The organism is Nonomuraea sp. AD125B, from assembly GCF_041402765.1.
Classification (GTDB): domain Bacteria; phylum Actinomycetota; class Actinomycetes; order Streptosporangiales; family Streptosporangiaceae; genus Nonomuraea; species Nonomuraea bangladeshensis.
Genome location: NZ_JBGLOU010000007.1, coordinates 340224 through 395670, shown reverse-complemented (window position 1 = coordinate 395670; position 55447 = coordinate 340224). Strand labels below are relative to the sequence as shown.

The window sequence follows — 55447 nt, the reverse complement described above, 5'->3', positions numbered from 1 at the left end:
GCATGCAGCCGCCGCTCGCGCGGGACCGGTGCAGGCCGCGGCGCAGGGCGTACCTGAAGACGAGGGAGAACAGGGTGACCAGGGGCAGCGCGAGCACCACGTAACCGCGGGCGACGTCGGTCTTGGTCGCGTAGGAGCCGATGGCGGTGCCGGCGGTGAGGGTGAGGCCGGACTGCAGGACGCGGCGGAACTCCTCGGAGCCGACGCCGACCATGCGCGGCTCGTACGCCCGGTGCAGCGCAACCGCGAGCGTCCAGACGACCGGCAGCGCGAGGCTCACCAGCACGTACGGCAACACATAGGGCGTGAACCCGCCGAACCGCACCCCGAACGCCACCCCGGCCCCGATGCCCGCGCCGCACAGATCGGCGACCACGGCCTTGATCCGATAGGCGTGCACCCAGGTCGGCTCGCGCGGGCCGCCCCGCCGCGAGACGACGTGAGCGGAGCCGACGGTCATGAGGCTCTCATCATGGCCGCGCAACGCACTGTCCTCCGGGTGACCATTCTGCAACGGACAGTCACAGATGGTAGCGGTGCGGAGGACGCCGGACCGGCGAACGACCCTATGCGGGGATCAGCGAGGAGGGCCGGAAATGTGCAGATCAGCCCGATGGAACTCGTTCTGGGTGGCCTCCAGGCCGTGGGTCATGAGCGACTCCACGACGTCGGCCGCCCGGTCCACCAGGAAGGGCAGGTCCTTGCGCTCGGCGGTGGCGAAGTCCTTCAGCACGAAGGCGGCGGGGTCCATGCGGCCGGGCGGGCGCCCGATGCCGAAGCGCACCCGCAGGTAGTCGCGGGTGCCGAGCACCTTCGTGATCGACTTCAGGCCGTTGTGGCCGTTGTCGCCACCGCCCAGCTTGGCGCGCAGCGCGCCGTAGGGGACGTCCAGCTCGTCGTGGACGACGATCAGCCGCTCGGGGCCGATCTTGTAGAAGTCGGACAGCGCCTTGACCGGCCCGCCGGACAGGTTCATGTACGTCAGCGGCTTGGCCAGGATGGCGGCGCGGGTCTCGCACACCTCGGACCGGCTCTTGTGCGCCTTGAACCGCGCGCCCGCCCGGGCGGCCAGCTCGTCGAGCACCATGAAGCCGGCGTTGTGCCGGTTGCCCGCGTATTCGGGCCCCGGGTTGCCCAGGCCGGCGATCAGCCAGCGGTCCATTTGCACCCCTTCGCGCGCGGAAACGGGGCGGCTCGAAGGAAGCCGCCCCGTTCACGACGGAAACCGTTACTCGGCGGCGGTGGCCTCGGCGCTCTCGCCCTCGGCGGCGGCCTCGGCCGTCTCGCCCTCGGCAGCCTCGCCCTCGGCCTCCTCGGCGGCCTCGGTCGGCTTGGCGATGACCTGGACGACGACCGTCTCGGCGTCGGTGGCGAGGGAGGAGCCCTCCGGCAGCTTGAGCTCGCCGGCGGTGACGGAGGCGCCGACCTCCAGGCCCTCGACGTCGACCTCGACGCCGGTCGGGATGTTGGTGGCCTCGGCCTCGACCGGGACGGCGGTGAGCTGCAGGTCGAGCAGGCCCTCGCTGTTGACGTCGCCGACGGTGGTGACCGGGATCTCGACGGTCACCTTCTCGCCGCGCTTGACCAGCAGCAGGTCGACGTGCTCGACGAAGCCCTTGATCGGGTCACGCTGGACGCCCTTGGGCAGCGCGAGCTCGTCGACGCCGTCGCCCTTGAGCCGGATGAGCACGTTGGGCGTGCGGAGCGCGAGCAGGACCTCGTGGCCCGGCAGGGTGAGGTGCTTGGGCTCGATGCCGTGCCCGTAGAGAACGGCGGGCACCTTGTCGGAGCGGCGGATCTTGCGGGCAGCGCCCTTGCCGAACGTGGTGCGGGGCTCTGCGGCGATACGTACTTCGGACACGACATCTCCTAGGGATGCGGTGGGGAATCGGTCGTCGGCGCTCTCCCTCACCCGCCCTAGCGGAAGGCGTTACGAGCGCAACCGGTTCAGTTTATAGGGCTCAGGTGTCACCCTCGAACAGGCTCGTGACCGAGCCGTCCTTGAAGACCTCCGTGATGGCCCTCGCGATCAGCGGGGCGATGGACAGCACCGTCAGCTTGTCGAACCTGGCGGCCTGCGACAACGGCAGCGTGTTGGTGACGATGACCTCGCTGATGCGGGAGTTCTTCAGCCGGTCGACGGCGGGGTCGGAGAAGACCGCGTGGGTGGCCGCGACGATCACGTTGGTGGCGCCCTGCTCGTAGAGCGCGTCGGCGGCCTTGCAGATGGTGCCCGCGGTGTCGATCATGTCGTCGATGAGCACGCAGGTGCGCCCGCGTACGCGGCCGACGACCTCGCTGACCTTGACCTGGTTGGCCACGTCGAGGTCGCGGCGCTTGTGGATGAACGCGAGCGGCGTGCCGAGCGTGTCGGCCCAGCGCTCCGACAGCCGCACCCGGCCGGTGTCGGGCGAGACGATGGTGGTGTTGTCGAGGTCGAGCTTGTTCTTGAGGTAGTTCTCCAGGACCGGCATGGCGAACAGGTGGTCCACCGGGCCGTCGAAGAAGCCCTGGATCTGCGAGGTGTGCAGGTCGATCGACATGAGCCGGTCGGCGCCCGCGGTCTTGAACATGTCGGCGATGAGACGGGCGGTGATCGGCTCGCGACCGCGGCCCTTCTTGTCCTGGCGGGCGTAGCCGTAGAAGGGCATGACCACGGTGATGCGCTTGGCGGAGGCGCGCTTGAGCGCGTCCACCATGATCAGCTGCTCCATGATCCACTGGTTGATCGGGACGGTGTGGCTCTGGATCACGAAGGCGTCGCAGCCGCGCACCGACTCCAGGTAGCGGGCGTAGATCTCGCCGTTGGCGAAGTCGATGAGTTTGGTGGGGGTGAGGGAGACGCCCACGTGCCGGGCGATCTCCTCGGCCAGCTCCGGGTGTGCCCGGCCGGAGAAGAGCATGAGGTTCTTCTCGCCGGGCGATTTGATGCTGGTCACTGCTGATTCTCCTGCTGCTCTCGCTCCGCCAGCGCACGCTCGGCGGCCGCGGCCGACTTGGTGCCCGCGCGCCTGCGCAAGACCCATTTCTCGATGTTGCGCTGACGCGCTCGCGCCACCCCGATGGCACCGGGGGGAACGTCGTCGATGATCACCGAGCCCGCCGCGGTGTAGGCGCCGTCGCCGACGGTCACCGGGGCGACGAGCATGGTGTCGCAGCCGACGAAGGCGCCGTCGCGCACGGTGGTGTGGCTCTTGTTGACCCCGTCGTAGTTGACGAAGACGGTGGACGCGCCGATGTTGGCGTCGTCGCCGATCGTGGCGTCGCCGGCATAGGTGAGGTGCGGCACCTTGGAACGTTCGCCGACGGTGGCGTTCTTCATCTCGACGAAGGTGCCGGCCTTGGCCTTGTGCTTGAGCACGGTGCCGGGCCGCAGATAGGCGTAGGGGCCGACGCTGGCCTCGGGGCCGATGTCGGCGTGGTCGCAGACGGCGTTGCGGACGACCGCCCGCTCGCCGACGCGGGTGCCGGTGAGCGTGGTGGCGGGGCCGACCTCGGCGCCGGCCTCGATGACGGTCTCGCCGTGGAGCTGGGTGCCGGGGTGGATGACGGCGTCGGGCGCGATCCGCACGCCGACGTCGATCCAGGTGCTGTCGGGGTCGATGATGGTGACCCCGGCGCGCATGTGGTCCTCGAGCAGGCGCCGGTTGAGCACCTTGCGGGCGGCGGAGAGCTGCACCCGGTCGTTGACGCCCTCGACCTCGACGTGGTCGCCGGCGGCGCAGGCGCCGACCCGGTGGCCGTCGCCGCGCAGGATGGCGAGGACGTCGGTGAGGTATTCCTCGCCCTGGGCGTTGTCGGTGGACACGCGCTTGACGGCGTCGGCGAGCAGCTCGCCGTCGAAGGCGTAGATGCCGGAGTTCATTTCCCTGATCGCCCGCTGCTCGGGCGTGGCGTCCTTCTCCTCGACGATCTCCAGGACCGCCCCGGACCCGTCGCGGATGATCCGGCCGTAGCCGGTCGGGTCGGGCACCTCGGCGGTGAGCACGGTGACCGCGTTGCCGTCGGCGGCGTGCCGTTCGAGCAGCGCGGCGAGGGTCTGGGTGCGCAGGAGGGGCACGTCGCCGTAGGTGACGAGGACCGTGCCGGGGATGGTGCCCAGCTCCTCCAGCACGGTGCGTACGGCGTGGCCGGTGCCCCGCTGCTCACGCTGGACGACGGCGCGGGCGTCGGGGCTGTGGGCCGCCAGATGGCCGCCGACCTGCTCCAGCGCGTGGCCGATGACGACGACGAGCCGCTCGGGATCGAGCTCGCGGGCGGCGGAGAGCATGTGGTCGACCAACGCGCGGCCGCACAGCTCGTGCAGGACTTTCGGGGTCTGGCTCTTCATCCGGGTGCCCTCGCCGGCGGCGAGGACGATCACGGCTGCCGGGCGCGGCACACTCACGGACTGAGGCTCCCTGTGACTGGACGATCAGGGCCATTGGTACGGCTCCTCTATGACTACCGCACCGCTACCCTCCCGACACCGTGAGGATACCTGCCCGACCCCCGGACAATCGCGCCGGGTCTGGCCTCAAAGCTCCCGGAAGAGGACTCGAACCCCTACAAAGTGGACCAAAACCACTTGTCCTGCCGATTAGACGATCCGGGACAGATCGGACACGTGGCGTCCGACACATCCATACGATACCGAGCCCTGGCCCGGTCCCGCGCCGGGATTGACCATCCGCGCAGGTGCCAGGGTCGCTTCTTATAACAGAACGCGCCAACCGCCACAAGCGATGATTCCCACCCACCTTACGGGGAAGAGCGTCACATCTCCGCAATCCGCGGCACAGGACTTCCTAACCTACGATGGCGTAGGTTACGGTTGCGTAGCCCGGACAATCATCCTCATACGTGCTGTTGGAGGTCGCCCATGACCGTTCTCGCCGAACGTTCCCCCGCACCCAAGCCGGACTTCGAACCCGAGCCGAAATCCCGCGCCGAACTCGTCACCTTCGGCCTGGTCGTCGGGCTCCCCCTCGTCGCGGTCGCCGCGGCCGTTCCGTTCGCCTGGGGATGGGGTCTCGGCTGGACGGACATCGCCATCGCCTTCGTCTTCTACGTCGTCTCCGGCCTCGGCGTCACCGTGGGCCTGCACCGCTACTTCACGCACGGCTCGTTCAAGGCCAAGCGGCCGCTGAAGATCGCCCTCGGCATCGCCGGCAGCCTGTCGCTGGAGATGTCCGTGCTCGACTGGGTGGCCACCCACCGCAAGCACCACAAGTTCTCCGACAAGGAGGGCGACCCGCACTCGCCGTGGCGCTTCGGCCCCGGCTTCAAGAACATGGCCAAGGGACTGCTCTACGCCCACATGGGCTGGCTGTTCGAGAGCGAGCGCACCAACCGCGAGAAGTACGCCCCGGACCTGTGCAAGGACCCGGACGTGATGAAGCTGCACAAGTGGTTCGGCCCGATCGCCCTCACCTCGATCCTGCTGCCCGCGGTGCTGGGCGGCCTCTTCACCTGGTCCTGGCAGGGCGCGGTGACCGCGTTCTTCTGGGGCTCCCTGATCCGCATCGGCCTGCTGCACCACGTGACCTGGTCCATCAACTCCATCTGCCACGTCTTCGGCGAGGAGGACTTCCAGACGCGCGACAAGTCCCGCAACGTGTGGTGGCTGGCCATCCCGTCCTTCGGCGAGTCCTGGCACAACCTGCACCACTCCGACCCGACCTGCGCCCGCCACGGCGCGCTCAAGGGCCAGATCGACCTGAGCGCCGGCCTGATCCGGATCTTCGAGCGGTTCGGCTGGGTCCACGACGTGCGCTGGCCGACCCCCGAGCGCCTGGCGGCGAAGCGGGTTGCCTGACGAGAAAGATCCGATGAGCGGCCACGGGAGCGTGGCCGTCATTATGGAACCTGTGACCGAACCCCGATCTCGCAGGCGCATGTCCGGTAGCGAGCGACGAGAGCAGCTGATCCGCATCAGCCGCACGCTCTTCGCCGAGAAGGGGTTCGACGGGACCTCTATCGAGGAGATCGCGGCCACCGCGCAGGTGTCCAAGCCCGTCGTGTACGAGCACTTCGGCGGCAAGGAAGGCGTCTACGCGGTGGTCGTCGACCGTGAGATGCAGAAGCTGCTCACGATGATCACCGAGGCGCTGGCCGCCTCCCACTCCCTGATCAAGGTGGAACGGGCCGCGCTCGCGCTGCTCCAGTACATCGAGGAGAGCAGCGAGGGCTTCCGCATCCTGGTCCGCGACTCGCACGCCGCCTCGGGCACCGGCACCTTCGCGAGCCTGATCAGCGAGATCGCGAGCCAGGTCGAGGACGTGCTCGCCGACGAGTTCGCGGCGAGGGGCTACGACCCCAAGTCCGCGCCCATGTACGCCCAGATGCTGGTCGGCATGGTCGCGCTGACCGGGCAGTGGTGGCTGGACGTGCGCAAGCCGGGCCGCGAGGAGGTCGCGGCCCACCTGGTCAACCTGGCATGGAACGGTCTGAGGGGCCTCAACCCCCACCCGGCCATCAGCGCCGTCACCCAGGCCCGCGCCGCCGCCGCCCCGCCCAAGCCCCGCCCGAGCAGCGAGAAAGAGCTGCGCGAGCTGGAGAAGGCCCGCGAGCGGGAGCTGAAGGAGGCCGAGAAGGTCCGCCAGCGCGAGCTGAAAGAGGCCGAGAAGGCCCGGGTCCGCGAGTTGAAGGAGCGCGAGCGGCTGCTCAAGGAGGCGGAGAAGGCGCGCGAGCGCGAGGAGAAGATCCGCCAGCGGGAGGCCAAGCTCGCCGAGCGGGCCGCGCGCCTCGAACAGGTGGATCAGTCCGAGTGACGGGTTGAACATGACGGCGGCCCTGCGTGACCATAGAAGGAAGAGGGGCGCTGATCAGCGAGAACGAGCGTTGCGGTGCCGTTAACGTGATGTTCAACCAAACGGGGCAATATACGCCATATGTCCGCAGAACCGGTGTCTCCTGCCAACGATCTGCCGCTGCCGCAGGAGCGCTTCCTCAACCGGGAGGAGAGCTGGCTCCAGTTCAATGAGCGCGTGCTCGAACTGGCCGAGGACTCCACTCTCCCCCTGCTGGAGCGGGTGCGCTTCCTCGCCATCTTCGCCAGCAACCTGGACGAGTTCTTCCGGGTCCGGATCGCCGGGCTCAAACGGCGCATGGCCACCGGACTGCTGCTGCGGACCAAGAGCGGGCTCAAACCACGCGACGAGCTGGTCCGCCTCGCCGGCGTCGCCGACGCGCTGGCCCGGCGGCACGCGGCCGTCTTCCACGACAAGATCTGCCCGCAGCTCGCCGGCGAGGGCATCGAGATCGTCCGCTGGGACGACCTCGACCGCGAGGAGCGCACCGAGCTGCGCAAGCTGTTCAGGGAACGCATCCGGCCGGTGCTGACGCCGCTGGCGGTGGACCCGGCGCACCCGTTCCCGTACATCTCGGGCCTCAGCCTCAACCTGGCCGTCCTGGTCCGCAACCCGGCCACCGACCACACGGTCTTCGCCCGGGTCAAGGTGCCCTCGCAGCTCCCCCGGTTCATCCTGGCGTCGAAGGACCGTTTCGTCCCGCTGGAAGACGTCATCGCGGCCCACCTGGGCCAGCTCTTCAAGGGCATGGAGATCCTCCAGCACCACGTCTTCCGCGTCACCAGGAACGAGGACCTCGACGTCGACGAGGACGTCACCGAGAACCTCATGCAGGCCCTGGAGAAGGAGCTGCTCAAGCGGCGCTTCGGCCCGCCGGTGCGGCTGGAGGTCGAGGAGACGATCACGCCGGAGGTGCTCGCGCCGCTCGTGGAGGAGCTGGAGCTGGCTCCGCACGAGATCTACCGGCTGCCGGGGCCGCTCGACCTGTCGGGCCTGCACGCCATCGCCGACCTGGAGCGCGGCGAGCTCAGCTACCGCCCGTTCGTGCCGGCCGAGGCCATCAGCGCCGAGGACGACATCTTCACCACGCTGCGCGAGCGCGACGTGCTGCTGCACCACCCGTACGACTCCTTCGCCACGAGCGTCCAGCGCTTCATCGAGGTGGCCGCCGCCGACCCGCGCGTCCTGGCGATCAAGCAGACCCTCTACCGCACCAGCGGCGAGTCCCCCATCGTCGACGCGCTCATCGACGCGGCCGAGGCGGGCAAGCAGGTCGTCGTGGTCGTGGAGATCAAGGCCAGGTTCGACGAGCACGCCAACATCTCCTGGGCGCGCAAGCTGGAGCGGGCCGGCTGCCACGTCGTCTACGGCGTGGTCGGCCTGAAGACCCACTGCAAGCTGGCCCTCGTCGTCCGCCAGGAGCCCTCGGGCGAGCTGCGCCGCTACTGCCACATCGGCACCGGCAACTACAACCCCAAGACCGCCCGCCAGTACGAGGACTTCGGCCTGCTCACCGCGGACCCGCTGGTCGGCGAGGACGTCACCGACCTGTTCATCCACCTGACCGGCTACTCCAACCACTCCGCCTACCGCCGCCTGCTCGTCGCCCCCCACTCGATGCGCAGCGGCCTGGTGGCCAGGATCGAGCGGGAGATCGCCCACCAGCAGGCCGGGCGGCCCGCCCGCGTCCGGATCAAGACCAACTCGCTGGTCGACGAGCCGATCATCGACGCCCTCTACCGGGCCTCGCGGGCCGGCGTGCCGGTCGACCTGTGGGTACGCGGCATCTGCGCACTCCGCCCGGGAATCCCCGGCCTGTCGGAGAACATCCGCGTCCGGTCGGTCCTGGGGCGGTTCCTGGAGCACTCCCGCGTCTACGAGTTCGGCCTCGGGCGGCGGCCGGAGATCTGGATCGGCAGCGCCGACCTCATGCGCCGCAACCTCGACCGCCGCGTCGAGGCCCTGGTCAAGGTGACCTCGCAGCAGCACAAGGCGTACCTCGTCGAGCTGATGGACCTCGCCATGGCCGAGACGACGAGCACGTGGTGGCTGGGCTCCGACGGCTCCTGGACCCGCCATCCCGGCGAGGACCTCCAGACCCATCTCATCAGCACCCGGCGATGGAGGACCGTTGACGACGACTGACCTGCTCCGGGCCGCCGGAGCCGTGGTCTGGCGGGGGCCGGCGAGCCGTCCCGAGGTGGCCGTCATCCACCGCCCCGCCTACGACGACTGGACCCTCCCCAAGGGCAAGCTCGAACCCGGCGAGCACGTCGTCGCCGCCGCGCTGCGCGAGGTGCGCGAGGAGACCGGCCTCACGGTCGCGCTCGGCCGCACCCTGCCGCCCGTCCACTACCTCGTACGCGGCCGGCTCAAGCGGGTCGACTACTGGGTCGCGCGGGTGGTCGCCGACGACGGCTTCACGCCCGGCGAGGAGGTCGACGAGCTGCGCTGGCTGCCGCCGGAGCGGGCCGCGGCGCTGCTGACGTTCGGGTGGGACGCCGGGCTGGTGCGCCGTCTGGCCGGCGCGCCGCTGGAGACCGTGCCGCTCGTGCTCGTCCGGCACGCCACGGCCGGCTCCCGCGCCGAGTGGGACGGCGACGACGAGCGCCGCCCGCTCGACGCCGGCGGGCGGGCCCAGGCCGCCGTCCTGGCCACCGCGCTGCCCGCCTACCGGCCCGAGCTGCTGATGAGCTCGCCGAGCGCGCGCTGCGTGCAGACGCTTGAGCCGTACGGCGGCGAGATCCTGCTGGACCCGCTGCTCAGCGAGGAGGGCCAGGACCCGCGCAAGACGCCCGTCCTGGTCCGCGAGATCACCGTCCCCGCGGTCGTGTGCAGCCACGGCAAGGTGCTGCCCGGGCTGCTCCACGCCCTCACCGGCAAGGAGATCAACCTGCGCAAGGGCGCGTTCGCCGTGCTGCACCGGGCGGGCGACCAGGTCGTCGGCGTCGAGCGCCACCGGGTCACAGCAGCTTCGCCACCGCCTTGACCGTCTCCGCCCACACCCCGGGGAAGTCGGCGTGCGCCCGCGCGGCGAGGTCGCGCTCGATCCCGACGAGCAGCCCGTAGGTGAAGGTGTCCTCGCCCGCCCGCCTGGCGCGCTCCGCCTCCTCGGTCAGCGTCTCCTGCGCGACCACGCCGTCCTGGTGCGCCCCCAGCACCTCCTGGATGTCCTCGGCCCGCTCGGCGAGCTTGGCCATGCCCTTGCCGAGGGTGGGCCGGAGCGCTTCGGCGGTGTAACGGGCGCGTTTGGCCGCCTTGCGCACGTCGTGCATGGCGATCTCGCGGCGCTCCGGGTCCTCGACGGCCTGGGCCCTGTCGTACGCCTTGGTCACCCGGCTCCAGTTGTCCGCCGCGATGACGGCGAGCCGCTCCTTCGCGGGCTTGGGCGCGGCCTTGCCGAGACTCGGGCCGGCGAGCAGCGCGTCGAGGGCGTTCAGCAGCGCGTAGTAGCGCTCGCCGCTGAGGGCGTCCTTGATCCGCTCGTACGCGTCCCGCTCGCGGGCGAGCAGGTCGGCGCCGAGGCGCTCCCGGACGGGGCCGACGATCAGCCCGGACGGCAGGCCGGCCAGCCGCTCGCCGAACCTGGCCCTCATGACCTCCAGGTCGCGGGCCTCGCCGAGCACGGTGCCCAGCCATCGCAGCTCGTCCTGGACCTGCTCGGTGCCGGTCACCACGGTCTTGAACGCCTTCAGCGCGCTGCGCAGCCGCCGGGAGGCCACGCGCATCTGGTGGACGGCGTCATCCTCGGCGCGGCGTACGCGGGGGTCCTGGGAGAGGAGGGCGTTCACCTGACCGGCGAGGTAGGCGAGCACGACCTCGCCCGCCGAGCCGGGCTCGCAGCCGGCCAGGGGCGGCGGGGCCGGCTGGAGCACTTTCGCGAGCTTGCTGGCGGCCCCGGACGGCTCGGCGCCGGCCTTCCTCAGCCGCTTGCCGACCTTGGCCAGCAGCGCCCGCCGGCTCTCGTCGATCAGCTCGGCCTCGACCTCGCGCCAGCGTACGACCCGGCCGCCCTCGCGGCGGTCGGTGGCCTTGACGCGGTCGTCGGCGACCTCCAGCAGCCTGGTCCCACCGTCGTGCAGGACGGTGACGCTCCTGCGGGTGTCCAGCTCGGCGACCACCTCCAGTTCGGCGCCGCGGGTGTAGGCGCGGACCAGCTCGGCCAGCTCCGGGGGGACCGTCCTGGTGCTCCGGGTGAGCGGCACGGCGATCTCCTGCCGGACGCCCTTGGCCTTGGGCAGCTTGAGATGCCAACCGGCGTCGTCGCCGCCCCTTCGCCGCCGGAGCGTCACGCCTCTGGCGGCCAGTCGCAGGTCGGGTGTGTCGTAGTAGAGCGCGACGAGCTGGTAGCTCTTCGGCCCGGTGACGCCGGTGGCGAGGTCGCCCAGGTCGGGAAGCGCGTAGTCGTACGGAACGTCGAACTTGTCCTCGATCTCGATGCCCACTACACCTCACAAAGTCCGATTTCGGACGATTCTGCCACCCCAAGGTGAACTCACCGGGGTTGCAGCAGCTCGATCCTGTTCCCGACCGGATCGGTGACGTAGACCCGGCGGTGGCCGGGCAGGAGGTCGTCGGGCACGGCCCCGGGGATCGCGGCGGCCAGGGCATCCACGTCGTCCACCAGGAAGGCGGGATGCGCCTTGCGTGCCGGCCGGAAGTCCCGCTCGACGCCCAGGTGCACCTCCACGCCCTCGTCCCTGAACCAGACACCGCCACGGGCGGCCAGCTCCGGCGGCTTGGGCACCTCGCGCAGGCCGAGCACCCCCGCGTAGAACTCCCTGAGCAGCGGCTCGCTGCCGGCCGGCGCGGCCAGCTGGACGTGGTGCAGCCCGATGATCATTTCTGCGCCACCACGAAGACGCGGCGGAACGGGAACGGCGTGCCGTACCTCCTCGCCGGATAGGCCTGCGCCAGCAGCTCGCCGAGGTCGGCCTTGAAGCGCCGCTGGTCGCCGTGGTCCAGCCGGTCGAGGATCGGGCGCAGGGCCGTGCCCGACACCCAGTCCAGCACGGGGTTCTCGCCCTTCAGCACGTGCACGTACGTCGTCTCCCAGGCGTCCACCTGCGTGCCGCCCTGGTTGAGCAGGTCGCAGTAGCCGAGGGCGTCGTCCACCTCGGCGAGCCGCTGGTAGCCGCCGAGCTTGTCCGACCAGGTGCGGGAGGCGCACAGCTCCCGGATGGCGACGTGGCTCGGTGCGTCGTGGTTGCCCGGCACCTGGAACGCCAGCCAGCCGCCCGCTGCCAGCGACTCCATCCAGTGTTCGAGCACCGAGCGGTGGTCGGGCACCCACTGGAGGAGGGCGTTCGAGACGATCACGTCCACGGGCCGGTCGGGCCGCCAGGTCTCGGCGTCGGCGACGGCGAAGTGCACGGACGTGCCGAGGCCGCGCGCCTTGGTGATCATGGCGGGCGAGGAGTCGAACCCTTCGACGGTCGCCCTCGGCCAGCGGGTGGCCAGGTCTGCGGTGAGTTCGCCGCTGCCGCAGCCGGCGTCCACGACATAATCGGGGTCGACCGCCCCCACCCTGGAGATGAGCTCGATGAACGGCCGGGAACGCTCGTCGGCGTACACCGCGTAGGTCACCGGGTCCCAGATATCTCTCGACATGAAGATAATTGATATCGAGAGAGATATCTCGATGTCAAGACAGTACACTTGTGTGTCATGACGGAGGAAGCTAGAGACGAGGTCGATCGCCTCGTCGCCGCTTGGCGGACGGAGCGCCCCGACCTCGACGTCGAGCCGCTCCAGGTGCTCTCCAGAGTGTCACGTCTCGCCAAGCATCTCGATCGGGCGCGGCGGGCGGCCTTCGCCGAGCACGACCTCGAACCGTGGGAGTTCGACGTGCTCACCGCACTGCGCAGGGCCGGCAAGCCGTACGAGCTGAGCCCCGGCACCCTGCTCCGGGCCACCCTGGTCACCTCTGGGACCATGACCAACCGCATCGACCGGCTCGCCCAGGCGGGTCTCGTACGACGCCGGCCCGACCCCGAGGACCGGCGCGGCGTCCTCGTGTCGCTGACGGACACGGGGCTCTCCCGGGTGGACGCGGCCTTCGCCGACCTGCTGCGGCGGGAGCACGAGCTGCTGTCGGGGCTGGGGGCGGCCGATCAGCGGACGCTCGCCTCGCTGCTGCGCACCCTGCTGGCCCCGTTCGACTCCCCCAGCTGACCCCGCCCACCCGGCACCTCGCTCGACCCGTGCTCACGTCGGGCGCGGCGGCACCGCTCGCGCCGGGCGGCCCCTCCCCGGGGGCCCGCTCACGCCGAGCGCCCTTCCCCGGGGGCCCGCTCACGCCGGGCGCCCCTCCCGAGAGCCCGCTGACGCCGGGCGCCCCTCACCGGGGAGCCCGCTCACCCCACGTCCCAGCCGCTCTTTACCCGGACCGCGCGCCCGACATCCCTCACAGAAACGTCCGTTGACCTGGGCAGACCCTTGGCACGACCGCGCCTTGGGGCGGGCGGACCAGGGTCGGTCGCGTCAGTCGCCGAGGCGGTCGGCGAGTTCGAGCCACTCCGACTCGATCGCGTCCTTCTGCGCCGTGATCTCCCGCAGCTCGCCGTCCAGAGCGCCGAGCCGGGCGTAGTCGCTGGCCGCCTCCGCCATGGCCGCGTGCAGCCGCTCCTCCTGCCCGGCCAGCTTGTCGAGCTGGCGTTCCAGGCGGTTGAGCTCCTTGCGCAGCTCGCGCTCCTCCTTGGCCGACAGCTCGCCGGTCGCCGTGGCGCTCTCCTGGGACGCCGAGGCGGTGACCGCCGCGCCGGCGCCGCCCGCCACCCTGGCGGTCAGCGCGGTGCCCGCGGCCCGCCGTTCGAGGTATTCGTCCACGCCGCCGGGCAGCAGCGACAGCCGCCCGTCGCCCAGCAGCGCCACGCACCGGTCGGTGACCCGCTCCAGGAAGTAGCGGTCGTGGCTCACCAGGACGAGCGTGCCGGGCCAGCCGTCGAGCAGGTCTTCCAGCTCGTTGAGCGTCTCGATGTCGAGGTCGTTGGTGGGCTCGTCGAGCAGCAGGACGTTGGGGTCGTCCATGAGCAGCCTGAGGAGCTGCAGCCGCCGCCGCTCGCCGCCGGACAGGTCGCCGATCACCTTCCACTGCGCGTCGCCCTTGAAGCCGAGGCGTTCGAGCAGCTGGGAGGCCGACCACTCCTTCTTTCCGAGCTGGAGGTACTTGCGCACCTCCTCGACCGACTCCAGCACCCGTCGCGTCGGGTCCAGCTCCGTGAGCTCCTGCGAAAGGTGCGCGAGGCGTACGGTGCGGCCCCGGACCACGCGGCCCGAGTCGGGCTTGACCGTGTCGGCGAGCAGGCGCAGCACCGACGACTTGCCGGAGCCGTTGACCCCGATCAGCCCGATGCGGTCGCCGGGCCCGAACTGCCAGGTGCACCGGTCGAGCACCAGCGGCCCGTTCTCCGGGCCGCCGGCGTGCAGGGTGACGTCCTCCAGGTCGTACACCGTCTTGCCGAGCCGGGCCGCGGCGAAGCGCATCAGCTCGACGGTCTCGCGCGCCGGGGGCTCGTTCGCGATGAGGGCCTGGGCGGCCTCGATGCGGAACTTCGGCTTGGACGTACGGGCGGGCGGGCCGCGCCGCAGCCAGGCGATCTCCTTGCGCATGAGGTTCTGGCGGCGTTCCTCGGCGGCCTGGGCGATGCGCGCCCGCTCGGCCTTGGCGAGGACGTAGGCGGCGTATCCGCCCTCGTAGCGCTCGACGCGCCCGTCCACGACCTCCCACGTGCGGGTGGAGACCGCGTCGAGGAACCACCGGTCGTGCGTCACCACGAGCAGGGCGCTCTTGCGGCCCGACAGGTGTGCGGCGAGCCAGGCGATGGCCTCGATGTCGAGGTGGTTGGTGGGCTCGTCCAGCATGATCAGGTCGTGGTCGTCGATGAGCAGCTTGGCCAGCGCGGTGCGCCGGCGCTCGCCGCCCGACAGGTCCGCGGCCCTGGAGCCGAGGTCGAGGTCGCCGATCAGGTTGGCGAGGATCTCGCGGATCGCCTGGTCGCCCGCCCACTCGTGCTCGGCCAGCCCGCCCAGCACGATCTCGCCGATGGTGGCGGCCGGGTCGAGCGCGTCGTGCTGCGACAGGAACCCGATCCGGAGGTTGCGGGTGTGCGTGACCCGTCCGCTGTCGGGCCGCACCTCCCCCGCGATCACCGACATCAGGGTCGTCTTGCCGCCTCCGTTGCGTCCGACGACGCCGATGCGCTCCCCGGCCTCGATGCCCAGGGAGACGTCACTGAGGAGCGGCTTGGGCCCGTAGGCGTGGGAGACCGACTCAAGATTGACCAGATTCATGACCTACTCAGGGTATCGGCTCCCCGCCCAGCACCTCGCCGTCTCCTCCCTCTCCCTTCATTACTCAAAGTTGCCTTACGACTGCTGACCGTTACCATGATGAGTGGCCGGTGTGACCCTCCCCGGCCGTTCCCCCCGACCACGGAGTGCCGCAATGGAGCGAACGGTTCTGGCCGCCGTCACCGAACGTCCCGACGCCGATTCGGCGCTCGCCGAGCAGATCCGCCGCGTCTGCGCCGCGATGGACGAGCTCGGGCTCCACGTGCGCTGGACCCACCGGGCCCACGACGCCCTGGCGGTGGTCGGCTCGGACGCGTCGCTCACGGCGGTGCTGGCGTCGTGGGACGCGCCGGGAGCCGAGGAGCTGCTGGGCGCGGTCGCCAAACGGTTCCGCGGGCTGCCCGTCTTCCTGATGACGCAGGAGCAGGAGCTCCCGCTGTGGGTCTACGAGGTCATCCAGGGCTACGTCTACCCGCTGGAGGACACCCCGCAGTTCATCGCCGGGCGCATCGCCCACGCCGCCGACCAGTACGCCGAGAAGATCCTCCCGCCCTTCTTCGGCGCCCTGCGCCGTCTGCAGGACCACCATCACTACTCCTGGCACACCCCGGCGCACGCGGGCGGCGTGGCGTTCCTCAAGTCGCCGGTGGGCCGGGCGTTCTTCGACTTCTACGGCGAGCGGCTGCTGCGCACCGACCTGTCCATCTCGGTCACGGAGCTGGGGTCGCCGCTCGACCACACCGGCCCCATCGGCGAGGCCGAGCGCAACGCCGCCCGCGTCTTCGGCGCCGACCGTACGTTCTTCGTGGTCAACGGCAACTCCACCGCCAACCGCATCGTCGGACACCACGCCATCGCCCGCGACGACACCGTCCTCGTCGACCGCAACTGCCACAAGTCGGTCCAGCACGCGCTGGCCATCAGCGGCGCCCGCCCGGTCTACCTGGTGCCCGAGCGCAACGGGCTCGGGCTGGCCGGGCCGATCCAGCCCGCCGCGCTGGAGGCCGCAGCGATCCAGGCCCGGGTGGCCGCCCATCCTCTCGCCGCCGGCGACCCGACCTACGCCGTGATCACCAACTCCACCTATGACGGGGTGTGCTACGACGCGGTGCGGGTCGGCGAGCTGCTGGGCGCCAGCGTGCCGCGCCTGCACTTCGACGAGGCGTGGTTCGCCTACGCCCGGTTCAACCCGCTCTACGCCGGCCGCTACGGCATGGCCGTCGACCAGCGCACACTGCCGGGGCCTGGCCGCCCCACCGTGTTCGCCACCCAGTCGACGCACAAACTGCTGGCGGCGCTGTCGCAGGCCGCGATGCTGCACGTCCGCCCCTCGGAGCGGGCGCCGGTCGACTACGACGCCTTCAACGAGACCTACCTCATGCACGCCTCCACGTCGCCGCTCTACCCGATGATCGCCTCCCTGGACGTCGCGGCGGCGATGATGGACGGCCCGTCGGGGCCGTTCCTCACCGGGGAGGCGATCGTCGAGGCCGTCCGGTTCCGGCAGGCGATGACGCGTCTGGCCGCCCGCATCCGCGAGGACGGCACCCGGCCCGGCTGGTTCTTCGGCGTGTGGCAGCCGCCCTCCGTCACCGATCCGCGCACCGGCAGGACCGTCCCGTTCGCCGACGCCGACCCGGCGCTGCTGTGCTCCGACCCCCGCTGCTGGACCCTGGAGGCGGGCGCCGGCTGGCACGGGTTCGACGGCATGTCCGAGGGCTACTGCCTGCTCGACCCGGTCAAGGTGACGATCACCTGTCCGGGCGCCGACGCCGCCACGGGCACGCTCGACTGGGGCATCCCGGCCCGCGTCGTGGCCGCCTACCTGCAGCGACGCGGCATCGTGGTGGAGAAGACCGGCGACCACACGTTGCTGGTGTTGTTCTCGATGGGCATCACCAAGGGCAAGTGGGGCACCCTGATCGACGCCCTCACCGACTTCAAGAACGCCTACGACGCCGACCTGCCCCTGGCGGAGGTGCTGCCCGGCTTCGGCCCGCCCGCGATCTCGCTGCAGAAGCTCTGCACCCTGGTCCACGAGAAGCTGCGCGACTCCGGGGTCGGCAACCTCCTCGACCAGGTCTTCACCTACCTGCCGGAGCCCGTGGTCACGCCCGCCGACTGCTATCAGGCCATGATCCGATCCCGCACCGAACGCGTCCCGCTGAGCCACCTGCCGGGCCGGGTCGCCGCGGCGACGGTGGTCGTCACGCCGCCCGGCATCCCCATGCTGATGCCCGGCGAGGCGACCGGCCCCGCCGACGGTCCGCTGATGACCTACCTACGCGTCCTGGAGGACTTCGACCGCGCCTTCCCCGACCTCGCCACCGACATCCACGGCGCCCACCGCGACACCGACGGCCGCTACTGGGTCGAGGTCCTCAAGAACTGACCACGCACTCCCGTCACAACCTCGTCCGTCTCGTCCGCGAGCCCCCGACCGTCCCTGTCGGGGGGCTGCGACGCCCGAACCCTCACCATCCTTACGCGCGGCGAAGCACGGCAGGAACGGCGAATGCCTGCGAGCCAGCAGCACGGCAAGCTCGCCGTCCGCGTTTGACTGCATGGGCAGTCGAAACCACGCCGCCAGGACGCCCGTGTCCATCGTCGCCTCAAGGCCGCGCCTCTATCTGTACGGGCTGCGTCTCCTCAGCTCCTCTACGAACTGCGCCTTCTCAGCTCAAGGAAGCCTGGGATCTCGCGCGGGAGGAGGCGGACAGCCGATAGCAGGGTCACGGTCGACCTGCGCACCGGCTCCCGACCCTGAGTGCGGGAGGAAGCGGACAGCCGATAGCAAGATCATGGGGCTACCCGCGCACCGGCCTGATCGCCGCTCCCGACCCCGACTACTGCAAGCCAGGACGACTTCCGGCACGGCGCTCAAGGCCGCTTCGCCTGACGCCGACCTGGCGCATCACGTACAACGCGACTTCCGGCGGAGTGGGTGGAGACAGCCGGGCCTGCTCGGCGGGAGAGGTAGAGGCAACCGTCGCCCCCCGCCCGAGGCGGCACGTGCGGAGGGCGACCAAGCCGATCAGCCGTGATAGCCAGACCGGACACACCGAGCTAGTAGCTGGCTGGCTGGCTATCTCCGGCAGGTGGGCACCGCCTACCCCAGGTGTGCACCGTCCCTGGGCGTGCACCGCCATCTCCGGGCGTGCACCCCATTCCTGGTTTGCACTGCCTTCCCTGGAACACGGACACCGGAGCCTCGCAGACACGGACACGGCGATGTGCCCCAGCTTGCATGAGACCCATCTTGCAGTGGACGCCGAGCGACCCTGCGTTCACCCCACCGAACCGCGGCGGCACATTGACCGTTCCAACGCCGGGAGGCGGGGCGGCGGGATCGCGGGATCAGACCAGGGTCGCGCCGTGGACGGGGCCGTGGGCCGGGACGGCGGTGTGCGCGGCGCCCGTGGCCGTGAGGCTGCCGGCCAGGTCTCGGGCGTGGAGGGCGTCGATGGCGAGGAACGCGCAGGTGGGGCCGGAGCCGGAGACGATGGCGCCCAGCGCGCCGTGCTGGCGACCGGCCTCCAGCGTAGGAGCGAGCTCCGGACGCAGGTTGAGCGCGGCGGCCTGAAGGTCGTTGCTGAGGTGGGAGCCGAGGGCATAGGCGTCGCCGGTGCCCAGGGCCTCCAGGAGGGAGTCGTTGAGCTGCGGCCAGGGCACCTCCGCCGCCTCGGCTGCCCGGAGCCGGTCGCATTCGGCGTACACGCTGGCGGTGGAGAGCCCGCCGTCGGCGAGCGCGAACACCCAGTGGAACGTGCCGCCTGTCGGCAGCTCGCTCAACTGCTCGCCCCGGCCGGTGCCGACGGCGGTGCCGCCGAGCAGGGAGAACGGGACGTCGCTGCCGAGGTCCCCGGCGATCTCCATCAGATCGTCGAACGGCAGGCCGAGCCCCCAGAGCTCGTTACAGGCCACCAGGGCGCCGGCGGCGTCGGCGCTGCCGCCCGCCATGCCACCCGCCACCGGAATGTCCTTGTTGATGATCAGGTCAGCGCCGTAGGTGCGTCCCGCATGCTTGGCGAGGGCGCGGGCAGCGCGGATCGCGAGGTTGCTGTCGTCCACGGGCACCTGGTCGGCCCACTTGCCGTTGACCGACACGGTGATGGACTCGGACTCCTTGGCCACCACCTCGTCGAAGATCGACACGGCATGGAAGACGTTGACCAGGTCGTGGTAGCCATCATCCCTGAGCGGGCCGACAGAAAGCTGCACGTTGACCTTCGCGGGCACACGTACGGTCACCGAACTCATCGATCTTCTGCCACTCTCATCGCTTGCCGGGGTCAAGGACACTCGATGTTATCGGTGCCCGGAGCCCTGACATGCGGTTCTCGAAAGATGAGCCCCGGAACGGCCGGATCCTCGGCATGTCGGGTCGAGTTGGTGACCATTTGCCCCCATGCTGTGCAGTTACGACGGGTGATGGCAGACCCGGGGTATCGCGAGGCTAAAGGCGGTTTGTAGCGATGTTGCGAAAAGTTGCAGTTGTCGAAGTGCCGCAGTGGCGGGGGTCTGGGTCGCGTACGGCGAAGCGGCTGCGCGAAGGGGCGCGGATCGTCGCCGACCTGGTCGACGCGGCAACGGTGCGTGTGGCGGGCGAGGCCGCGCACAGGGTGCGGGTGGCGGTCGAGGACGAGATCTCGGGCGTCTCGGCGGCTCCGCAGCAGCCGACAACCGAGGACAACGGTCCCGCCACTACAGCGACACGGGCACAGGCAACGGTAGAAGACGACGGTCCTGCCGCGGCGGCGCTGGCGCAGGCAGATGTCGAGGACAGCGGTCCTGCTGCGACAGCGGTACAGGTGCGGGCAGCGGTCGAGGACGGCGATCCTGCTGCGACAGCGGTACAGGTGCGGGCAGCGGTCGAGGACGGCGATCCTGCCGCGACTGCGGGATGGGTGCGGGAAGCGGTTGAGGACGGGAGTTTGGGGGTTGCGGCGGCTCGGGTGCGGGCTGCGGTTGAGGGGGTCGGTGATGGGGTGTTGGTCGTCGCCGTTGGTGGGGACTGCGGGGTGGAGTTGGAGCCTGTGTCGGCGGCGCGCAGGCGGTACGGCGATCGGCTGGTGGTGGTGTGGTTCGACGCCCACGGCGATCTGAACACGCCGGAGTCTTCGCTGTCGGGCGCCTATCACGGGATGGTGCTGCGGGCGCTCACGGGCGAGGGGCCCCAAGGGCTGGTGGCCGAGGAGCCGCTGGACCCGCGGCGGATCGTGCTGGCCGGGGTGCGGGATCTCGATCCGCCGGAGGCGGCCTTCGTGACGCGTGCCGGAATCCGGTGGGTGACGATGGCGGAGACGGGGACGCCAGAGGCTCTTCTCGCGACGATCGAGGCGGCGGGCGGCCCAGATGCCGCCGTGTACGTGCACATCGACCTCGACGTGCTCGAGCCGGAGGTCTTCCGGAGCGTGGGGTGTCCTACGCCTGGTGGCATGCATCCTGAGCGGCTGCTTTCGTTGGTGACGGCGATCGGTGGTCGGTTCGAGGTGGCCGGGCTCGGGCTCATGGAGTATGAGGCCGGCGACTCCGAGGGCGAGGCGGACGGGGATCGGGAAGTGCTGGCGGAGCTGGTCGGCGGGCTGGTGGCTGCCGTCGCCGGTCATCCCGGGCGTACGGCGCCTCGGTAGACGGCGCGGTAGTAGGAGGACTTGGCGAAGCTCGTCGTGCGGACCACGTCACCGGTCTTGGGGGCGTGGACCATCAGGTCGCCGCCCAGGTAGAGGGCCACGTGCGTGGGGTCGGCTCGGCCGCCGCCGAAGAAGAGGAGGTCGCCGGCGCGGCGGGCGGTGCGGCTGATCCTGCGGCCCTGGCGGAACTGGGCCCCGGTGTAATGGCCCAACCGCACGCCGGCTCTGGACCAGGCGTAGAGGGTGAGGCCGCTGCAGTCGAAGCCGCGGGTCGCCGCGCCTCTGCCGATGCCGAGAGTGGGACCCTTCGGGGAGCCCCCGCCCCAGGAGAAGGAGACGCCGAGTTGGGCCAGGGCCGCGGAGGCGGCGATCTGGCCTCTCGTGAGTTTCCTCTTGATGGATTTCTTTCTGGTGAGGCGTTTCTTGGTGGGGCGGGTGGCTTCGGCCACCGCTGTCGCCGCGGCCATGGTCGTGGTCGCGGTGGCTTCGGTGGTGGTGGCCAGGGCGGCGGTGGCGGCGAGGAGGGCGCAGGCCAGGGCGGCGGTGCAGGCCAGAGGGCGGGGAGCGGCCGTGCGGGCATCAGGGGCGGTGGGCGAGGTGGCGGCGGGCGAGCTGGCGGTGGGAGACGCTGCGGTGCTGGTGCGGGGCATTCGAGCCTCCTTGGTCGTGAACGCGAACGAGGACGAGGACGAGCTTGGGCCAGGGTCCTGCGGAACGGCGGGTGGCCGAGGGGCCGAACGGGATTCTGTGGATAAGAGCGCGGGTCGGGTGAATGCCTGTGGATAGGGAGTGGCAGGCGGCGGAGGCCTGGCGGTCTCGGCAGGTGGGGCCTAGCGACCACCACCGGCGGGGGCCTAGCGACCTCACCTGACGGAGGCATGGCGACCTCACCGGGCGGGGGCCCAGCGACCTCACCGGACGGAGGCATGGCGACCTCACCGATTGGAGGCCTGGTGACCTCGCTGGTTGGTCGATGCGCAGGTCGGCGCTCGGCGGCTTCGGGTCAGCAAGTAGGCGCTTGTCATGTCTGAGCGAGCAGGCCGACGCCATCGGTCGGCCGATGTAAGGGCGGATGCCCCGACGGCTTGGTGCGACCAGGCTGGCCCCGGCCCCATGCGCAGGGATCCTGGCCGCACGTGCAGGATCCCCCCGGCACGGGACCAACAGCGCGAGGCCAACGCCACGAGGTCCAATGGCCCGGGGGTTCGAACCGCGCAGGAGCCCATGACGCGGGGCCCAACCGCCCGGGGGCCCAACCGCCCGGGGGCCCAACCGCCCGGGGGCCCAACCGCCCGGGGGCCCAACCGCCCGGGGGCCCAATGGCGCGGGGCCCAATCGCGGGGGTCGATGACCCGGGATGCCGATGGCGTGAGGTCTAACCGCGCGGGGGCCAGGCGCTCGAGGCCAAGCGCTCGCAGACCACCGGCCTGGGAGCCGATGGCGTGAGGTTCAACCGCGCGGAAGCCAACCACGCATAGGCCAAGCGCTCGCGAGCCAACGACCCAGGAGCCGATGGCGTGAGGTCCAACCGCGCGGGATTCAACCGCGCGGGGGCGTCGGAGCAGAGTCTGACGGCACCGGTGGCGTCGGAGCGAGGTCCAACCGCGCGAGGTCCAGCCGTGCGGCAGCCAGCGCTTCGCGTGGCGTACGGGGTGGTGGTTTGGACGAGGTGGGGGGTGTTGGGGGTTGGGGTTAGGGCTTGAGTTCGGCTATGCGGGCGAAAGCGGTGATGTCGAGTTGTTCGCCGCGGGCGGACGGGTCCACGCCGGCACCGCGCAGGATGTTTTCCGCCTCGGGGGCGCTGCCGGCCCAGGAGGCCAGGGCGGCGCGCAGGGTTTTGCGGCGCTGGGCGAAGGCGGCGTCCACGACGGCGAAGACCTGTTCGCGGGTGGCCTTCGTGGCCGGCGGGTCGCGGCGGACCAGGGAGACCAGGCCGCTGTCGACGTTGGGGACCGGCCAGAAGACGGTGCGGCCGACCGGGCCGGCTCGCCGTACGTCCGCGTACCAGGCGGCCTTGACCGACGGCACCCCGTACACCTTGGAGCCGGGACCGGCCGCGAGGCGGTCGGCGACCTCGGACTGCACCATGACCAGCCCCTTGCGCAGGGACGGGAGGGCCTCCAGGAGGTGGAGGACGACGGGGACGGCCACGTTGTACGGCAGGTTCGCCACCAGAGCCGTAGGTACGTGTCCGCCGAGGTCGGCGGGCGTGATCTTCATGGCGTCGGCGTTGACGACCGTGAGGCGGTCGGCCAGGCCGCGTTCGGCGACCGTGACGGGGAGCTGGGTCGCGAGCACCGGGTCGATCTCGACGGCCACCACGTGCGCGGCCGACGGCAGCAGGGCCAGGGTGAGCGAGCCGAGCCCGGGGCCGACCTCTATGACCACGTCGTCGGCCGAGAGCTCGGCCACCCGGACGATCCGGCGGACGGTTCCCGCGTCGATCACGAAGTTCTGGCCGAGCTTTTTTGTCGGACGAAGATTTAGCTTGTCCGCCAAAATACGTATTTCTGCAGGGCCCAACAGGCTCATCATCCAACCAGTCTCCCGCATCGAAGAACTGGAGATGGCGGATGGGGAGACCAAAGGAGAGGATGGCGTGGAACAGGAAGGGACGTCCCTCATGGAGCCAACGGGCGCCGCGCCGCTCCGTCCGACAGACCTGCGGGAGATCGGCCCGTACCGCCTGCTGGGGCGACTCGGCGAAGGCGGCATGGGGACCGTCTTCCTCGCCCGTGCGCCCACCGGCCGCTTCGTCGCGCTCAAGGTCGTGAAGGCGGAGTTCGCCAACCAGGAGGGGTTCGCGGCCCGGTTCCACGCGGAGGTGGAGAACGCGCGGCGCGTGGCGTCGTTCTGCACCGCTCAGGTGCTGGACAACGGCAACACCGGCGACGGCCGTCCCTTCATGGTGACCGAGTACATCGCGGGCACCCCGCTCTCCGACCAGATCGCCAGGTTCGGGGCGCTGGACCCCGGGCCGTTGCACGGCGTCGGCCTCGGCGTGGCGGCGGCGCTGGCCGCGATCCACGTGGCCGGGCTGGTGCACCGCGACCTCAAGCCGGCCAACGTCATCCTCTCCCTGTCCGGGCCTCGCGTGATCGACTTCGGGATCGCGCGGGCGCTCGATCGGGAGACCGGGTTCACGATGTCGGGCGAGCTGCTGGGCAGCCCCGGGTGGTGGGCGCCCGAGCAGGTGCGCGGGGAGGCGATCAGCCCGGCCGTGGACATCTTCGCCTGGGGCTGTCTCATCGCGTACGCGGGCAACGGACGGCACCCGTTCGGGCGTGGCGACCCCATCACGATGGCCCACCGCGTGCTCAACACGCCGCCCGACCTGGGCGCGCTGCCCGCTCCGCTCAACGAGCTGGTACGCCTGGCCACCTCGATGGAGCCGGCCGCACGACCCACCGCGCAGGACCTGCTGATCGCCCTGGTGGGCGGGAACACGCCGGCGCCGTCGATCAACCCGCCGACGCTGGTCGCCACCGAGATGCTCAATGACTGGCAGCCGCCGAGGAACGTGGTGGACGAGCCGGACATCACGGCCACCTTCACGGCGGCCCCGCCGCCGTCGGGGGACGCGGCACAACGGGGGCCGGCCGGTACGGGGACAGGCGGATTATCCGACGCCGGGCGGTCGCCGTCCGGCGCGTCCCCTGGGTCCTTAGCCGGGTCCTCGGGGCAGGGGCAGGGGCAGGCGGCGTTCGAGGAGTTGGCGCGGAGGGAGGAGCTGGCGGCCAAGGAAGAGCTGGCCCGCTGGCCCACCCCCCAGGGCGACGGGCAGCAGGACGGTGGCGCCGGTCCCGGACGCGTACGCGGCCTGTTCAAGCGCAAGAGCGGCGAGCAGGGGCCCGAAGGGGACAGTGGCGAGGGCGAGGGGCCGGGGATTCCGCCCACCGGCACGGCGGCCACGATCTCGGCCCCCGAGGCCACCAGAGCCACCAAGGCCCCCGAGCCCACCAGAGCCACCGAGGCCACGAAGTCCCCCGGCCCCACTCCCACTCCCACCCGCCACGAACCCTTGGGCCGGACGCGACAGGACACGCCCGGGCGGGCAGGCGAGGCGTGGGGCCTCGGCGGGGTGCCCGCGCGGGAGCAGTTGCACCGGATGGCGCATTCCGAGCAGCGCGCCGCCGACACCCAGCCGGGCGACCGGCGCACCGCCGTCTCCCCCGAGCCGCTGCCGAACGAGCCCGACACCCTCGGCGGCGACCGCACCGCGGGCACCCGCTGGCTGATCGCCGCCGCGGCGGCCGTGCTGGCCATCGTGGTCACGGCGGGGGTCCTGATCGTGACGTCCGGCCGCGGCCCCGGCACCTCGGCCGCGGGCGGCGGCCCGTCGCGGGCCGCGACCGCCGGCGCCCAACCGAACGACGTGGGCCGCAGGTTCCCGCTGGGCGGCGAGCTCGACGACCCCATCGCGATCATCTCGTCCGCGCCGCGCTGCGGGCTGAAGGAGTACGAGGGCAAGGTCGCCACCCAGGGCCAGCTCTGCGTGATCCGGTGGACGATGCTCAACCCGGGCGGCGAGCGCAGGCCGCTGGTCCAGCCGGTGGTCACGCTGGTGGACGACCGCGGCGGCGAGCACGATCCGGCCGCCGTCACGCTGCCCCCGGCGATCCTGCCGGGCGCGCGGGTGGACAGCGCGTTCGTGTTCGACCTGGCGACGTACCGCAGGCCGGTCAAGCTGACGGCGACGATGCTGGAGAACGGCAAGCAGATCGAGGTGTCGTTGTGAGACTCGGGGGCATGCCCGCGGCGCTGCTGCTGGTCGTGGTTACGACGGTGATGCCGGCGGCGGCGCGGGCGGCGGCCTGCGCCACGCCCGCCGACTTCGACGGCGACGGCGTGGACGACGTGGCGGTGGGCGATCCGTTCGGCGACGACGACAAGGGCGCGGTGCAGGTGGTGTCCGGCGGCAAGGTGGTGCCGGTGCGCGTTCCCGGCCTGGCGACGGGCGACGGTTTCGGCTGGTCGGTACGGCTGGCGAACGTGGACGGCGACTCCTGCGCCGATCTGGTCGTCGGGGCCCCGTACGCGGACGTGGGCGGCGAGCAGGACGCGGGCGCGGTGTACGTGGTCTACGGCGGCGGCACCCGCGCGCCGGTCCGCCTGACGGCGGCGCAGCCGCAGCGGTCGGCGCACTTCGGCTGGTCGCTGGCGGCGCGGGGCGACCTGCTGGCGGTCGGCGCGCCGTACGAGGACGACAAGCAGTTCACCGACGCCGGCGCCGTCTATGTCCGCAAGGGCGAGGGCGAGCTGCGCAGGATCAGCCAGGAGACCGTGGACGTACGCGGCAACAGCGAGCTCGGCGACCAGTTCGGCTGGTCGATGGCGTGGGGGCCGAAGAACGCGCTGCTCGTCGGCGTGCCGTACGAGAACGACGACGGCGCGGGCCGCCAGGTCGAGGCCGGGAAGATCAACTCGGGTTCGGCGGTGTTCCTCGACGACGTGTTCGCGGCGAAGCTCACTAGTCTCAAGCTCGACTCCCCCACCGCCCGCAGCGGCGACCGCTACGGCTACGCGGTCGCCTACTCCGAGGGCTCCGGGTACGCGGTCAGCTCGCCGGGCGCCGGCAGCGTGCAGCTGCTCGACCCGGCCAAGAAGGTCATCAGAACGGTCAAGCAGGGCGGCAAGGAGGGGTTCGGCTTCGCGCTGGCGGCCTCGGCCGACGGCAGGCTGGCCGTCGGCGCGCCGTACGGGGGCGGCGTACGCGTCCTCTCGTGGCGGGACGCCGCCGAGGACCGCAGGCTGGCGGAGGCCGAGGGGCTGTTCGGCTGGTCGGTGACGTTCAGCGGCAACAAGCTGTTCGTGGGGCAGCCCGACGCGCGGCCGGCCGGGCAGGTGGCGGTGGCCGGGCGCAACGCCGAGAGCCTGGAGACGGTGAGACCGCCCAAGGGTGCCCAGTTCGGGGTGTCCGTAGCCGGGTGAGAGTCAGGGGCGGACGAAGAGGCGGGCGCCGCAGCTCGGCCACTGGCCCTGCCAGCGCCCCGCCACCTGCTGGTAGAGCAGTTGCGCCCGGTACGTCTGCTCCTCCTCCGGCCAGTCCGACGGCAGCCCCGGCCCGCCGACGGCCCGCCACATCGGCACGCTGAACTGGTACATCCCGTAGTAGGGCCCCTCCGCGTTGTACGCCCGCGGATCGCCCTTCGACACGCACTCCGCCAGCGCCCCCCAGTTGAGCGCGGCGACCCCGGGATCGACCGGATCGGTACGCGGCGGCCTGACCGTGATGACCGTCCCGTCCTTGGGGAAGCTGGAGAGCGGCGGCTCCACCAGGTAGCCGCGGCCGAGGCCGACGCGCTCCTGCCGCAGCACCTCGCGCACGGTCCTGGCGGTGGTGCGGGTGGCCAGGCGGGTGGCCCCGGCGACCACGTACACCTTGCGCCGGGTGTAAACGGTCAGCGCCATCCCGGACAGCGGCACGGCCTCGTCGGGCGGCGCGGAGACCCGGCCGGCGGCGGCGGGGATGGCCAGCTCGGCGAGGGCGCCGGCCACGTCGGTGCTGGTGACCAGATGCTCGCTGGTGCGGCCGTCGAGCGTCAGCGTGATGGGGCGGGCGCGGCGCACCTCGATCGTGGCCCCGTCGGCGAGCGGCTGCTGGGCGGGCGGGCGCACCACGTCGCCGTAGCCGAGCGCCACGCCGGCCTCGCCGAGCGCGTCGCGTACGGACGCGGCGAAGCTCCGCACCGCCGTCCGCTTGCCGTCCACGACCACGACCACGTCCTTGGCCATGGCCGAGGTGACGGCCATCGCCGCCACCACCGCGCCGCCCGCCAGGCACACCACGAGCGTCCAGGGGGAGCGCCACGGGATCGGCGGGCGCGGCTTACGCCTTCTGCCACGCACGTACCACCTCCGGTCACACGCCACCTCCGATGACGGAGAGTGACCGCCCGAACGCTAACCGCGGCACCGCGCCGGCCTCCACCGCTTCACCGAAAAATGGTCACCAGTCGCCGAAGACCTTGACTCCGTTGGCGTTGATGGCCGCGCAGAGGTCGGCGGGCTGGACTCCCTTGACCTCGGCCAGGCAGCGGAGGGTGAGCGGGATGAGGTAGGGGGCGTTGGGCTTGCCCCGGTGCGGGACCGGCGGCAGGTAGGGCGCGTCGGTCTCGACCAGCACCAGCTCCAGCGGCGCGGCCGCGGCGGCCGCGCGCAGGTGGTCGGCGTTCTTGTACGTCACCGGCCCGGAAAAAGACATGAAATATCCGGCGTCGGCGCACTTCTTCGCCAGCTCGGCGTCACCGGAGAAGCTGTGGAAGACCACCCTGTCCGGCGCGCCCTCCTCCGCCAGCACCCTGAGCACGTCGTCGTGCGCGTCGCGATCGTGGATCACCAGGGCCTTGCCGGTGCGCTTGGCGATCTCGATGTGCGCCCGGAAGCTCGCGTGCTGGTCGTCCTTGCTCGCCCAGTCGCGGAAGTAGTCGAGCCCGGTCTCCCCCACGGCCCGCACCTCGGGACGCCCGGCCAGCGCCTCGATCTCGGCCAGGACCTCGGGCGTCGCGGCGTGCGCCTCGTTGGGGTGGATGGCGACGCCCGCGAGCACGTCCTCGTGCTCGGCGGCCGCCTGGGCGCACCAGCGGGAGGAGTCGAGGTCGTAGCCGATCGTGACGAGCCGGGTGACGCCGACCGACCGGGCGTCCTCCAGGATGCTCCGCACGCTCGCCGAGGCCGCCTGCGCGGCCTGGGCGACGGGATCTCCGGAGGACGCCTGCCGGTTGCCCACCATGACGTCGAGATGGCAGTGGCTGTCGAAGACCGGCTCCGGCAGCGGCTCGGGCGGGGCGGGAAGCTTGCTCACGCCCCCCAAACTAGCGGGCCCCGCGAGGTCAGCTCTCCAGCCGGGCCAGCTCCTCGTCCACGACCTTGGGGTCGAGCTTCTTGAACAGCGGAACCGGCGCGGTGAGCGGCGTGCCCGGCTTGATCGGGCGGTGCTCCCAGCGGGCCGCGCCGTCGTAGTCGCCGGTGATGACCGGGTAGGGCTTGCCGCCGTCCTCGTCGACCTCGCGGATCTCCGGCATGCCGGACCAGACGCCCTCGCCGCCCAGCATGGCGTGGACCTTGTTGGAGGAGGAGGGCAGGAACGGTGTGAGCATGGTCTTGGCGTCGTCGACGACCTGGAGCGCGACGTGCAGGATCGACTTCTGCCGCTCCGGGTCGTCCTTGAGCTTCCACGGCTCCTGCTCGGCGAGGTAGCGGTTGGCCTCGCGGACGACGTCGAACGCCTCGGTGATGGCGTTCTTGAAGCGGGACCTGCCGAGCTCCTGGCCCACCGGCCCGAACGCGCCCCGCGAGCGCTCCAGCAGCGCCCGGTCGGCGTCGGTCAGCTCGCCCGGCTCGGGGACGGCGCCGAAGTTTTTGGCCGCCATCGAGATGGACCGGTTGACCAGGTTGCCCCAGGCCGCGACCAGCTCGCCGTTGTTGCGGTTGACGAACTCCTGCCAGGTGAAGTCGGTGTCCTGGTTCTCCGGGCCGGCCACCGCGATGTAGTAGCGCAGCGCGTCGGCGTCGTAGCGGGCGAGGAAGTCGCGCACGTAGATGACGACCTGCCGGGAGGAGGAGAACTTGCGGCCCTCCATCGTCAGGAACTCGCTGGAGACCACCTCGGACGGCACGTCGAGCGCGCCCAGCGAGCCCGCCTTGCCGCCCCGGGCGCCCTGGCCGTTGTAGCCGAACAGCATCGCCGGCCAGATCTCGGCGTGGAAGACGATGTTGTCCTTGCCCATGAAGTAGTAGCCGCGGGCGTCGGGGTTCTGCCACCACTGGCGCCAGGCGTCGGGGTCGCCGGAGCGGCGGGCCCACTCGACGGAGGCCGACAGGTAGCCGATCACCGCGTCGAACCACACGTAGAGGCGCTTGTTGGGCTGGTCGCGCCAGCCGTCGAGCGGGATCGGCACGCCCCAGTCGAGGTCGCGGCTGATCGCCCGCGGCTGCAGGTCGCCGAGCAGGTTGAGGGCGAACTTCAGCACGTTGGGCCGCCACTCGCCCTGCTTGGACTGCAGGTAGCCGCCGAGCACCTCGGCGAAGGCGGGCAGGTCGAGCATGAAGTGCTCGGTCTCGACGAACGCGGGCGTCTCGCCGTTGATGCGGCTCTTGGGGTTGATGAGCTGGATCGGGTCGAGCTGGTTGCCGCAGTTGTCGCACTGGTCGCCGCGGGCCCCGTCATAGCCGCAGATGGGGCAGGTGCCCTCGATGTAGCGGTCGGGCAGGGTGCGTCCGGTCGAGGGCGAGATGGCGCCCATCGTGGTCTTCGGGAAGATGTAGCCGTTGGCGTGCAGGCCCTTGAAGATCTCCTGCGTGATCGCGTAGTGGTTCTTCGTGGTGGTCCTGGTGAACAGGTCGTAGGAGAGGCCGAGGCCGGTCAGGTCTTCGGCGATGACGCGGTTGTAGCGGTCGGCCAGCTCCCTGGCGGTGACGCCTTCCTTGTCGGCCTGCACCTGGATGGGCGTGCCGTGCTCGTCGGTGCCTGACACCATCAGCACCTTGTTGCCCGCCATCCGCTGGTAGCGGCTGAAGACGTCGGACGGCACGCCGAACCCGGAGACGTGCCCGATGTGGCGGGGGCCGTTCGCGTAGGGCCACGCGACGGCGGTCAAGATGTGCTGGGACATGTTCCTAAGCCTACGGCGATCCCCGTCCGGCTCGGACCCGTTCCCCCGTAACAGCGCGACGCGCCGGGGCGGCCCGCCCCGGCGCGTCGTACGGCAAAGAAAAACTAGGCCGGGCTTTCCTCGCGGGTGACGGCTTGGGCAGCCTCCTCTGCGACGGCGGCGACGTGGTCGACCGGCGTCTCGCGGGTGCGGCGGATGCCGAGGATGCTGACGAACAGCGCGGCGAAGATCGTCTGGAAGCTCATGATCAACGCGGTGGCGGACGGCACCACCAGGCGCAGCGACTCGCGCGGGTCGAGCTCGCCGAAGCTGCGCACCTGCCAGTGGACCAGCGACATGACCAGGCCGACCACGCCGGCGAGCGCCAGCAGGCCGCCGACCACGAGGCCCTTCTCCAGGGTCACGATGTCGATGATCCTGCGGATGCGCGGCGACTCGGGCAGGAAGCCCTCCTCGGCCGCGTAGACCTTCGTGAACAGCGCGAACAGCGCCGCCTGGAAGCCGATGACCACCAGCGCCGACGACCCGACCAGGGTGTCGACGTCGAAGGCCAGCTCGCCGATCTCGACGGGACCGAAGGTCAGCAGCGTGCCCGCCACCAAACCGATGATCATCATCGCGACGCCGGGGTAGAAGAACAGCCACTTGGGGCTGTAGAGCAGCAGGAAGCGCAGGTGACGCCAGCCGTCGCGCCAGGAGCGCAGGTGCGGCGGGCGGGAGCGGCCGTCGGGCGAGAGCGTCGTCGGCACCTCGCGCACGTCGAGCCCCGACAGCGTGGCGCGCACCACCATCTCGGAGGCGAACTCCATGCCGCCCGTCTGCAGGTGCAGCTTCAGTATCGAGTCGCGGCGGAAACCGCGCAGGCCGCAGTGGAAGTCGCCGATGGCGGACGGGAAGAACAGCCGCCCGATGAACGACAGCACCGGGTTGCCCAGGTAGCGGTGGAGCGGCGGCATGGCCCCGGGGGCGATGCCGCCCTTGAACCGGTTGCCCATGACCAGATCGGCGCCGTCACGGAGCTGCTCCACGAACGGCAGCAGGGCCGTGAAGTCGTAGGAGTCGTCGGCGTCGCCCATGATGACGAATTTGCCGCGAGCTGCCCTGATGCCGCCCATGAGGGCGTTGCCATAGCCCTTGGCGTCGACGTGCACCACCCTCGCGCCGGCATCGCGGGCAAGCTGTTGCGAACCGTCCGTGCTGCCGTTGTCGGCGATCAGCACCTCGCCCTCGATGCCGTGCTCCTCCATGCACGCCAGGGCCTTGCGCACACAGACTTCCACGGTCTCCGCCTCGTTGAGGCAGGGCATGACCACCGTCAGTTCCACGTGTCTACCCTTCAAGATAAGACTCATCCAGTGGACCATCATGCACTCTGCCCGAGCATGCTCGGGTCAAGTCCGAGAAACGACTGGCATTCTTTACAGCATGGTGAGCGTCGCGGAGATTACTCCTGTGGACCACTCCGCTCCAGGCCGGGCAGCTCGGCTGCTGTCCTTCGTACGCCGGCATCGGGTGTTCGCCGCGGCTTTCGGCGTCGGCGCCGTGCTGCGGCTCATCACCATGCTCGGCTACGGGCCGGCCATGTGGTTCAACGACTCCTACGAGTACGTCTCGGTGGCGCTGCACCCGCGCCCGCACCCGATCAGGCCCGACGGCTACAGCTTCTGGCTGATGCTGCTCAAGCCGTTCCACAGCTTCGCGCTGGTGACGTTCGCGCAGCATCTGATGGGGCTGGCCACGGCCTGCCTGATCTACGCCCTGCTGCGGATCAAGTTCCGGCTGCCGAAGTGGGGGGCGACGCTGGCCGCCGCGCCCGTGCTGTTCGACGCCTACCAGATCCAGCTCGAGCAGCTCGTGATGTCCGACACGCAGTTCACGCTGCTCGTGGTGGGCGTCATCACGCTGGTGCTGTGGAAGCGGCGGCTGACGTGGCAGGCCGGGGCGGTGATCGGGTTCCTGCTCGCGCTGACCTGGCTGACGCGCTCGATCGGGCTGCCGATCCTGGCGCTGGTCGTGCTCTACCTGCTGGTCAAGCGGACGGGCTGGCGGCCGATCACGGCGCTGGTCACCGCGTGCGCGATCCCGGTGCTGGCGTACATGGGGTGGTTCGCCTCGGCGTACGGCAAGTTCGCGATGACCAACAGCGACGGCCTCATCCTCTACATGCGCACGGCGATCTTCGCCGACTGCGAGAAGATGACCTTCGACAAGTACAAAGAGGTCCAGCTCCTGCTGCTGTGCATCAACGACCCGGTCGACCAGCGCAAGGACTACGCGCAGTGGTACCTCTGGGGCCAGGGCAACGGCGACGGCCAGGGCACCGGCGAGGTCCTGCACCGCTGGGGCGTCAACAAGAAATGGAGCGAGATCACCAACGACGCGGCCAGCGCGTTCGCCACCCGGGCGATCCTGTCGCAGCCGGGCGACTACCTCAAGGTCGTGGCGAGGGACTTCTTCCGCTCCTTCCACTGGTCGCGCCCGCGCTTCCCCGACGAGTCGACCTACAACATGTACCAGTTCAAGCCGTACGTCGAGCTCGACGAGAACGGCCAGCCGAAGCGGCTGCCGAAGTGGTCGTCGTACGCGGGCGGGCGCACCGACACCGACGCCTTCAGCTACGAGCAGGGCCCGCCGGAGACCAGGATCACGCACCCGTGGGCCGACATCATGGCCGGCTACCAGAAGGTGTTCTACCTGCCCGGCATCGTGCTCGGCGGCGTCCTGCTGGTCGGCCTGTACGGCGTGGTGGTGCGCTGGCGCACCTTCGGCGGCCCGGTGGTGCTGCCGTGGCTGGGCGCGGTGGGCCTGCTGCTGGCCCCGGCGGCGACGGCGGAGTTCGACTACCGCTACGTGCTGCCGGCCGTCCCGCTGGCCTGTATCGCGGCGGCGATCACGCTGCGCAAGGGCGTCACTTGGGCGCGGAGGTCACCCAGGAACGCATCAGCATCCGAGCCCACCACTCTCCGTGTGTGATCGTCTCGGCGGTCAGCACCGGCTGGAGCCACCAGAAGTTGATGAGCACGACGAGCGCGAACGCCCCGGCGACGGCGGCCCCGACGGCCCGCCGCGCGGGCGGCGCGTCCTGCCTGCCCAGCACGAGCCCCGCGGCCAGCGTGGCCGCCAGCACCATGAACGGCACCACGGGCAGCAGGTAGAACAGGTACATCGTGCGGTCGTCGGCGACGGCGTAGTAGAACCACGGCAGCCAGCCGGCCGCCACGGCGAGCAGCACGGCGCCGGCCCGCCAGTCGCGGACGGCGCCGTATCTCACGATCAGGGCGAGGACGGCGAGGACGGCGCCGTACCAGAGCGCGGGGGTGCCGACGCCGAGCACGGCCTGCGAGCAGGCGCTCGCGCCGCAGGCCGACGGCGGCAGGCCGGTCGGGTAGTAGAACGAGACCGGGCGTAACAGCAGCGGCCACGACCACGGCTCCGACATGTACGGGTGATAGTCGTCCAGCCCGCTGTGGAAGCCGAGCACCTGGCTCTGATAGCCGAACCACGACCGTAACGAGGCCACGACGAAGTGGAGCGGCCCCGACGAGGTGGCCCCCTCCCAGTCGCGCCCCCAGCCGAGCGGGGACGCGAACCACCCGGCCCAGCTCGCCAGGAACACCACGGCGGGCAGCAGCCCCATCGCGGCCAGCCCGCCGGGCAGGTCGTGCGTCAGCGTCCCCCGGTAGGCCCGCCGCGCCCCCGTCGCCCGCCTGGCCCCGGCGTCCCACGCGAGCGACAGCACCGCGAAGGCGATGAGGAAGAAGATCCCCGACCACTTGACCGCGCAGGCCGCGCCGAGGCAGGCGCCGGCCGCGAGCCGCCACGGGCGCGCGCCGAGCCGGGGGCCGAGCCCGCCGAGCGGCCCGCGTTCGGCGTGGCCGGCCAGCAGCCCCCGTGTACGGTCACGGTCCACGACCAGGCAGGCGAACCCGGCGAGCACCCAGAAGGTGAGGAAGACGTCCAGCAGCGCCGTACGGGAGAAGACCAGGTGCAGGCCGTCGAGCGCGAGCAGCAGCCCGGCGAGGCAGCCGAGCAGGGTGGAGCGGGTCATCCGGCGCGCGACCCTGGCGAGCACCAGGATCGTCAGGGTGCCGACCAGCGCCGCGGCGAACCGCCAGCCGAAGGGGTTCATCCCGAACAGCCACTCGCCGGCGGCGATCATCCACTTGCCGAGCGGCGGGTGGGCGACGAACGAGGCGCAGTCGGCCGGCTCGCCGCACTGGCGGAAGATGTCGAGGTCGCCCGCGACGAGCCTGCGGTCGGCGACAGGATTCTTGGCGTCGCCCAGCGTGGCCCGCTCGATGCCGAACCTGAGCAGCGAGTACGCGTCCTTCGCGTAGTAGGTCTCGTCGAAGACGACCGCGTGGGGCACGCCGAGCCGGACGAAGCGGAGCACGCCGCCGAAGACGGCGACGAGGAGCGGGCCGAGCCATCCCACGAGGGGTGAGCCCTGCATCGGCGGGACCAGCCGTTGCCGCGAGACACCCCAATTGCTCACGAAGCGCACTATAGGCGCTTGTGAACCAGGTCATACAGCTCGCGCTTCTGGACGCCCGCCTCCTTCGCGACCTCGGCGACGGCGAGCTTGCGCTGCGCGCCCTCGGCGACCCTGCGCTCGACCTCCGCGACCAGCTCGTCCGGGTCGGGCTCGACCGCGCCGGGCACGTGGCCGGACACCACGACGGTGATCTCGCCCTTCACGCCGCCCGCCGCCCACTCGGCCAGCTCGCCGAGCCCGCCACGGCGGACCTCCTCGTAGGTCTTGGTCAGCTCGCGGCACACGGCGGCCGGCCGCTCGGCGCCGAACGCCTCCGCCATCGCCTTCAGCGACTCCGCCAGCCGGTGCGGCGCCTCGAAGAAGACCATCGTGCGCTCCTCCCGGGCCAGCGCGCCGAGGCGGCGGGAGCGCTCGCCGGCCTTGCGCGGCGGGAAGCCCTCGAAGCAGAACCGGTCGCTCGGCAGCCCCGACACGGCCAGGGCGGTCGTGACGGCGCTCGGCCCCGGCAGCGCGGTGACCGTGATGCCGGCCTCGACGGCGAGGCTGGTCAGGCGGTAGCCGGGGTCGGACACCCCGGGCATGCCCGCGTCGGTGATGACGACGACCGTGCGGCCCTCCTTCAGGCTCTCCAGCAGCTCCTGGGCCCGGCCGGCCTCGTTCTGGTCGTAGTAGGAGACCACCCGGCCGGTGATCTCCACCTCCAGCTCGGCCGCGAGCCTGCGCAGCCGCCGGGTGTCCTCGGCCGCCACGACGTCGGCCTCGCCGAGCAGGTCGCGCAGCCGGGGCGAGACGTCGCCCGCCCTGCCGATGGGAGCTCCGGCCAGCACCAGCCTGCCTTCTTCAGTCACTCGTCCATTGTGGCAGGGCATCCGTATTAGACCGTGTTTCTACGTACCTACCGGCTTAGGCCCCGTACGATGTCCGAATGGCGGTGACCGATTCCCCGTATCAGGCCTTCGACGAGCGGGAGGCCGGCGAGAGCCTTCCCCCGACGCGGTCCGTGCGCGATCGGATGATCCCTCCCATGCGCGGCAGCGTCATGTGGGGATGGATCGGCCCGCTGCTGGTCACTCTCTTCGGCGGCATCCTGCGTTTCTGGGACCTCGCGCATCCCAAGTCCGTGGTGTTCGACGAGACCTATTACATGAAGGACGCCTTCTCGCTCATCACCTGGGGGGTCGAGCGGGTCGCGGTCAAGGACGCCGACAAGGCGATCCTGGCCGGCAACACCGACATCTGGGAGAGCTGCGCCCCCGACGCGCTCGACAAGTGCGCCTCCTATGTCGTGCACCCGCCGCTCGGCAAGTGGATGATCGGCTTCGGCGAGTGGCTGTTCGGGCTCACGCCGTTCGGCTGGCGGTTCGCCGCGGCGGTCGTCGGCACGCTGTCGATCCTGGTGCTGGCCCGGGTGGCGCGGCGGATGACCCGCTCGACGCTGCTCGGCTGCTTCGCGGGGCTGCTGCTGGCGCTGGACGGCCTGCACTACGTGCTGTCGCGCACGGCGCTGCTCGACATCTTCCTCATGTTCTGGGTGCTCGCCGCGTTCGCCTGCCTGGTGGTGGATCGCGACCAGGCCCGGGAGCGGCTGGTCGCCTGGTACGAGAGCGGGCCGCTGTCCCCGTACGGGCCGCGGCTCGGCGCGCGGCCGTGGCGGCTCGCGGCCGGGGTGTGCCTGGCCTTCGCGATGTCGGTCAAGTGGTCGGGGATCTTCTTCCTGGCCGCGTTCGCGGTGCTGTCGCTGCTCTGGGACTTCGGGGCGCGGCGGGCGGTGGGGCTGCGGCACCCGTACGTGGGGGCGCTCAACAAGGACGTGCCGCAGGGGTTCCTGTCCTTCGCGGTGGTGCCGTTCGTGGCCTACATGCTGACCTGGACCGGCTGGTTCGCCTCGGCCAACGGCTACGGGCGTAACTGGGCGCAGGCCACCTCGGCGGGCAATCCGCTGTTCTTCCTGTTCGACTCGATGCGGTCGTGGATCAAGTACCAGTGGCAGGTGTTCACCTTCCACAGCGGGCTGGAGAGCACGCACCCTTACATGTCGGAGCCGTGGTCGTGGCCGCTGCTGCTGCGCCCGGTCGCCTTCTACTACGAGGGACGGCAGGACACCTGCGGCGTCAAGGACTGCTCGGAGGCGGTGCTCGGCGTCGGCACGCCGGTGATCTGGTTCGGCGCGCTGGCGGCGCTGGTGGCGCTCATCGCGTACTACGTCTCCAGCCGCGACTGGCGGGCCGGGGCGGTGCTGCTGGCCTACGCGATGGGCTGGCTGCCGTGGTTCTACTTCGCCATCGCCGACAACCGGACGATGTTCCTGTTCTACGCCATCCCCATGGTGCCGTTCATGGTGCTGGCCATCACGCTCTGCGCCGGGCTGCTCATCGGCCCCGCCCGGCCGACCGCCACCGGCGCGACGCCGGTGCGCCGGACCGTGGGAGCCGCCGTCGTGGGGGCCTTCGCCCTGCTAGCGTTGATCAACTTCTGGTGGTTGCACCCGATTCTGTCCGCTGAGCTGCTCCCGTACACCGAGTGGAAGGCCCGTATGTTGTTCGAGAAGCGATGGATCTGATCCGCTCACAGTCCGGTCAATAGCGCTTTTTTAGGGTAGTCACTGTGCAAGACCCAATACGCACCGGATTCGGCCATCGTCAGGCCAGGGGTCGATACGGCAAACTTCGAGGCATGAGTGCACCGGATGTCACCGCCCTGCTCGCCGAGTTGGAGCGCTCTGAGCCGGAGATCGCAGAAGAGGCCAGGACCGCCGTCGAATGGCTGACCGGCGGCGAGCCGCTGGAGAGCGTGACCCAGCTCGACGTCTGCGAGTTCCTCTGGTACACGTTGCCGCTCAAGGTGGGGCCGCTGCGCGCGGACGGCGACCACGAGCGGCTGGCCCGCTCGCTCGGCCGGCTGCTCCAGCTGGGCGGCCTGGAACGATACGCGGCGCTGTGCGTGTCGCCGACGACGGCCCAGATCCTGCGGACGTACGCGCGGGAGGGCGAGGACGCCGGCACCAGCGCCTACCAGAAGGCCCTTGAGGCCACGGGCGTGCTCCCGCCCGACGTGCCCGAGCTGCAATGGAGCATGATCATGGGGCCGGAGGAGCTGGGCGCCCACCTCGCCTGCTCGGCCGCACTTGAGCTGGCCATCGTGGCCGGCGAGCAGATGGACAGGGTCGCGCTCACCCGCCGCTGGCTCACCGAGGCGCGGGCCGACCTGGGCGGCGACAGCTGGCTCAACCGGGTGCACGGCGAGCGGCTCAACCGCTGGGTGCTCGGCCGCGGCCCGGCCCGGCGGGAGCTGGCCCAGCCGTTCGAGGTGCGCCTGCACGCGCCCGTGTCGCCGCAGCCGCTGCCCGCCCTGCACAAGCTGCTCTCGCTGGCCGCGAGGGAGGGCACCCTGCCGCTGCGGCTCGCCCCGTCGCCGGCCGCGCTGCGCCTGCGCGAGCTGGCCGAGCGCGAGCTGGGCGCGATCCGGCGCGACGGCGCGCGCATGGTCATCACCGACCACGGCCGGCGGCTGCTGGCCTCGCCCGAGGCCATGTGGACGGCCGTGACCCGGCTGCTGCTGGCCAAGGGCGAGCACGAGTTCGAGGTGTCGGCCAGGGAGGCGGCGCTCATGCTGCTGGCCGACGGCACCCTGATGTCGCCCGCCAAGCTGCACGAGCGGGTGGCCGAGGTGGTCGGCGGCGAGGGATGGCATCCGGCCGCGGGCGTCGAGAACGTCGCCGGCCCGGTGAGCGACCTGGTCGCCCAGCTCACCGCGCTCGGCCTCGCCTACAGCGACGAGCTGGTGGTGCGCATGGACCGTCCCGGTCAGCTCGCCGCCCTGGCCGCGCTGCGGGCCCACGCCCTGCGCCCGCGCAAGTACGTCAGCTCGGGCCGCCCCGGCCTGACCCCTTAGAAACGCGTCGAGCGCCCGCCCTCCGGAGAGGGCGGGCGCTCGACGCGATTGTGTACCGGTGTGCAGGTCGCCTCTCGGCGAAAGGCACAACACGGCTCCAGCCGAACGGTATTCCGTGAAGGCGATAGGTGAGGCCCGGGGACACTGGACACACCGGCCACGATCTATGTAACCACACCCGCCCCCGGTCCATTCCCCACCCGCGCCCACATTTTTCGCCAGGACTCGGCAGAGCTAGCCGGTCGTGAGCGCGCCGTGCAGGAACAGGTCCACCAGCTCGGCGGTGGTGAGCGTGTCGGGGTGGTGGCGGCCGGCCGACAGGACCAGCATCTGGAACGCGAGCGCGAGCCGGTCCGGTGGCAGCTTGAGCGTGTCGCGCTCCGGCTCGAACAGGCCCGCCAGCACCTCCTGGTGCGCGGCGATCGAGGCCTGCCGGGCGTCGGCGCCCCTGCGCAGGTGCTCCTCCCGGCTCTCGCCCTCCCGCGCGGCGGGGGCGGTCGGGTCGCCGCGCCGCAGCCCGCCGGAGGCGGCGAGCGCCCCGGCGACCGCGCCCATCCTGGACAGGTAGCCGCGCATGGCCTCGGCCGCCTCGATCAGCCGCTCGGCGAGCGGCAGCTCCATCGAGACGGACGCGATGTGGGCGAGGGTGTCGTCGGGACGCAGCGCCTCGGCCATGCAGGCGTCGAGCAGGGCGTCCTTGTCGCCGAACGCGCGGAAGACGGTGCCCTCGCCGATGCCGGCCGCGCGGGCGACCTGCGCGGTGGTGACGGAGGTGCCGTGCTCCACGACGAGGGGCAGTGCGGCGCGGACGATCATCTCGCGGCGCTGTTCGGGGGTCATCGCCGGCGCTCGACGCCGGCCTGTTTCGTTCGTCATGCCTCAGACGGTACGGAGTGAGTGCTCACTCCGTCAATAGGGAGTGAGTACTCACTCCAACACCAGGATGCAGGCACAGGCAGGCGTGCGGCACCATCGGAGGCGTGCCATATGCGACGACCGACGGCGGAGTGAAGCTGTCCTACCAGGTCAGGGGCGACGGACCGGCGCTCGTGCTGCTCCAGGGCCAGGCGAACGACCACCGCTGGTGGGATCCGGTCCGCGACGACTTCGCGGCCGGCCACCTCACCGTCACCCTCGACTGGCGCGGCACCGGCGACAGCGACAAGCCGGACGAGCCGTACACGACCCGGGGTTTCGCCGCCGACGTCGTGGCCGTGCTGGACGCGCTGGGGATCGGGCGGGCCCACGTGTACGGCACGTCCATGGGCGGCCGGGTGGCCCAGTGGCTCGCGGCCGACCATCCCGGGCGGGTGGCCGCGCTGGTGCTCGGCTGCAGCTCGCCCGGTGGAGCGCACGGCGTCGAGCGGAGCAACGAGGTCCGCAGGTCGCTCGCCCAGCCGGACCGCGCGGCGGCGGAGCAGGCGCTGCTGGAGCTCATGTACACCCCGGCCTGGCTGGCGGCGCATCCCGGCCCCCATCACACGACCGGCGATCCCGGCATGCCCGCGCACGCCCGCCGCCGCCACCTGGCCGCGAGCGCCGGGCACGACGCCTGGGACGCGCTGCCCGCGATCGCCGCGCCCACGCTCGTCGTGCACGGCACTGACGACGTGTTCAACCCGGCGGCCAACGCGCCGCTGCTGGCCGGGCGCATCCCGGGAGCCGAGCTGCGGCTCATCGAGGGGGCCAGGCACGCCTACTTCGAGGAGTTCCGCGAGATCGCGAGCCCGATGGTGCTGGAGTTCCTGGCCGCCCAGCCGGCCTGACTCAGCCGGCCTGACTCAGCCGGCCTGTGACTCAGCGCAGCAGCGGCAGCCGCCCGGTGAGCCGTTCCACGACCTGGCGCGGCCCGAACAGGCTGACCGCGTAGTACGACGGCTCCTCGGCGCGCGCGAGCGCGGCCAGGTAGTCGTTGTAGACGGAGGCCCGCTGGGCGAGGTCCGCCATGTCCGCCATGACGAGGTCCGGCTCGGCCGCCGCGTCGTCCCTGATGCGCCGGACGATCGCGGCGGGCGCGGCCAGCACGGTGCAGCCCGTCCAGGGCAGTCCCGCGTGCGCGGCTCCGGCCGCGTCCACCCCGCCCTCCCCCACGATGTCCGGCACCGCGACGCCCACGGAGGCGGCCAGGCAGGCGGCGGCGTTCGCCTGCAGCCCGCGCGGCAGGTCGCGGTCCAGGACGATCACCCACTTGACCGGCAGCTCCCTGGTGGGCAGGTCGCCGCGTCGCTCCAGGCCGGCCGTCACGCTCATTCCCCGATCCCCTTTCTCCGAAGTTCCGACAGCAGACTCACACTCACGCCGTAGTTCCACCAAGCCTGCTGACTGTTTTCCGAAGAAAATTCGGCGATCCGTGCCACGATGGGCGAGTGGACGAACTTGATACGGCGATACTCGCCGAGCTGCAGCGCGACGGCCGCCAGACCAACCGCGAGCTGGCCGAGCGCATCGGCATCGCGCCCTCGACCTGCCTGGAGCGGGTGCGCTCGCTGCGCGCCGCCGGGGTCATCGAGGGCTTCCACGCCGAGGTCAACCTGGACGCCGTCGGCCGGCCCGTGCAGGCGCTGATCAACGTACGGCTGCATCCCAAGATCCGCGAGGCCGTCGAGGGCTTCCGCGACTACGTCGCCGCCCTGCCCGAGACGCTGGCCGTCTTCGTGGTCTCGGGCGGGGACGACTTCATCATCCAGGTGGGCGTGCGCGACGCCGGCCACCTGCGCGACTTCGTGCTCGACCACGTGGCCCGCCACCGCAACATCGCCGACGTACGCACCTCGCTGGTCTACGACCACATCCGCAAGACGTCGGTGGAGGTGCTGCCGCCGCAGGCGCCGTCCCGCCCGCGCACCGGGCGCAAACGATGAGAGGCTCTAGCGGCGCGAGGCGAAGGCGTCCTGGGCGGCGAACAGCTCCTTGCGCAGCGTCTCGCTGCCGGTGTGACCGGAGTCCTCCACCACGACCAGCCGGGCGTCGGGCCACGCCCGGGCCAGCTCCCACGCGGTGTCGGCCGGGCCGCTGAGGTCGAGCCGGCCGTGGATGAGCACGGCCGGGATGCCGGCCAGCCGGTGCGCCTCGCGCAGCAGCACGCCCTCCTCCAGCCAGGCGGCGTTCGAGAAGTAGTGCGAGCAGATGCGGACGAGCGCCAGCCTTGCGTCGTCGGGGCGGTCGCTATAGGCGTTGCGCTTGCCGTTGGGCTCGGCGGAGATGACCGCGTCCTCCCAGGCGCACCAGTCGAGGGTGGCCTTCATGCGCACCTCGGGGTCGGGGTCGGAGGTCAGCCGCGCGTACGCCGCCAGCAGGTCGAAGGTGTCGCCGCCGCGCTCGCTCTCCGGCACGCCCTGCCGGAAGCGCTCCAGCGCCTCGGGGAAGAAGCGGCCGGCTCCCCGGTAGAGCCAGTCGATCTCGTAGCGGCGGGTGGTGGTCACCGAGATGATGATCATCTCGGACACCCGCTCCGGGTACGCCTCGGCGTAGGCCAGCATCAGCGTCGAGCCCCACGAGCCGCCGTACAGCAGCCACTTGTCCACGCCCAGGTGCTCGCGCAGCCGTTCCATGTCGGCGATGAGGTGGTGGGTAGTGTTGGCGCTCAGGTCGGTCGCCGGGTCGGCGGCGTGCGGGCGGCTGCGACCGCAGTTGCGCTGGTCGAACAGGATGATCCGGTAACGCTCGGGGTCGAACGTGCGCCGCGAGCCGACGGAGCAGCCGGAGCCGGGGCCGCCGTGCACCACGACGGCGGGCTTGCCCTCGGGGTTGCCGCAGACCTCCCAGTAGACGAGGTTGCCGTCGCCGACGTCCAGCATGCCGTGGTCGTACGGCTCGATCGGGGGATACAAGTGCGGCTCCTTCCGCTCCGAAAATGTGACAGCGCTGTATATCAGCCCTTGACCACACCTCTCCAACCGTTTTCGCCCGCGCGGTAAAGAGCGTTAGATCCAACCATGAAGTAATTCAAACGTCACTTAGGGTAATGATCACTGCGGATGATCGGATAAGCACTCGCAGGGAGCATCATGTACAAGCACGCCATCCTGGCACTCGCCACCGCCTCGGGCCTCCTCATGGCCGCCGAGCCGGCCTCGGCGGAGAAGCTGCCCGTCCACGTCACGTGCGGGGGCGAGGACGCCGTCAAGATCGACGTCCCGTCGCCGCCGGACGACATGACCGTCGGGGAGCTCCGCGAGCGGCTGCTGGCGATGTCCGCCCGGAGCTGGGCGCCCGTCCACGCCGCCGTGCGGTGGCAGGCCCCGTCGGGGACGTCGATCCGTACGATCCTGCTCGACAGCCTGCGCGCGTGCCGCGGCGTCAGGACCGAGCAGAAGACCGCCGCCGAGGCGGACGTGATCGGCGACGACACGGAGGCGTTCGAGCTCGGCATGCTCGGCACGCCCGACGTCGCGACGATGCTCGAAACCCTGGTCGCGGATCCGCCGGCCTGCTGGCCGACCCTCCAGGCAGCGACCGACGAGGAGACCGGCGAGGAGACCGACGCCGACGAGGAGACGGACGAAGAGCTCGACGAGGAGACCGAGTCCGACGACGAAGCCGAGGTCGCCGAGGAGACCGAGGTCGCCGACGCGCAGCCGGCGGCGCTGCTCGACGCGATCGGCCTGCGGGAGCTCCTGGACGCCGTGCTCGCCGGACCGGTCACCTGCGCCCCCGGCACCGCTCCCACCTCCTTCTTCACCGCCCCCACGTCCTTCTTCACCGTGCCCGAGGTGCCGCTGATCACGTACGAGCCCTCCCTCATGGACAGACTCGGGCTCAGCGCCGCCCTCGACCGCGTCATGGGCGGCTGAACACCACCGGCAGGGTCGCCGGCCCAGGACCAACAGATCTGACCAGGCGCTGACACAATGGCCGCCATGACGACATCGGACCCCAAAGCAGACCTTCACCACTACCTCAGGAGCGCGCGCGAGGCCCTCCTGTGGAAGCTCGACGGCCTGTCCGAGTACGACGTCCGCCGCCCGCTCACCCCCACGGGCACCAACCTCCTCGGCCTGGTCAAGCACCTGGCGGGCGTCGAGTACGGCTACTTCGGCGACACCTTCGGCCGCCCGCCCGCCGAGCAGCCGCCCGGGTTCGAGGAGGGCGCCGAGCCGAACGCCGACCTCTGGGCCACCCCCGAGGAGTCCCGCGAGGAGCTCGTCGCCCTCTACCGCCGCGCCTGGGCGCACGCGGACGCCACGATCGAGGAGCTGCCCCTCGACGCCGTCGGCCGCGTCCCCTGGTGGCCGCCCGGCCGCGACGCCGTGTCGCTGCACCGCGTCCTCGTCCACGTCATCGCCGAGACCAACCGGCACGCCGGCCACGCCGACATCGTCCGCGAGCTGATCGACGGCGCCGCGGGCCTGCGCCGCGACAACGACAACCTGCCGGGCGAGGACGAGAGCTGGTGGGCGGACCATCACAAGCGGGTCGAGCAGGCCGCCCGCGAGGCGGGCGGCCGGTGACAGAGATGTCGGACAAGGTGAAGTTCGAGAGAGTCGCGCCCGTGCTGCCGGTACGGGACCTGGACGCGGCGCTCGACCGCTACCGCAGGCTCGGTTTCGCCGTCCGCGCCTACGCAGGCCCCGCCCGCTACGGGTACGCCGACCGCGGCGAGGTCTCGCTGCACCTGAGCGAATGGGACGAGCACGACCCGGCGCGCACCGGCGGGGTCGTCTACCTGTACGTCTCGGACGCCGACGCCCTGCACGCCGAGTGGACGGCGACCGGCCTCCCGGGGCGCTTCCACCCGCCGCACGACACCGACTACGGGCTGCGCGAGTTCGCGTACGTCGACCCCGACGGCACCCTGCACCGCGTCGGCTCCCGCCTCACTTCATGAAAGCTTCCCTACCACCGAAACATTTCAAGCCGTTTACCAGGGTATAGCTGACAGCACATCACCGACTCCCCGAAACATTTCCAGCTTTCGTTGACACGTTTCTAACCCGTTCCCACAATGACCGGAGGTGAGTCGCCCCCAACGATCAAGGACACGACATGATCGACAGGAAACGCCGCCCCACCCTCCTCGCCACGCTCCTCGCCGTCTGCCTGGCCGCCGCCGCCACCACCGCGCTGGCCGCCGGCCGAGCCCTCGCCGCCGACTGCAGCGCGGGCTACGTCGGCCTGACCTACGACGACGGCCCCAACCCCGCCAACACCACGAACCTGCTCAACACGCTGCGCGCGAACGGCCTGCGCGCCACGATGTTCAACATCGGCCAGAACGCCCAGAACAACCAGGCCCTGGTCCGCGCGCAACGCGACGCGGGCATGTGGATCGGCAACCACAGCTACACCCACCCGCACCTCACCCAGCTCGGCAGCGCGCAGATCCTCTCCGAGCTGCAGCGCACCCAGCAGGCCATCCAAGGGGCGACGGGCACCGCGCCCCGCCTGTTCCGGCCGCCGTACGGGGAGACCAACGCCACGCTGAGGTCCGTCGAGCAGCAGCTCGGCCTCACCGAGGTCATCTGGGACGTCGACTCCCAGGACTGGAACGGCGCGAGCACGGCGCAGATCGTCCAGGCCGCCGGCCGGCTGCAGAACGGCCAGGTCATCCTCATGCACGACCAGTACGCCACGACCGTGGCCGCCATCCCGCAGATCGCCGCGAACCTGCGCAGCCGCAACCTGTGCGCCGGCATGATCTCCCCCACCACCGGCCGCGCGGTCGCCCCTGACGGCGGCGGCGACCCCACGAGCGGGCCGACGACCCCGCCGCCCGGCGGCGGCACCTGCACCGCCACGATCCAGCAGGGCCAGCAGTGGAGCGACCGCTTCAACCTGTCGGTCACCGTCTCCGGCTCGGCCTCGTGGATCGTCACGGTCACCGTGACGCCGCCCCAGAAGGTCATCAACACCTGGAACGGCACCCCGTCCTGGGACTCCAGCGGGAACGTGATGACGATGCGCCCGAACGGCAGCGGCAACACCTTCGGCTTCACGATCCAGCACAACGGCAACTGGACCTGGCCGTCGGTCTCCTGCCGGACGAGCTAGAGGCCGCCGCTCAGAAGCGGAACAGCTCGGCGAACCTGTCGAACAACGCCCGGTCGCCCTCCACCCGTACGCTCCCGTCGCGCAGCACGTCGTCCACGGTCCTGGCGCCGCTCATCAGGTCGCGGACGGGCTGGCCCGCCAGGCGCTCGATCACCAGGTCGGGCGCCGGGTGCGGCCCGCGGCCGACCGTCAGCCGCCCGTCGTCCACCTGCGCGTGGAGGGTGAACTCGGCCAGGCGGACCTCGTAGCCCACGCTGACCCCCGACGCCGCCTCCGGCCGGAACGCCGTGCGGAAGGACATGGCGACCCCCTCGGCCGTGACGAGCTCGCCGGGGCGCGGTTCGCCCATCGTCCTCGCGCCCCAGCGGCCCAGGGCGACCAGCGCGGGTTCGAGGTCGCGGCCGTGGTCGGTCAGCTCGTAGACGACCGCCCGCTCGGGATGCGCCAGCGCCCGCCGGGTGGCCAGCCCCTCCTGCTCCAGCTGCTTGAGCCGGGCCGACAGGATGTTGGTCGGGATGGCGGGCAGGCCCTGGCGCAGGTCGGTGAAGCGCTGGGGCCCGGCCAGCAGGTTGCGGACGATCAGCACGGTCCACCGCTCGCCGACGATCTCCATGGCGCGGGCCAGGCCGCAGAACTGGCCGTACTCACGAGAAGTCACGGTACAGATCGTAGCTCCAAGATGCAGTTGACAAACCGTGCTTGCAAATAACAAGCTTCTGTTCGCCGGGACGGGCCGTTCCGGCAGAACGGAGATCCCCACGTGTCGTTCCAGGCGTACCTCGACAACATCGAGGAGAAGACCGGCCTGACCCCGCGCCAGTTCATCGCTCTGGCGAAGGAGCGCGGCTTCGACGAGCCGGCCACCAAGGCCGGCGTGATCGTCGACTGGCTGAAGGAGGACTACGGCCTCGGCCGCGGCCACGCGATGGCGCTCGTGCACGTCATCAAGAAGGGCCCGAAGATCGACGCCAAGCACGTCGGCAGCTCGGGTTCGCACCGTGACGAGAGCGACACCCTCTGGCTCGACGGCAAGGACAACCGCCCCTGAAACGGGACAATCACCTCTGATCAGTCGCGTGGATCTTGCTCACTCCGCCCGTATCGCCATAATCGACAGTTGCCGAAACGGGTATGAGGAGAGCATTTTGGACGACGTGACCGAAACGGACGCAGCCGCCCCGTGGGCGCTGCCGTCGCCGTGGCGGGATGCGCGCGTCGCCGTCGTGGTGCCGACCTACAACGAGGCCGGCAACATCGGGGACCTGACGGCGCGCGTTCTCGCGCTCGACCTGCCCAACCTGCGCCTGGTCATCGCCGACGACGACTCCCCCGACGGCACCGGCCTGCTGGCCGACGACCTCGCCAAGCACGCGAACGAGGACGGCCGCGACCGCATGGTGGTGCTGCACCGCACGGTCAAGGAGGGCATCGGCCGGGCCCACATCGCCGGCATGAAGGAGGCCCTCGCCCACGGCGACGAGTACGTCGTGCAGATGGACGGCGACCTCAGCCACCGCCCCGAGTACATCCCGCACCTGCTCGGCACCATCCTGGCGACCCGGGCGGGCCTGGTGATCGGCAGCAGGTACGTCGTCGGCGGCTCCCTGTCCACCCAATGGGGCCGGCACCGCCGCCTGCTGAGCCGCTTCGCCGGCCACTACGTCAACGCCATACTCAACCTGTCCGTACGCGACCCCACCGGCGGCTTCAAGATCTGGCGCCGCGACGTGCTCGAAGGCATCGGCCTCGACGCGATCCGCAGCGACGGATACAGCTTCCAGGTCGAGATGAACTACCGGTGCAAGCAGCTCGGCCACGCGATCGTCGAGCTGCCCATCCACTTCGAGGAACGCGCGGCCGGCTCCAGCAAGATCAGCTTCGCCGTGCAGCTGGAGTCCATGCTCACACCGCTCGCTCTCCGCTTCGGCCGAGCCGGCCGACGATGAGCACCGCGACCGGGTACGCGATCAGCCCGCTGGCCAGGGCGAGCAGGAAGCCGAACCACCACGCCCACAGCGGCAACGCCTCCACGACCAGCCAGATCACCACCAGCAGAGGCACGGCCACGACCGCCACGGGCCAGGCGGGCCGCACGCCCACCAGCCAGAGCAGCGGCCAGGCCACCACGGCCGCGACCCAGCGCCCCACGTCCCACGCCGGCTGGAGGTAGCCGAGACATCCGGTGTACTCGCCGCACAGGGAGGAGTCGGGGAAGAGCGCGGCCATGGCCATCGCCCACCCGACGACGGCGAGAGGCAGGATGATCCCGACCACACAGGCCAAAGCGACGCGTTTGGCGATCATCTCCGTATGGTGACACGCGCTATACCCGCCTGTGGAGGGCCCGCGGGTACGTCCTGTGGCATGAAGACCATCAACGTCTGCTTCGGCGTCGACGTGGACGCCGTCGCCGGCTGGATCGGCTCGTACGGCGGCCAGGAGTCCCCGAACGACATCCAGCGCGGCGTGTTCGCCGCCGAGGTGGGCACCCCGCGCCTGCTGCGGCTGTTCGAGCGGGAGGGCATCCGGACGAGCTGGTTCCTGCCGGGGCACTCGGCGGAGTCGTTCCCGGAGCAGATGAGCATGGTCGTCGAGGCCGGGCACGACGTCGGCGCGCACGGCTACATGCACGAGAACCCGGTCGCGATGTCGGCCCAGCAGGAGGAGGACGTGCTGGCCCGCAGCCTGGAGGTGCTCGACCGGGTGCTCGGCGTGCGGCCCCGCGGCTACGTCGCGCCCTGGTGGGAGATGTCGGAGCGGACCATCGACCTGCTGCTGCGCTACGGCTTCACGTACGACCACTCGCAGTCGTACCACGACTTCCTGCCCTTCTACGCGCGCAAGGGCGAGCAGTGGACCCGCATCGACTACGGGCGGGACGCCTCGACCTGGATGCGGCCGCTCGTCCACGGCCAGGAGGTGAACCTGGTGGAGTTCGCCGCGAGCTGGTATCTCGACGACCTGCCGCCGATGATGTTCATCAAGGCCTCGCCGAACAGCCACGGCTTCGTCAACCCGCGCGACCTCGAACAGCAGTGGCGCGACCAGTTCGACTGGGTCCACCGCGAGCTCGACTACGCGGTCTTCCCCATCACCCTGCACCCCGACGTCAGCGGCCGGCCCCAGGTGCTGCTGATGCTGGAACGGCTCATCGGCCACCTCCGCGCCCACGACGGCGTGCGGTTCATGTCGCTGGCCGAGGCCGAGGACGACTTCCGCGCCCGCTACCCCTTCGACGGCGAGGCCCGCCCGGCGGACGTGCGGTGACCTCCGGGCGCTGGCGGCCGCTGCTCGACGGCGCGCTCGCCGAGGCGGCCACGGTGCGGGGCGGGCGGGTCGTCTCGTACATCCCCGCGCTGGCCGGCGTCGACTCCGGCCTGCTGGCCGTGGCGATGGTCGCCACGGACGGCGAGACCGACGCCGCCGGCGACCGGGACGCCGGTTTCCCGCTGATGTCGGCGGCCAAGCCGTTCGTGTACGCGCTCGCGCTGGCCGAGCACGGCTTCGCGAAGGTGCACGAGCACGTGGGGACCGAGCCCAGCGGAGCCGCGTTCGACTCCACGGTGGTGCGGGGCGGGACGGGCACCCCGTTCAACGCGATGACCAACATCGGCGCCATCGTCACGACCTCGCTCGTGCGCGGCGAGGTGCTGGAGTTCCTGAGCCGCTGCGCCGGGCGTCACCTGGAGGTGGACGCCGCCGTGCTCGACAGCCAGCGCCGCACCGGCGACCGCAACAAGGCACTCGCCTACCTGGCGCACGCCCACGGCTCCCTGGTCGGCGATCCGGCCGAGGCCGTGGACCGCTACTTCACGCAGTGCGCGATCCGCGTGACGGTGGCGGACCTGGCCAGGATGGCCGCCACGCTGGCGGGCGGGGGAAGGCTCCCCGGCACCGGCGAGCGCCTGATCGAGGCGCGGGTGGCCCGTACGGTGCTGGCGGTGATGACGACCTGCGGCATGTACCAGGCGTCGGGGGCCTGGCTGGTGCACGCCGGGCTGCCGGCCAAGAGCGGCGTGTCCGGCTGCCTGGCCGCCGCGTTCCCCGGGCGGCTCGGCATCGCCGCCTACAGCCCGCCGCTCGACGAGCACGGCAACAGCGTGCGGGCGATGGCCGCCTGCGCGTACCTGGCCCAGCGGCTCGACCTCCACCTGCTCGACGTCCCCTGCTGATCAGGATTCGAGAAGCGATGATCAGCGGCCGGCGCGTACCTTGAGAGCCGATCGGAAGGAGAGCGTATGTGCCACCCTTCGTGGACGCGGGCGCTCAACGAGGCGCATCGCCTCGGCGAGCTCGCGCGGCTGCGCCGGGTCCGGGACCGGATCGACCGCGAGTACGCGCGCCCCCTGGACGTCGAGGCGCTGGCCCGCGCGGCGGGTCTGCCGCCCGCGCAGCTCAGCCGCCGCTTCCGCCTCGCCTACGGCCGCTCGCCGTACGACTATCTGATGGCCCGCAGGGTCGACCACGCGGCGGCGCTGCTGAGCCGGGGCGACATCGGCGTGGCCGAGGTGTGCCGCGCGGTCGGCTGCCCGTCCCCCGCCGCCTTCGCCGCCCGCTTCACCGAACGCCTCGGCGTGCCGCCGCACCGCTACCGGCCCCGGCCCGCGCCCGCGGGGACGGGCTAGCGTAGCCGTATGGACCTCAGCATTCACACGACCGTGCTCCCGCACGACGATCCGGACGCCTCCCTGGCCTTCTGGCGCGACACCCTCGGCTTCGAGGTGCGCAGCGACGTCGGGCAGGGCAGGATGCGCTGGATCACGGTCGGCCCCGCCGGCCAGCCCGGCATCTCCATCCTGCTGGCGCCGCCCGGCGCCGACCCCGGCATCACCGACGACGAGCGCCGGACCATCGCCGAGATGATGGCCAAGGGCACCTACGGCTGGATCCTGCTTGCCACCGCCGACCTCGACGGCACTTTCGCGAAGGTGCGGGACGGCGGCGCCGAGGTGGTCCAGGAGCCGACCGAGCAGCCGTACGGGGCCCGCGACTGCGCCTTCCGCGACCCCTCGGGCAACCTGGTCCGCATCCAGCAGCTGCGTTGACGTATCAAGCGTTCAACGCCCTTCGCACGGCCAGGTCCACCAGCTCGCGTACCTCCTGGTCGGTGAAGATGTCCGGCAGCGTCAGCCGCTCCACGATGAGCCAGTTCAGCGCCAGGTAGAGGAGCACCACCGCGGTCGAGTCGCCCGGCAGGCCCGAGGCGGCGTGATAGGCGATGTTGGCGTCGATGTCCTCGCGGATGCGCTTGGTGAGCACCGCCCGCAGCTCAGGGCGCCGGGTGGACTCCAGCCGGAGCTCCAGCAGGGCCAGGTAGCCGGTCTTGAAGGCGGAGATGCGGTCCACCAGCTCGTGCATGAGCTCGGCGTAGCGGGTCTCGTCCTGCACGCCCTCCCGGCCGCGGGCGATCGTCGCCTCGTCGGGCAGCAGCCGCTCGTAGATCCGCCCGCCGACCTGGGTGAACAGGTCGTCGCGGTTGGCGAAGTAGTTGGAGGCCGTGCCCGGGGGCACGGCCGCCTCCGCGTCGACGGCGCGGAAGGTCAGTCCCCGCGCTCCCTCCCTGGCCAGCACCTCGATGGCCGCGTCGATCAACGCCTGCCGCCGCTCGGGATTCCTGCGCACTTGACACCACTCCGTCTGTAGTACTACGTTTTGACCACTCCAAACAGAGTACTACATCGGGAGTTGCTCGATATGCGCAAGCTCGTCTACTACATCGCCGTCTCGCTCGACGGCTACATCGCGGGCCCCGGCCACGAGGTCGACTTCTACCCGGTGTCGGAGCAGCTGGCGGCCTGGATCAACGACCGTTACCCCGAGACCGTCCCCACCCATGTCCGCAAGCTCGTCGGCCTCGACGACGCGCCCAACCGGGTCTTCGACACCGTGGTGATGGGCCGCGGCACCTACGAGCCGGCCCTGGGCGTCACCACCAGCCCGTACACCCACCTGCGCCAGTACGTCGTCTCCAGCACGCTGACCATCGACGACCCCACCGTGCGACTGGAGAAGGGCGACCCCTTGGAGCTCGTCCGGCGGCTGAAGTCCGAGGACACCGGCAAGGACGTCTACCTCTGCGGCGGCGGCAGGCTCGCCGCCTCCCTGCTCCCGGAGATCGACGAGATCATCCTCAAGAGCTACCCCGTGGTGGCGGGCGACGGCATCCCCGCGTTCTCCGGAGCGTTCCGCCCCACCCTGTTCACCCCCACCAGGCGCGAGTCCTTCGACAACGGCGCCCAGATCACCTGGCTCACCAGGGCCTGACCCCCACAAGGAGGAACATGCACATCAAACTCCCCCTCTCGCTCACCCCGAAGCGCGACACCGAGCCCACGACGCGCGATCCCCGGCCCGCGGTCCGCGACCTCAAGCCCACCCACCGGACGAACCTCTCCCGCCGCCCGACGGCCGCCCCGCGCCGCAGCGGCTACTGACCCGCGGCGTAGCGGCCGGCCAGCGCCACGGCGCGATCGTGCAGATAGTCACGCAACCATTGCGGGGCCAGGGCCTCCGCGTACGTGGCCAGCTGCCACAACGCCCATCGGGCGTGCCGGTGATCCTGGAAGGACACCTCCATCCGCAGCCGGCCGTCCGCGTCGACCTCCTCGGCGATGACGGCCAGCGCGGTCCGCACCAGGTCCTCCCGCCGCGCCGGGTCCAGCCGTACCAGCACGGTCACCTGGTCCCCGCCGTTGCGGAACCGCGTGCTGCGCTCCTGCCAGGCCCGGTCGAGATCGACCCGGTCCGGCCGCTGCGCGGGCTCGTCAAGCTCCCTCGCGGCCAGGATCCGGGACAGCCGGTAGGTGCGGTCCTCCCCCGACCGCGTGGCCAGCAGGTAACCCCGGTCGCGTACGGTGACCAGGCCGACCGGGTCCACCGTGCGCCACCGCGGCTCCCGCCCCTCGGCCGCGTAGTGGATGTCCAGCTTGTGCCCGGCGAACACGGCCCGCAGGACCTCGGCCGCCACGACGCCGGGCACCTCCTCGTCGGTCAGCCGGCGCGAGAGGAGGTCGATCTCCGGCTCGATGAGCAGCCGCTCGGCCGCGCCGGCCGCGGTGTCCCGATAACCGTCGGGCAGCGCGTCCACCACCTTGAGCATCGCCGAGGCGAGCGCCGAGCCGAGCCCGAACGCCTGCGCGCCGCGCCGCGACCCGGCGACCAGCAGAGCGAGGGCCTCGTCGTGGTTCAGCCCGGTGAGCTCGGTACGGAAGCCGGGCAACAACGCGAAACCGCCGTTCCGTCCGCGTTCGGCGTAGACCGGGACGCCGGCCGCGGACAGCGCCTCGATGTCGCGCAGCACCGTACGGGTGGACACCTCCAGCTCGCGGGCCAGCGCGGTGGCGGAGAGCCGGCCGTACTGGCGCAGCAGCAGCACCAGCGAGACCAGCCGATCGGCACGCATCCAAGAACATTACCGAAATACACGACACAGGATGTCGTGCTTTGTTTGCCAAGCTCATCAACGCGCCCGAAAGGTGCGGGCGTCGATGCACCGAATGGAGCTGATGTGGCAATGGAGCGAACGCCGGTCAACCCGTGGCCGTGGTCCCTCGGGCTGGGCTACAACCAGGGCGAGGTCGTCTCCGGGCACACCCGGACCCTCTACTGCTCCGGGCAGACCGCGATGAGCGGCGAGGGCAAGCCCCAGCACGCCGATGACATGGGGGCCCAACTGGCCCTGAGCCTCGACAACCTGGAGGCCGTGCTCGGCGAGGCCGGCATGTCCCTCGCGAACCTCGTCCGGCTCAACGTCTACACCACCGACGTCGACCGGCTCTTCGAGCACTACGGCGTGCTGGCGTCCCGGTTGGGCGCCGCAGGGGTGGCCCCGCCCACCACGATGCTCGGAGTGACCCGGCTGGCGATCCCCGACCTGATGGTCGAGCTTGAGGGCACCGCCGTGGCGTAGAACTTCTCGTCACGGCCGTACATCTCATCATTTGTGATCATCAAGGCGATGACGGCGGCGTTGGCGATCGGCTCGCTCCTGGCAGGAACGAGCCCCGCCCACGCCACCGCCCCCAGGATTCCCAGGAACTTCCTGCTGACCGAGCCCGCGGCCGTCAAGGGACCCGTGGTCGAGGACGAGGAGTGGTGGGAGATGAGCGACAGCCTGTCCCGGCAGCTCGAGTTCAACCCCTGCCGGTCGAAGGGGAAGCCCCGCGACGGCCGGGTGGCGATGCGCACCATCACCTACTCCACCAGCGCGCCTTCGGGCACGAGCGAACAACTCGTGCTGTACCGGAATCCCCGAGCCGCCCAGGACGCCTTCCGCAAGCTCCGGGCCGACCTGGCCAGGTGCTCGAAACCGGGCGTGGTGAAGCGCGACCGGTTCGGCTACGTGGGCAAGCCGTTGCGCGTCGGTGACGAGGGTCTGTCGGTGGCGGGTCACGAGTACGCCGCGAGCGGCCGGCGGCTGTCGCAGTCCGACGACCTGGCGGTCATCGGACGCCGGGGCGCCGCCCTGTTCCTCTACACCGCCAACGCCAGGGGCAGCGGCGCGAAGAAGGAGATCACGGGTCAGGCCAGGAAGATGGCGAAGAAGGTGTGCGGCCTCCCGGGGGTGTGCGGCTGACGCTACGGGGCGGGGGGCCACTCCTCGCTGACGCGGGCGAGCGCGACGATCCGCTCCAGGGCCGCCGCGTGCCGCACGAACGCCTCCCGGCCCTGCGGGGTGAGCCGCACGTACGTACGCCGCGCCCGCTTGTCCTGATTTTTGCGCACATCGACGTATCCGGCGCCGGCCAGGGCGGAGACCTGCTTGGACAGGGCCGAGTCGCTGGTGCCGATCGAGTCCCGCAGGAAGCCGAAGTCCACCCAGTCGGCCGGCGCCAGCACCGCCACGATCGACAGCCTGGCCGGTACGTGCAGGAACTCGTCGAACTGCGGATCCATCAGCCTCGCCTGCCGTCCTGCCGGACGAGCGACCTCATGACGCGGCGGTTGAGCGGCGTGGCCGCGACGTACGCGAGGGCCGCCACGACGGCGCCGGCCATGGCCTGCGACATCAGACCGTGCGCGGGCGCGTCAAGGAGCGCGAAGGCCAGAGTGCGCCCGGCACCGAAGACCATGCAGACGCCGAGCAGCACCATCACGTGGTACAGCGTCTCCTGGAGGGTGGGCTGCCTCTGGACCGCGGCCCGATATTCGTAGACGATGCCCACCGCCGCGAAGAGGCCGAGCCCCACCCCGGCGCCGATGTACTGCCACGGCGCCCCCAGGTCGATCGCGGCGAAGCTGACGAAGAGGCCGAGCGCCACGACGATCACGCGGGGCATCGCGAAGCTGCGGCGGGCGATCTCGTTCCTGGTCGTGTCCTGGAGCCGGCGGATGTCGTCGAGCGAGGACTGGGCGTCGTGCGGGTTCAAAAGGCCACCTCCGAGGTCGGCATGACTACTTTCCCATAAGGAAAGTAGCACGTGCTTTCCTCTGAGGAAAGTCGTCATGCGAGGCGCGCTCCCCCCCGGTCCGAGGGGAGCGCGCGGGAAAGCGGATCAGCTGCCGGGCGGCGGCGTGGCGTCGCCGATGTCGCCGGCCGAGGGATCCGCCACGACCTCACACGGCTGGATCGGCCCGGTCGTCAGCCGCCCGCTGAACTGCCAGGCCACCCCGGGACGCGCCTCCGATGGCGTGACCGGATTCTCCATGACCTCGATCATCGCGATCTGGTCCGGCTTGATGTGGCGGGGATAGATGGTGATGCCGTCCTTCGGGCGAATCGCCTGGTAAGAGGCCGACTTC

At 71.1% G+C, this 55447-nt stretch carries 56 protein-coding genes and 1 tRNA gene (2 of these 57 only partly in view); 28 read left to right on the top strand and 29 right to left on the bottom strand.

Features of this window, described 5'->3' with window-relative positions; genetic code table 11:
* From ACBR40_RS21205 to ACBR40_RS21180, 6 genes are all read right to left on the bottom strand, one after another.
* Positions 1-460, bottom strand: the 5' portion of a protein-coding gene (locus ACBR40_RS21205; RefSeq protein WP_371249860.1) for a sugar transferase. The gene continues 977 nt to the left of window position 1, outside the view; the window shows 460 of its 1437 coding nt (coding positions 1-460); the start codon lies at positions 458-460; the stop codon falls past the left edge of the window.
* A 117-nt stretch (positions 461-577) separates the two neighbouring features.
* Positions 578-1162: an aminoacyl-tRNA hydrolase gene (pth, locus tag ACBR40_RS21200; RefSeq protein WP_344210964.1), complete on the bottom strand. Its 585-nt coding sequence runs from the start codon at positions 1160-1162 to the stop codon at positions 578-580.
* Between the two features lie 66 nt (positions 1163-1228).
* Positions 1229-1861 (bottom strand): 50S ribosomal protein L25/general stress protein Ctc, encoded by a 633-nt coding sequence (locus ACBR40_RS21195; protein WP_344210966.1) that lies wholly within the window; start codon positions 1859-1861, stop codon positions 1229-1231.
* Positions 1862-1961: 100 nt separating this feature from the next.
* Positions 1962-2939 (bottom strand): ribose-phosphate diphosphokinase, encoded by a 978-nt coding sequence (locus ACBR40_RS21190; protein WP_329589748.1) that lies wholly within the window; start codon positions 2937-2939, stop codon positions 1962-1964.
* Entirely contained in the window at positions 2936-4387 is a 1452-nt protein-coding gene (gene glmU, locus ACBR40_RS21185; RefSeq protein ID WP_371249859.1) for a bifunctional UDP-N-acetylglucosamine diphosphorylase/glucosamine-1-phosphate N-acetyltransferase GlmU, read from the bottom strand. Before glmU ends, ACBR40_RS21190 begins: the two co-directional genes overlap by 4 nt.
* Positions 4388-4522: 135 nt before the next feature.
* Positions 4523-4594 (bottom strand) — tRNA-Gln (locus tag ACBR40_RS21180).
* A gap of 267 nt (positions 4595-4861) precedes the next feature.
* On the opposite strand from ACBR40_RS21180, the gene ACBR40_RS21175 reads away from it, so the two are divergent.
* From ACBR40_RS21175 to ACBR40_RS21160, 4 genes are all read left to right on the top strand, one after another.
* A complete protein-coding gene (locus tag ACBR40_RS21175; protein ID WP_344210970.1) occupies positions 4862-5797 on the top strand; it encodes an acyl-CoA desaturase in 936 nt (311 codons plus the stop codon).
* A 79-nt stretch (positions 5798-5876) separates the two neighbouring features.
* The gene (locus ACBR40_RS21170) at positions 5877-6752 is read left to right on the top strand and encodes a TetR family transcriptional regulator (RefSeq protein ID WP_371249905.1); all 876 of its coding nucleotides are present in this window, start codon (positions 5877-5879) and stop codon (positions 6750-6752) included.
* A gap of 120 nt (positions 6753-6872) precedes the next feature.
* Positions 6873-8936, top strand: coding sequence for an RNA degradosome polyphosphate kinase (locus ACBR40_RS21165; protein ID WP_344210974.1), 2064 nt, complete (start codon positions 6873-6875; stop codon positions 8934-8936).
* Positions 8923-9780, top strand: coding sequence for an NUDIX domain-containing protein (locus tag ACBR40_RS21160; protein ID WP_371249858.1), 858 nt, complete (start codon positions 8923-8925; stop codon positions 9778-9780). Before ACBR40_RS21165 ends, ACBR40_RS21160 begins: the two co-directional genes overlap by 14 nt.
* Here the strand turns inward: ACBR40_RS21160 and ACBR40_RS21155 are convergent.
* The 3 genes from ACBR40_RS21155 to ACBR40_RS21145 are packed head-to-tail and all read right to left on the bottom strand — an operon-like array spanning position 9755 to position 12401.
* On the bottom strand, positions 9755-11236 hold the full coding sequence (locus ACBR40_RS21155; protein ID WP_371249857.1) for a CHAD domain-containing protein: 1482 nt from the start codon (positions 11234-11236) through the stop codon (positions 9755-9757). The genes ACBR40_RS21160 and ACBR40_RS21155 overlap by 26 nt on opposite strands.
* A gap of 50 nt (positions 11237-11286) precedes the next feature.
* Complete coding sequence (locus tag ACBR40_RS21150; protein WP_371249856.1) at positions 11287-11634, bottom strand: glyoxalase; 348 nt, start codon at positions 11632-11634, stop codon at positions 11287-11289.
* Positions 11631-12401 (bottom strand): trans-aconitate 2-methyltransferase, encoded by a 771-nt coding sequence (locus ACBR40_RS21145; protein ID WP_344210982.1) that lies wholly within the window; start codon positions 12399-12401, stop codon positions 11631-11633. Before ACBR40_RS21145 ends, ACBR40_RS21150 begins: the two co-directional genes overlap by 4 nt.
* A 57-nt stretch (positions 12402-12458) precedes the next feature.
* Here ACBR40_RS21145 and ACBR40_RS21140 point away from each other — a divergent pair, with 57 nt between their 5' ends.
* Positions 12459-12965, top strand: coding sequence for a MarR family transcriptional regulator (locus ACBR40_RS21140; RefSeq protein ID WP_329589730.1), 507 nt, complete (start codon positions 12459-12461; stop codon positions 12963-12965).
* A gap of 309 nt (positions 12966-13274) precedes the next feature.
* Here the strand turns inward: ACBR40_RS21140 and ACBR40_RS21135 are convergent, their stop codons facing one another.
* Positions 13275-15083, bottom strand: a complete 1809-nt coding sequence (locus tag ACBR40_RS21135; protein ID WP_344210985.1) for an ABC-F family ATP-binding cassette domain-containing protein — start codon at positions 15081-15083, stop codon at positions 13275-13277.
* A gap of 154 nt (positions 15084-15237) precedes the next feature.
* On the opposite strand from ACBR40_RS21135, the gene ACBR40_RS21130 reads away from it, so the two are divergent.
* Positions 15238-17475, top strand: a complete 2238-nt coding sequence (locus ACBR40_RS21130; protein ID WP_371249855.1) for an Orn/Lys/Arg decarboxylase N-terminal domain-containing protein — start codon at positions 15238-15240, stop codon at positions 17473-17475.
* A 965-nt stretch (positions 17476-18440) separates the two neighbouring features.
* Here ACBR40_RS21130 and ACBR40_RS21125 read toward each other — a convergent pair.
* Positions 18441-19343 (bottom strand): 4-(cytidine 5'-diphospho)-2-C-methyl-D-erythritol kinase, encoded by a 903-nt coding sequence (locus tag ACBR40_RS21125; protein ID WP_344210989.1) that lies wholly within the window; start codon positions 19341-19343, stop codon positions 18441-18443.
* 215 nt (positions 19344-19558) lie between these two features.
* On the opposite strand from ACBR40_RS21125, the gene ACBR40_RS21120 reads away from it, so the two are divergent.
* On the top strand, positions 19559-20716 hold the full coding sequence (locus ACBR40_RS21120) for an arginase family protein (protein ID WP_371249854.1): 1158 nt from the start codon (positions 19559-19561) through the stop codon (positions 20714-20716).
* Here the strand turns inward: ACBR40_RS21120 and ACBR40_RS21115 are convergent.
* Positions 20689-21366 carry an NlpC/P60 family protein gene (locus ACBR40_RS21115; protein WP_344210993.1) on the bottom strand — a complete coding sequence of 226 codons (678 nt, stop codon included), beginning with the start codon at positions 21364-21366 and terminating at the stop codon, positions 20689-20691. The two genes, ACBR40_RS21120 and ACBR40_RS21115, sit on opposite strands and share 28 nt — an antisense overlap.
* Positions 21367-22408: 1042 nt before the next feature.
* Complete coding sequence (gene rsmA / locus ACBR40_RS21110) at positions 22409-23269, bottom strand: 16S rRNA (adenine(1518)-N(6)/adenine(1519)-N(6))-dimethyltransferase RsmA (RefSeq protein ID WP_371249853.1); 861 nt, start codon at positions 23267-23269, stop codon at positions 22409-22411.
* 46 nt (positions 23270-23315) lie between these two features.
* Between rsmA and ACBR40_RS21105 the strand changes: the two genes are divergently transcribed.
* The gene (locus tag ACBR40_RS21105) at positions 23316-25454 is read left to right on the top strand and encodes a protein kinase (protein ID WP_371249852.1); all 2139 of its coding nucleotides are present in this window, start codon (positions 23316-23318) and stop codon (positions 25452-25454) included.
* Positions 25451-26647, top strand: coding sequence for a hypothetical protein (locus tag ACBR40_RS21100; protein ID WP_371249851.1), 1197 nt, complete (start codon positions 25451-25453; stop codon positions 26645-26647). The genes ACBR40_RS21105 and ACBR40_RS21100 overlap by 4 nt, the downstream gene beginning before the upstream one ends.
* A 3-nt stretch (positions 26648-26650) precedes the next feature.
* Here ACBR40_RS21100 and ACBR40_RS21095 read toward each other — a convergent pair whose 3' ends face one another.
* From ACBR40_RS21095 to ACBR40_RS21080, 4 genes are all read right to left on the bottom strand, one after another.
* Positions 26651-27565, bottom strand: a complete 915-nt coding sequence (locus tag ACBR40_RS21095; protein ID WP_344211001.1) for a ubiquitin-like domain-containing protein — start codon at positions 27563-27565, stop codon at positions 26651-26653.
* A gap of 100 nt (positions 27566-27665) precedes the next feature.
* Positions 27666-28520 (bottom strand): TatD family hydrolase, encoded by an 855-nt coding sequence (locus tag ACBR40_RS21090; protein WP_371249850.1) that lies wholly within the window; start codon positions 28518-28520, stop codon positions 27666-27668.
* A 28-nt stretch (positions 28521-28548) separates the two neighbouring features.
* Positions 28549-30330 (bottom strand): methionine--tRNA ligase, encoded by a 1782-nt coding sequence (gene metG, locus ACBR40_RS21085; protein WP_344211005.1) that lies wholly within the window; start codon positions 30328-30330, stop codon positions 28549-28551.
* Between the two features lie 104 nt (positions 30331-30434).
* Positions 30435-31655, bottom strand: coding sequence for a glycosyltransferase family 2 protein (locus ACBR40_RS21080; RefSeq protein WP_329589707.1), 1221 nt, complete (start codon positions 31653-31655; stop codon positions 30435-30437).
* Between the two features lie 100 nt (positions 31656-31755).
* Between ACBR40_RS21080 and ACBR40_RS21075 the strand changes: the two genes are divergently transcribed.
* Positions 31756-33303: a hypothetical protein gene (locus ACBR40_RS21075; protein WP_371249849.1), complete on the top strand. Its 1548-nt coding sequence runs from the start codon at positions 31756-31758 to the stop codon at positions 33301-33303.
* Here ACBR40_RS21075 and ACBR40_RS21070 read toward each other — a convergent pair.
* Both ACBR40_RS21070 and rsmI read right to left on the bottom strand, forming a co-directional pair.
* Positions 33239-34783, bottom strand: a complete 1545-nt coding sequence (locus ACBR40_RS21070) for a dolichyl-phosphate-mannose--protein mannosyltransferase (protein ID WP_371249904.1) — start codon at positions 34781-34783, stop codon at positions 33239-33241. The two genes, ACBR40_RS21075 and ACBR40_RS21070, sit on opposite strands and share 65 nt — an antisense overlap.
* Before the next feature lie 50 nt (positions 34784-34833).
* A complete protein-coding gene (gene rsmI, locus ACBR40_RS21065; protein ID WP_344211012.1) occupies positions 34834-35673 on the bottom strand; it encodes a 16S rRNA (cytidine(1402)-2'-O)-methyltransferase in 840 nt (279 codons plus the stop codon).
* Positions 35674-35750: 77 nt separating this feature from the next.
* On the opposite strand from rsmI, the gene ACBR40_RS21060 reads away from it, so the two are divergent.
* Positions 35751-37385, top strand: a complete 1635-nt coding sequence (locus ACBR40_RS21060) for a dolichyl-phosphate-mannose--protein mannosyltransferase (RefSeq protein WP_371249848.1) — start codon at positions 35751-35753, stop codon at positions 37383-37385.
* Positions 37386-37498: 113 nt separating this feature from the next.
* Complete coding sequence (locus ACBR40_RS21055; RefSeq protein ID WP_344211016.1) at positions 37499-38716, top strand: hypothetical protein; 1218 nt, start codon at positions 37499-37501, stop codon at positions 38714-38716.
* Between the two features lie 234 nt (positions 38717-38950).
* Here the strand turns inward: ACBR40_RS21055 and ACBR40_RS21050 are convergent, their stop codons facing one another.
* On the bottom strand, positions 38951-39592 hold the full coding sequence (locus tag ACBR40_RS21050; protein ID WP_344211018.1) for a TetR/AcrR family transcriptional regulator: 642 nt from the start codon (positions 39590-39592) through the stop codon (positions 38951-38953).
* A gap of 104 nt (positions 39593-39696) precedes the next feature.
* Between ACBR40_RS21050 and ACBR40_RS21045 the strand changes: the two genes are divergently transcribed.
* The gene (locus ACBR40_RS21045) at positions 39697-40482 is read left to right on the top strand and encodes an alpha/beta fold hydrolase (RefSeq protein WP_371249847.1); all 786 of its coding nucleotides are present in this window, start codon (positions 39697-39699) and stop codon (positions 40480-40482) included.
* Positions 40483-40513: 31 nt separating this feature from the next.
* Here ACBR40_RS21045 and ACBR40_RS21040 read toward each other — a convergent pair whose 3' ends face one another.
* On the bottom strand, positions 40514-40966 hold the full coding sequence (locus ACBR40_RS21040) for a DUF2000 domain-containing protein (protein WP_364455126.1): 453 nt from the start codon (positions 40964-40966) through the stop codon (positions 40514-40516).
* 116 nt (positions 40967-41082) lie between these two features.
* Here ACBR40_RS21040 and ACBR40_RS21035 point away from each other — a divergent pair, with 116 nt between their 5' ends.
* Complete coding sequence (locus ACBR40_RS21035; RefSeq protein WP_371249846.1) at positions 41083-41577, top strand: Lrp/AsnC family transcriptional regulator; 495 nt, start codon at positions 41083-41085, stop codon at positions 41575-41577.
* A 6-nt stretch (positions 41578-41583) separates the two neighbouring features.
* Here the strand turns inward: ACBR40_RS21035 and pip are convergent, their stop codons facing one another.
* Complete coding sequence (gene pip / locus ACBR40_RS21030) at positions 41584-42546, bottom strand: prolyl aminopeptidase (RefSeq protein WP_371249845.1); 963 nt, start codon at positions 42544-42546, stop codon at positions 41584-41586.
* Between the two features lie 177 nt (positions 42547-42723).
* Here pip and ACBR40_RS21025 point away from each other — a divergent pair, with 177 nt between their 5' ends.
* From ACBR40_RS21025 to ACBR40_RS21010, 4 genes are all read left to right on the top strand, one after another.
* A complete protein-coding gene (locus ACBR40_RS21025) occupies positions 42724-43509 on the top strand; it encodes a hypothetical protein (protein WP_371249844.1) in 786 nt (261 codons plus the stop codon).
* A gap of 66 nt (positions 43510-43575) precedes the next feature.
* Positions 43576-44166, top strand: coding sequence for a DinB family protein (locus ACBR40_RS21020; protein WP_371249843.1), 591 nt, complete (start codon positions 43576-43578; stop codon positions 44164-44166).
* Positions 44167-44183: 17 nt separating this feature from the next.
* Positions 44184-44543, top strand: coding sequence for a bleomycin resistance protein (locus tag ACBR40_RS21015; protein ID WP_371249842.1), 360 nt, complete (start codon positions 44184-44186; stop codon positions 44541-44543).
* A gap of 158 nt (positions 44544-44701) precedes the next feature.
* Positions 44702-45706, top strand: a complete 1005-nt coding sequence (locus ACBR40_RS21010; RefSeq protein ID WP_371249841.1) for a polysaccharide deacetylase family protein — start codon at positions 44702-44704, stop codon at positions 45704-45706.
* Positions 45707-45716: 10 nt separating this feature from the next.
* On the opposite strand, the gene ACBR40_RS21005 is transcribed toward ACBR40_RS21010, so the two are convergent.
* A complete protein-coding gene (locus ACBR40_RS21005) occupies positions 45717-46364 on the bottom strand; it encodes a helix-turn-helix domain-containing protein (RefSeq protein ID WP_344211035.1) in 648 nt (215 codons plus the stop codon).
* Between the two features lie 102 nt (positions 46365-46466).
* Between ACBR40_RS21005 and ACBR40_RS21000 the strand changes: the two genes are divergently transcribed.
* Together ACBR40_RS21000 and ACBR40_RS20995 are read left to right on the top strand one after the other, a co-directional pair.
* Positions 46467-46754 carry a DUF4287 domain-containing protein gene (locus ACBR40_RS21000; RefSeq protein WP_371249840.1) on the top strand — a complete coding sequence of 96 codons (288 nt, stop codon included), beginning with the start codon at positions 46467-46469 and terminating at the stop codon, positions 46752-46754.
* Positions 46755-46860: 106 nt separating this feature from the next.
* Positions 46861-47652 (top strand): polyprenol monophosphomannose synthase, encoded by a 792-nt coding sequence (locus ACBR40_RS20995; protein WP_344211039.1) that lies wholly within the window; start codon positions 46861-46863, stop codon positions 47650-47652.
* Here the strand turns inward: ACBR40_RS20995 and ACBR40_RS20990 are convergent.
* Positions 47609-48010 carry a hypothetical protein gene (locus tag ACBR40_RS20990; protein WP_371249839.1) on the bottom strand — a complete coding sequence of 134 codons (402 nt, stop codon included), beginning with the start codon at positions 48008-48010 and terminating at the stop codon, positions 47609-47611. The genes ACBR40_RS20995 and ACBR40_RS20990 overlap by 44 nt on opposite strands.
* A gap of 60 nt (positions 48011-48070) precedes the next feature.
* Between ACBR40_RS20990 and ACBR40_RS20985 the strand changes: the two genes are divergently transcribed.
* The 4 genes from ACBR40_RS20985 to ACBR40_RS20970 all read left to right on the top strand — a co-directional run bounded on the left by ACBR40_RS20985 (position 48071) and on the right by ACBR40_RS20970 (position 50751).
* Positions 48071-48973: a polysaccharide deacetylase gene (locus ACBR40_RS20985; protein ID WP_344211043.1), complete on the top strand. Its 903-nt coding sequence runs from the start codon at positions 48071-48073 to the stop codon at positions 48971-48973.
* Complete coding sequence (gene glsA, locus ACBR40_RS20980) at positions 48970-49878, top strand: glutaminase A (RefSeq protein WP_371249838.1); 909 nt, start codon at positions 48970-48972, stop codon at positions 49876-49878. The genes ACBR40_RS20985 and glsA overlap by 4 nt, the downstream gene beginning before the upstream one ends.
* A 66-nt stretch (positions 49879-49944) precedes the next feature.
* Positions 49945-50331, top strand: a complete 387-nt coding sequence (locus ACBR40_RS20975; RefSeq protein ID WP_344211047.1) for a helix-turn-helix transcriptional regulator — start codon at positions 49945-49947, stop codon at positions 50329-50331.
* Between the two features lie 9 nt (positions 50332-50340).
* Positions 50341-50751 (top strand): VOC family protein, encoded by a 411-nt coding sequence (locus ACBR40_RS20970; protein ID WP_344211049.1) that lies wholly within the window; start codon positions 50341-50343, stop codon positions 50749-50751.
* A gap of 4 nt (positions 50752-50755) precedes the next feature.
* Here the strand turns inward: ACBR40_RS20970 and ACBR40_RS20965 are convergent, their stop codons facing one another.
* Complete coding sequence (locus tag ACBR40_RS20965) at positions 50756-51328, bottom strand: TetR family transcriptional regulator (RefSeq protein WP_344211051.1); 573 nt, start codon at positions 51326-51328, stop codon at positions 50756-50758.
* Between the two features lie 72 nt (positions 51329-51400).
* Between ACBR40_RS20965 and ACBR40_RS20960 the strand changes: the two genes are divergently transcribed.
* Positions 51401-51970, top strand: coding sequence for a dihydrofolate reductase family protein (locus tag ACBR40_RS20960; RefSeq protein ID WP_371249837.1), 570 nt, complete (start codon positions 51401-51403; stop codon positions 51968-51970).
* A gap of 17 nt (positions 51971-51987) precedes the next feature.
* Positions 51988-52140, top strand: coding sequence for a hypothetical protein (locus ACBR40_RS20955; protein WP_371249836.1), 153 nt, complete (start codon positions 51988-51990; stop codon positions 52138-52140).
* On the opposite strand, the gene ACBR40_RS20950 is transcribed toward ACBR40_RS20955, so the two are convergent.
* Entirely contained in the window at positions 52134-53108 is a 975-nt protein-coding gene (locus ACBR40_RS20950; protein ID WP_371249835.1) for a helix-turn-helix transcriptional regulator, read from the bottom strand. The two genes, ACBR40_RS20955 and ACBR40_RS20950, sit on opposite strands and share 7 nt — an antisense overlap.
* A gap of 111 nt (positions 53109-53219) precedes the next feature.
* Between ACBR40_RS20950 and ACBR40_RS20945 the strand changes: the two genes are divergently transcribed.
* A complete protein-coding gene (locus ACBR40_RS20945) occupies positions 53220-53615 on the top strand; it encodes a RidA family protein (RefSeq protein WP_344211644.1) in 396 nt (131 codons plus the stop codon).
* 48 nt (positions 53616-53663) lie between these two features.
* On the top strand, positions 53664-54281 hold the full coding sequence (locus ACBR40_RS20940) for a hypothetical protein (protein WP_371249834.1): 618 nt from the start codon (positions 53664-53666) through the stop codon (positions 54279-54281).
* A gap of 2 nt (positions 54282-54283) precedes the next feature.
* Here ACBR40_RS20940 and ACBR40_RS20935 read toward each other — a convergent pair whose 3' ends face one another.
* From ACBR40_RS20935 to ACBR40_RS20925, 3 genes are all read right to left on the bottom strand, one after another.
* Positions 54284-54601: a winged helix-turn-helix domain-containing protein gene (locus tag ACBR40_RS20935; RefSeq protein ID WP_371249833.1), complete on the bottom strand. Its 318-nt coding sequence runs from the start codon at positions 54599-54601 to the stop codon at positions 54284-54286.
* On the bottom strand, positions 54601-55074 hold the full coding sequence (locus tag ACBR40_RS20930; protein ID WP_344211063.1) for a hypothetical protein: 474 nt from the start codon (positions 55072-55074) through the stop codon (positions 54601-54603). The genes ACBR40_RS20935 and ACBR40_RS20930 overlap by 1 nt, the downstream gene beginning before the upstream one ends.
* Positions 55075-55200: 126 nt before the next feature.
* Positions 55201-55447, bottom strand: the 3' portion of a protein-coding gene (locus tag ACBR40_RS20925; protein WP_371249832.1) for a hypothetical protein. Its footprint extends 470 nt past the window's final position; the window shows 247 of its 717 coding nt (coding positions 471-717); its start codon lies off the right edge, out of view; it ends in the stop codon at positions 55201-55203.

Coding starts and splice junctions, on each gene's coding strand:
- metG (WP_344211005.1), bottom strand. CDS start 30,330: ATGTCCCAGCACATCTTGACCGCCGTCGCGTGGCCCTACGCGAACGGC.
- ACBR40_RS20950 (WP_371249835.1), bottom strand. CDS start 53,108: ATGCGTGCCGATCGGCTGGTCTCGCTGGTGCTGCTGCTGCGCCAGTAC.
- ACBR40_RS20955 (WP_371249836.1), top strand. CDS start 51,988: ATGCACATCAAACTCCCCCTCTCGCTCACCCCGAAGCGCGACACCGAG.
- ACBR40_RS21070 (WP_371249904.1), bottom strand. CDS start 34,783: ATGCAGGGCTCACCCCTCGTGGGATGGCTCGGCCCGCTCCTCGTCGCC.
- ACBR40_RS21170 (WP_371249905.1), top strand. CDS start 5,877: ATGTCCGGTAGCGAGCGACGAGAGCAGCTGATCCGCATCAGCCGCACG.
- ACBR40_RS21145 (WP_344210982.1), bottom strand. CDS start 12,401: ATGTCGAGAGATATCTGGGACCCGGTGACCTACGCGGTGTACGCCGAC.
- ACBR40_RS21075 (WP_371249849.1), top strand. CDS start 31,756: ATGGTGAGCGTCGCGGAGATTACTCCTGTGGACCACTCCGCTCCAGGC.
- ACBR40_RS21040 (WP_364455126.1), bottom strand. CDS start 40,966: ATGAGCGTGACGGCCGGCCTGGAGCGACGCGGCGACCTGCCCACCAGG.
- ACBR40_RS20940 (WP_371249834.1), top strand. CDS start 53,664: ATGACGGCGGCGTTGGCGATCGGCTCGCTCCTGGCAGGAACGAGCCCC.
- ACBR40_RS21010 (WP_371249841.1), top strand. CDS start 44,702: ATGATCGACAGGAAACGCCGCCCCACCCTCCTCGCCACGCTCCTCGCC.
- ACBR40_RS20960 (WP_371249837.1), top strand. CDS start 51,401: ATGCGCAAGCTCGTCTACTACATCGCCGTCTCGCTCGACGGCTACATC.
- ACBR40_RS21120 (WP_371249854.1), top strand. CDS start 19,559: ATGTTGCGAAAAGTTGCAGTTGTCGAAGTGCCGCAGTGGCGGGGGTCT.
- ACBR40_RS20975 (WP_344211047.1), top strand. CDS start 49,945: ATGTGCCACCCTTCGTGGACGCGGGCGCTCAACGAGGCGCATCGCCTC.
- ACBR40_RS21020 (WP_371249843.1), top strand. CDS start 43,576: ATGACGACATCGGACCCCAAAGCAGACCTTCACCACTACCTCAGGAGC.
- ACBR40_RS21115 (WP_344210993.1), bottom strand. CDS start 21,366: ATGCCCCGCACCAGCACCGCAGCGTCTCCCACCGCCAGCTCGCCCGCC.
- pth (WP_344210964.1), bottom strand. CDS start 1,162: ATGGACCGCTGGCTGATCGCCGGCCTGGGCAACCCGGGGCCCGAATAC.
- ACBR40_RS21125 (WP_344210989.1), bottom strand. CDS start 19,343: ATGAGTTCGGTGACCGTACGTGTGCCCGCGAAGGTCAACGTGCAGCTT.
- ACBR40_RS21165 (WP_344210974.1), top strand. CDS start 6,873: ATGTCCGCAGAACCGGTGTCTCCTGCCAACGATCTGCCGCTGCCGCAG.
- ACBR40_RS21135 (WP_344210985.1), bottom strand. CDS start 15,083: ATGAATCTGGTCAATCTTGAGTCGGTCTCCCACGCCTACGGGCCCAAG.
- ACBR40_RS21130 (WP_371249855.1), top strand. CDS start 15,238: ATGGAGCGAACGGTTCTGGCCGCCGTCACCGAACGTCCCGACGCCGAT.
- ACBR40_RS20990 (WP_371249839.1), bottom strand. CDS start 48,010: ATGATCGCCAAACGCGTCGCTTTGGCCTGTGTGGTCGGGATCATCCTG.
- ACBR40_RS20935 (WP_371249833.1), bottom strand. CDS start 54,601: ATGGATCCGCAGTTCGACGAGTTCCTGCACGTACCGGCCAGGCTGTCG.
- ACBR40_RS20970 (WP_344211049.1), top strand. CDS start 50,341: ATGGACCTCAGCATTCACACGACCGTGCTCCCGCACGACGATCCGGAC.
- ACBR40_RS20985 (WP_344211043.1), top strand. CDS start 48,071: ATGAAGACCATCAACGTCTGCTTCGGCGTCGACGTGGACGCCGTCGCC.
- ACBR40_RS21140 (WP_329589730.1), top strand. CDS start 12,459: ATGACGGAGGAAGCTAGAGACGAGGTCGATCGCCTCGTCGCCGCTTGG.
- ACBR40_RS21150 (WP_371249856.1), bottom strand. CDS start 11,634: ATGATCATCGGGCTGCACCACGTCCAGCTGGCCGCGCCGGCCGGCAGC.
- ACBR40_RS21055 (WP_344211016.1), top strand. CDS start 37,499: ATGAGTGCACCGGATGTCACCGCCCTGCTCGCCGAGTTGGAGCGCTCT.
- ACBR40_RS21025 (WP_371249844.1), top strand. CDS start 42,724: ATGTACAAGCACGCCATCCTGGCACTCGCCACCGCCTCGGGCCTCCTC.
- ACBR40_RS21050 (WP_344211018.1), bottom strand. CDS start 39,592: ATGACGAACGAAACAGGCCGGCGTCGAGCGCCGGCGATGACCCCCGAA.
- ACBR40_RS21060 (WP_371249848.1), top strand. CDS start 35,751: ATGGCGGTGACCGATTCCCCGTATCAGGCCTTCGACGAGCGGGAGGCC.
- ACBR40_RS21175 (WP_344210970.1), top strand. CDS start 4,862: ATGACCGTTCTCGCCGAACGTTCCCCCGCACCCAAGCCGGACTTCGAA.
- ACBR40_RS20945 (WP_344211644.1), top strand. CDS start 53,220: ATGGAGCGAACGCCGGTCAACCCGTGGCCGTGGTCCCTCGGGCTGGGC.
- rsmA (WP_371249853.1), bottom strand. CDS start 23,269: ATGCGGGAGACTGGTTGGATGATGAGCCTGTTGGGCCCTGCAGAAATA.